This window comes from Pseudomonas sp. LBUM1658, assembly GCF_059716055.1.
Genome location: NZ_CP166798.1, coordinates 6185701 through 6241800, shown reverse-complemented (window position 1 = coordinate 6241800; position 56100 = coordinate 6185701). Strand labels below are relative to the sequence as shown.

58 protein-coding genes, 6 tRNA genes and 3 rRNA genes (1 of these 67 only partly in view) are annotated in these 56100 nt (G+C 55.6%); 60 read left to right on the top strand and 7 right to left on the bottom strand.

The annotated features are described in order from the left end of the window. The 4 genes from ACA064_RS28880 to hemJ all read right to left on the bottom strand — a co-directional run. Window positions 1-183, bottom strand: partial view of an SDR family NAD(P)-dependent oxidoreductase gene (locus ACA064_RS28880; RefSeq protein ID WP_497671138.1) — the 5' end (the start) only. The gene continues 606 nt to the left of window position 1, outside the view; 183 of the gene's 789 nt are visible here — the first part of the coding sequence; it begins with the start codon at window positions 181-183; the stop codon falls past the left edge of the window. Window positions 184-245: 62 nt separating this feature from the next. After that, window positions 246-1145 carry a DUF805 domain-containing protein gene (locus ACA064_RS28875; protein ID WP_497671137.1) on the bottom strand — a complete coding sequence of 300 codons (900 nt, stop codon included), beginning with the start codon at window positions 1143-1145 and terminating at the stop codon, window positions 246-248. Window positions 1146-1226: 81 nt separating this feature from the next. Continuing rightward, window positions 1227-2195 carry an NAD(P)H-dependent flavin oxidoreductase gene (locus ACA064_RS28870; protein WP_497671136.1) on the bottom strand — a complete coding sequence of 323 codons (969 nt, stop codon included), beginning with the start codon at window positions 2193-2195 and terminating at the stop codon, window positions 1227-1229. Window positions 2196-2228: 33 nt separating this feature from the next. Beyond that, entirely contained in the window at window positions 2229-2660 is a 432-nt protein-coding gene (hemJ, locus tag ACA064_RS28865) for a protoporphyrinogen oxidase HemJ (protein WP_497671135.1), read from the bottom strand. Between the two features lie 136 nt (window positions 2661-2796). Here hemJ and argC point away from each other — a divergent pair, with 136 nt between their 5' ends. Both argC and erpA read left to right on the top strand, forming a co-directional pair. Next, window positions 2797-3831: an N-acetyl-gamma-glutamyl-phosphate reductase gene (gene argC / locus ACA064_RS28860; RefSeq protein ID WP_497671134.1), complete on the top strand. Its 1035-nt coding sequence runs from the start codon at window positions 2797-2799 to the stop codon at window positions 3829-3831. 196 nt (window positions 3832-4027) lie between these two features. Continuing rightward, window positions 4028-4378, top strand: coding sequence for an iron-sulfur cluster insertion protein ErpA (gene erpA, locus ACA064_RS28855; RefSeq protein WP_150640349.1), 351 nt, complete (start codon window positions 4028-4030; stop codon window positions 4376-4378). Between the two features lie 76 nt (window positions 4379-4454). On the opposite strand, the gene ACA064_RS28850 is transcribed toward erpA, so the two are convergent. Continuing rightward, complete coding sequence (locus tag ACA064_RS28850) at window positions 4455-5546, bottom strand: anhydro-N-acetylmuramic acid kinase (RefSeq protein ID WP_497671133.1); 1092 nt, start codon at window positions 5544-5546, stop codon at window positions 4455-4457. A gap of 3 nt (window positions 5547-5549) precedes the next feature. Further along, the gene (locus ACA064_RS28845; protein WP_497671132.1) at window positions 5550-6986 is read right to left on the bottom strand and encodes a peptidoglycan DD-metalloendopeptidase family protein; all 1437 of its coding nucleotides are present in this window, start codon (window positions 6984-6986) and stop codon (window positions 5550-5552) included. 211 nt (window positions 6987-7197) lie between these two features. Between ACA064_RS28845 and tyrS the strand changes: the two genes are divergently transcribed. The 56 genes from tyrS to bfr all read left to right on the top strand — a co-directional run bounded on the left by tyrS (window position 7198) and on the right by bfr (window position 50937). Next, the gene (gene tyrS, locus ACA064_RS28840; RefSeq protein ID WP_150640346.1) at window positions 7198-8397 is read left to right on the top strand and encodes a tyrosine--tRNA ligase; all 1200 of its coding nucleotides are present in this window, start codon (window positions 7198-7200) and stop codon (window positions 8395-8397) included. 553 nt (window positions 8398-8950) lie between these two features. Next, window positions 8951-10489, top strand: a 16S ribosomal RNA gene (locus ACA064_RS28835). Between the two features lie 122 nt (window positions 10490-10611). After that, a tRNA-Ile gene (locus ACA064_RS28830) sits at window positions 10612-10688 on the top strand. Between the two features lie 30 nt (window positions 10689-10718). Beyond that, window positions 10719-10794 (top strand) — tRNA-Ala (locus ACA064_RS28825). Window positions 10795-11032: 238 nt separating this feature from the next. Beyond that, window positions 11033-13924, top strand: a 23S ribosomal RNA gene (locus ACA064_RS28820). Window positions 13925-14100: 176 nt separating this feature from the next. Beyond that, window positions 14101-14216 (top strand): 5S ribosomal RNA (rrf, locus tag ACA064_RS28815). The 16S, 23S and 5S rRNA genes sit together here with 2 tRNA genes alongside, the layout of an rRNA operon. Window positions 14217-14399: 183 nt before the next feature. Then, complete coding sequence (gene birA / locus ACA064_RS28810; RefSeq protein WP_497671131.1) at window positions 14400-15359, top strand: bifunctional biotin--[acetyl-CoA-carboxylase] ligase/biotin operon repressor BirA; 960 nt, start codon at window positions 14400-14402, stop codon at window positions 15357-15359. Then, a complete protein-coding gene (locus tag ACA064_RS28805) occupies window positions 15349-16098 on the top strand; it encodes a pantothenate kinase (RefSeq protein WP_497671130.1) in 750 nt (249 codons plus the stop codon). Before birA ends, ACA064_RS28805 begins: the two co-directional genes overlap by 11 nt. A gap of 7 nt (window positions 16099-16105) precedes the next feature. Then, a complete protein-coding gene (locus ACA064_RS28800; protein WP_497671129.1) occupies window positions 16106-16552 on the top strand; it encodes a hypothetical protein in 447 nt (148 codons plus the stop codon). A gap of 142 nt (window positions 16553-16694) precedes the next feature. Next, window positions 16695-16779: transfer RNA gene (locus tag ACA064_RS28795), tRNA-Tyr, on the top strand. Window positions 16780-16802: 23 nt separating this feature from the next. Next, window positions 16803-16876 (top strand) — tRNA-Gly (locus ACA064_RS28790). Between the two features lie 26 nt (window positions 16877-16902). After that, window positions 16903-16978 (top strand) — tRNA-Thr (locus ACA064_RS28785). An 84-nt stretch (window positions 16979-17062) separates the two neighbouring features. After that, window positions 17063-18256: an elongation factor Tu gene (tuf, locus tag ACA064_RS28780; protein WP_489073788.1), complete on the top strand. Its 1194-nt coding sequence runs from the start codon at window positions 17063-17065 to the stop codon at window positions 18254-18256. Window positions 18257-18310: 54 nt separating this feature from the next. Then, a tRNA-Trp gene (locus ACA064_RS28775) sits at window positions 18311-18386 on the top strand. Window positions 18387-18431: 45 nt separating this feature from the next. Beyond that, complete coding sequence (secE, locus tag ACA064_RS28770; RefSeq protein ID WP_419708338.1) at window positions 18432-18800, top strand: preprotein translocase subunit SecE; 369 nt, start codon at window positions 18432-18434, stop codon at window positions 18798-18800. A 9-nt stretch (window positions 18801-18809) separates the two neighbouring features. Next, window positions 18810-19343 carry a transcription termination/antitermination protein NusG gene (nusG, locus tag ACA064_RS28765; protein WP_150804249.1) on the top strand — a complete coding sequence of 178 codons (534 nt, stop codon included), beginning with the start codon at window positions 18810-18812 and terminating at the stop codon, window positions 19341-19343. A gap of 118 nt (window positions 19344-19461) precedes the next feature. After that, window positions 19462-19893 (top strand): 50S ribosomal protein L11, encoded by a 432-nt coding sequence (gene rplK / locus ACA064_RS28760; protein WP_003210097.1) that lies wholly within the window; start codon window positions 19462-19464, stop codon window positions 19891-19893. Then, on the top strand, window positions 19893-20588 hold the full coding sequence (gene rplA, locus ACA064_RS28755) for a 50S ribosomal protein L1 (protein ID WP_150642949.1): 696 nt from the start codon (window positions 19893-19895) through the stop codon (window positions 20586-20588). The genes rplK and rplA overlap by 1 nt, the downstream gene beginning before the upstream one ends. Before the next feature lie 198 nt (window positions 20589-20786). Further along, the gene (gene rplJ / locus ACA064_RS28750; RefSeq protein ID WP_497671128.1) at window positions 20787-21287 is read left to right on the top strand and encodes a 50S ribosomal protein L10; all 501 of its coding nucleotides are present in this window, start codon (window positions 20787-20789) and stop codon (window positions 21285-21287) included. A gap of 80 nt (window positions 21288-21367) precedes the next feature. Then, a complete protein-coding gene (gene rplL / locus ACA064_RS28745) occupies window positions 21368-21733 on the top strand; it encodes a 50S ribosomal protein L7/L12 (protein WP_128872505.1) in 366 nt (121 codons plus the stop codon). Window positions 21734-21953: 220 nt separating this feature from the next. Further along, entirely contained in the window at window positions 21954-26027 is a 4074-nt protein-coding gene (gene rpoB, locus ACA064_RS28740) for a DNA-directed RNA polymerase subunit beta (RefSeq protein ID WP_497671127.1), read from the top strand. A gap of 64 nt (window positions 26028-26091) precedes the next feature. Continuing rightward, window positions 26092-30291: a DNA-directed RNA polymerase subunit beta' gene (gene rpoC / locus ACA064_RS28735; protein ID WP_497671126.1), complete on the top strand. Its 4200-nt coding sequence runs from the start codon at window positions 26092-26094 to the stop codon at window positions 30289-30291. 218 nt (window positions 30292-30509) lie between these two features. After that, on the top strand, window positions 30510-30881 hold the full coding sequence (gene rpsL / locus ACA064_RS28730) for a 30S ribosomal protein S12 (RefSeq protein ID WP_002555494.1): 372 nt from the start codon (window positions 30510-30512) through the stop codon (window positions 30879-30881). Between the two features lie 119 nt (window positions 30882-31000). Beyond that, entirely contained in the window at window positions 31001-31471 is a 471-nt protein-coding gene (gene rpsG, locus ACA064_RS28725) for a 30S ribosomal protein S7 (protein ID WP_010490886.1), read from the top strand. Between the two features lie 30 nt (window positions 31472-31501). Beyond that, window positions 31502-33604, top strand: coding sequence for an elongation factor G (gene fusA, locus ACA064_RS28720; protein ID WP_497671125.1), 2103 nt, complete (start codon window positions 31502-31504; stop codon window positions 33602-33604). Between the two features lie 30 nt (window positions 33605-33634). Then, window positions 33635-34828: an elongation factor Tu gene (tuf, locus tag ACA064_RS28715; protein ID WP_497671124.1), complete on the top strand. Its 1194-nt coding sequence runs from the start codon at window positions 33635-33637 to the stop codon at window positions 34826-34828. Between the two features lie 140 nt (window positions 34829-34968). Continuing rightward, complete coding sequence (rpsJ, locus tag ACA064_RS28710) at window positions 34969-35280, top strand: 30S ribosomal protein S10 (protein WP_003186070.1); 312 nt, start codon at window positions 34969-34971, stop codon at window positions 35278-35280. 80 nt (window positions 35281-35360) lie between these two features. Further along, the gene (gene rplC / locus ACA064_RS28705; RefSeq protein ID WP_003186059.1) at window positions 35361-35996 is read left to right on the top strand and encodes a 50S ribosomal protein L3; all 636 of its coding nucleotides are present in this window, start codon (window positions 35361-35363) and stop codon (window positions 35994-35996) included. A 12-nt stretch (window positions 35997-36008) separates the two neighbouring features. Beyond that, window positions 36009-36611 carry a 50S ribosomal protein L4 gene (gene rplD, locus ACA064_RS28700; protein WP_497671123.1) on the top strand — a complete coding sequence of 201 codons (603 nt, stop codon included), beginning with the start codon at window positions 36009-36011 and terminating at the stop codon, window positions 36609-36611. After that, window positions 36608-36907, top strand: a complete 300-nt coding sequence (gene rplW / locus ACA064_RS28695; RefSeq protein WP_002555488.1) for a 50S ribosomal protein L23 — start codon at window positions 36608-36610, stop codon at window positions 36905-36907. Before rplD ends, rplW begins: the two co-directional genes overlap by 4 nt. Window positions 36908-36921: 14 nt before the next feature. Beyond that, a complete protein-coding gene (rplB, locus tag ACA064_RS28690; RefSeq protein ID WP_003176423.1) occupies window positions 36922-37746 on the top strand; it encodes a 50S ribosomal protein L2 in 825 nt (274 codons plus the stop codon). A 16-nt stretch (window positions 37747-37762) separates the two neighbouring features. Then, a complete protein-coding gene (rpsS, locus tag ACA064_RS28685) occupies window positions 37763-38038 on the top strand; it encodes a 30S ribosomal protein S19 (protein ID WP_002555486.1) in 276 nt (91 codons plus the stop codon). A 13-nt stretch (window positions 38039-38051) separates the two neighbouring features. Next, window positions 38052-38384, top strand: a complete 333-nt coding sequence (rplV, locus tag ACA064_RS28680) for a 50S ribosomal protein L22 (RefSeq protein WP_003210077.1) — start codon at window positions 38052-38054, stop codon at window positions 38382-38384. 13 nt (window positions 38385-38397) lie between these two features. Further along, a complete protein-coding gene (gene rpsC / locus ACA064_RS28675) occupies window positions 38398-39084 on the top strand; it encodes a 30S ribosomal protein S3 (RefSeq protein ID WP_003176422.1) in 687 nt (228 codons plus the stop codon). 12 nt (window positions 39085-39096) lie between these two features. Then, on the top strand, window positions 39097-39510 hold the full coding sequence (gene rplP / locus ACA064_RS28670) for a 50S ribosomal protein L16 (RefSeq protein ID WP_027898303.1): 414 nt from the start codon (window positions 39097-39099) through the stop codon (window positions 39508-39510). After that, the gene (gene rpmC, locus ACA064_RS28665; protein ID WP_002555481.1) at window positions 39510-39701 is read left to right on the top strand and encodes a 50S ribosomal protein L29; all 192 of its coding nucleotides are present in this window, start codon (window positions 39510-39512) and stop codon (window positions 39699-39701) included. The genes rplP and rpmC overlap by 1 nt, the downstream gene beginning before the upstream one ends. Before the next feature lie 2 nt (window positions 39702-39703). After that, window positions 39704-39970, top strand: a complete 267-nt coding sequence (rpsQ, locus tag ACA064_RS28660) for a 30S ribosomal protein S17 (protein WP_003176419.1) — start codon at window positions 39704-39706, stop codon at window positions 39968-39970. 23 nt (window positions 39971-39993) lie between these two features. After that, window positions 39994-40362, top strand: coding sequence for a 50S ribosomal protein L14 (rplN, locus tag ACA064_RS28655; RefSeq protein WP_002555479.1), 369 nt, complete (start codon window positions 39994-39996; stop codon window positions 40360-40362). Between the two features lie 11 nt (window positions 40363-40373). Beyond that, the gene (gene rplX / locus ACA064_RS28650) at window positions 40374-40688 is read left to right on the top strand and encodes a 50S ribosomal protein L24 (RefSeq protein WP_150642941.1); all 315 of its coding nucleotides are present in this window, start codon (window positions 40374-40376) and stop codon (window positions 40686-40688) included. A 20-nt stretch (window positions 40689-40708) separates the two neighbouring features. After that, window positions 40709-41248: a 50S ribosomal protein L5 gene (gene rplE, locus ACA064_RS28645; protein ID WP_003186044.1), complete on the top strand. Its 540-nt coding sequence runs from the start codon at window positions 40709-40711 to the stop codon at window positions 41246-41248. Between the two features lie 13 nt (window positions 41249-41261). Further along, on the top strand, window positions 41262-41567 hold the full coding sequence (rpsN, locus tag ACA064_RS28640) for a 30S ribosomal protein S14 (RefSeq protein WP_150642940.1): 306 nt from the start codon (window positions 41262-41264) through the stop codon (window positions 41565-41567). Between the two features lie 208 nt (window positions 41568-41775). Then, window positions 41776-42168 (top strand): 30S ribosomal protein S8, encoded by a 393-nt coding sequence (rpsH, locus tag ACA064_RS28635; RefSeq protein WP_003186040.1) that lies wholly within the window; start codon window positions 41776-41778, stop codon window positions 42166-42168. Window positions 42169-42180: 12 nt separating this feature from the next. Beyond that, window positions 42181-42714, top strand: coding sequence for a 50S ribosomal protein L6 (gene rplF / locus ACA064_RS28630; RefSeq protein WP_007896774.1), 534 nt, complete (start codon window positions 42181-42183; stop codon window positions 42712-42714). A 10-nt stretch (window positions 42715-42724) separates the two neighbouring features. Continuing rightward, window positions 42725-43075 carry a 50S ribosomal protein L18 gene (rplR, locus tag ACA064_RS28625; protein ID WP_003186037.1) on the top strand — a complete coding sequence of 117 codons (351 nt, stop codon included), beginning with the start codon at window positions 42725-42727 and terminating at the stop codon, window positions 43073-43075. 3 nt (window positions 43076-43078) lie between these two features. Next, window positions 43079-43579, top strand: coding sequence for a 30S ribosomal protein S5 (gene rpsE / locus ACA064_RS28620; protein WP_003186035.1), 501 nt, complete (start codon window positions 43079-43081; stop codon window positions 43577-43579). A 2-nt stretch (window positions 43580-43581) separates the two neighbouring features. After that, a complete protein-coding gene (rpmD, locus tag ACA064_RS28615; protein WP_003444363.1) occupies window positions 43582-43758 on the top strand; it encodes a 50S ribosomal protein L30 in 177 nt (58 codons plus the stop codon). Between the two features lie 3 nt (window positions 43759-43761). After that, on the top strand, window positions 43762-44196 hold the full coding sequence (gene rplO, locus ACA064_RS28610; RefSeq protein WP_150642939.1) for a 50S ribosomal protein L15: 435 nt from the start codon (window positions 43762-43764) through the stop codon (window positions 44194-44196). Beyond that, complete coding sequence (secY, locus tag ACA064_RS28605; RefSeq protein ID WP_150804241.1) at window positions 44197-45525, top strand: preprotein translocase subunit SecY; 1329 nt, start codon at window positions 44197-44199, stop codon at window positions 45523-45525. A 28-nt stretch (window positions 45526-45553) separates the two neighbouring features. Next, window positions 45554-45670, top strand: coding sequence for a 50S ribosomal protein L36 (rpmJ, locus tag ACA064_RS28600; RefSeq protein WP_002555468.1), 117 nt, complete (start codon window positions 45554-45556; stop codon window positions 45668-45670). Window positions 45671-45799: 129 nt separating this feature from the next. Beyond that, window positions 45800-46156 (top strand): 30S ribosomal protein S13, encoded by a 357-nt coding sequence (gene rpsM, locus ACA064_RS28595; protein WP_003186020.1) that lies wholly within the window; start codon window positions 45800-45802, stop codon window positions 46154-46156. A gap of 30 nt (window positions 46157-46186) precedes the next feature. Next, complete coding sequence (gene rpsK / locus ACA064_RS28590; RefSeq protein WP_002555466.1) at window positions 46187-46576, top strand: 30S ribosomal protein S11; 390 nt, start codon at window positions 46187-46189, stop codon at window positions 46574-46576. 17 nt (window positions 46577-46593) lie between these two features. Then, window positions 46594-47214: a 30S ribosomal protein S4 gene (rpsD, locus tag ACA064_RS28585; protein ID WP_003210056.1), complete on the top strand. Its 621-nt coding sequence runs from the start codon at window positions 46594-46596 to the stop codon at window positions 47212-47214. Window positions 47215-47236: 22 nt separating this feature from the next. Further along, window positions 47237-48238, top strand: a complete 1002-nt coding sequence (locus tag ACA064_RS28580; protein WP_003176403.1) for a DNA-directed RNA polymerase subunit alpha — start codon at window positions 47237-47239, stop codon at window positions 48236-48238. A gap of 41 nt (window positions 48239-48279) precedes the next feature. Then, the gene (gene rplQ / locus ACA064_RS28575; RefSeq protein ID WP_497671122.1) at window positions 48280-48666 is read left to right on the top strand and encodes a 50S ribosomal protein L17; all 387 of its coding nucleotides are present in this window, start codon (window positions 48280-48282) and stop codon (window positions 48664-48666) included. Window positions 48667-48869: 203 nt separating this feature from the next. Then, window positions 48870-50318 (top strand): catalase, encoded by a 1449-nt coding sequence (locus ACA064_RS28570; RefSeq protein ID WP_497671121.1) that lies wholly within the window; start codon window positions 48870-48872, stop codon window positions 50316-50318. A gap of 154 nt (window positions 50319-50472) precedes the next feature. Further along, on the top strand, window positions 50473-50937 hold the full coding sequence (bfr, locus tag ACA064_RS28565; RefSeq protein ID WP_497671120.1) for a bacterioferritin: 465 nt from the start codon (window positions 50473-50475) through the stop codon (window positions 50935-50937). Window positions 50938-51072: 135 nt separating this feature from the next. Here the strand turns inward: bfr and uvrA are convergent, their stop codons facing one another. Then, window positions 51073-53907, bottom strand: a complete 2835-nt coding sequence (gene uvrA, locus ACA064_RS28560; RefSeq protein ID WP_497671119.1) for an excinuclease ABC subunit UvrA — start codon at window positions 53905-53907, stop codon at window positions 51073-51075. Between the two features lie 177 nt (window positions 53908-54084). Here uvrA and ACA064_RS28555 point away from each other — a divergent pair, with 177 nt between their 5' ends. Together ACA064_RS28555 and ACA064_RS28550 are read left to right on the top strand one after the other, a co-directional pair. Continuing rightward, window positions 54085-55482: an MFS transporter gene (locus ACA064_RS28555; protein WP_497671118.1), complete on the top strand. Its 1398-nt coding sequence runs from the start codon at window positions 54085-54087 to the stop codon at window positions 55480-55482. A gap of 9 nt (window positions 55483-55491) precedes the next feature. After that, window positions 55492-56013 carry a single-stranded DNA-binding protein gene (locus ACA064_RS28550; protein WP_497671117.1) on the top strand — a complete coding sequence of 174 codons (522 nt, stop codon included), beginning with the start codon at window positions 55492-55494 and terminating at the stop codon, window positions 56011-56013. Window positions 56014-56100: the final 87 nt, after the last annotated feature.

The following is a 56100-nucleotide window of genomic DNA, read 5'->3' as shown; positions in this document are numbered from 1 at the left end:
AAGGTCGCAGGCGCGAAACAACACTTCCACGCCAAAGCGCTGGGTCAGTTCGATTGCAATGCTTTCCAACTGATCACGTTGGCGCGCCAGCAAAATCAGACTGCGGCCGCGCCTTGCCAGTGCTTCGGCCAGGGCCAGGCCAATGCCGCTGGAAGCGCCAGTGATCAGAGCGTAACGGGTCATGCAGTTCTCCATCGCAACGGCTGCGCGTCTGGGACGGACGTCTCACAGGCGCGCAGCGCTTTTCATTCTTGCGCAGAGTCTACAGGTGGCTGAGCGGGTTCGGCTGCTTCTGTCGCGGGTTCGACGCTTTCATAGGAACTCATTGAGCTGCTCTGGTATTCCTGCGTGAGGGTGGTGAGGCCGCCAGCGAGTGCGCCGATGATCAGCACGGCAAGCAATACCAGCCATAATGCAGACAGTATTTTGACTGCGGTGCTGTTGGGTGGCGGTGGGGCGCCGTAGCGGTTGGCGCCGGTATTGCCCGGCATGACCGTTATCAGAATCGGGAATACGCTCCCCACCATCGGCACCAGGTTGAGGAACCATAACCAGCCAGACCAGCCAAGGTCGTGGAGGCGCTGGACGGTAATGGTGATATTCACATAGAGGTAGGCCAGGAGCGCAACGACACCAAACAGGCCTCCGAGCAAAAAGTGCTCGCCAGAGAACAAACTCAGGGTGATGAGAGCCGCAACGGCGGTTGCGGCCATTAGCGAAACCAAAGTCCAGGCCAGAAACCTCAGGCGCCCGATGCGTCCTTGAATGCTGAACACCTTCAGTTCGGAAAACTCTGGAAGGGTTTCACCGACCGCTGCACGGGGAGGGCTGTAGGGCGATTCGGTATCACTGGAAGACGATGCAGCGTCGGTGGAAGGCTGATGAGCCTCGGAGAGGCTCGGTTCAATGGGCTGCTCCGCTTCGATTCGAGCGTCGATACCGGTTTTTGACAGTGCATCAAGGTAAGTTTGCGCATCCGCGCGGGACAGGTCGTGCTTCAAGGCGACGGGCTTTCCGCTGAACAACCGCTCAATGGCCGTCACGTCGCTTTTGAACAGGCCGGCGAGATTGAGCTTTGCCGTGGTGATCTCGACGCCGGGAAGCAGGGACCCGTCGAATACGATCTTGAAACGGTTTTCGCTCATTCGGGGCATCCTTGTCAGTTGCAATAGGTGGGGTGAAGTTTAAGGCCAGCGGTGTGCGTCTGGCCAAAACTACCCGAGGTGTCAGCGTGGCCAGCGTTTCGGCAGTTGCGCAGCCAGCGCTTGCGCGCTGCGGTATTCGGCGTCCAGCCGTGCTACCAATTGATCGACACTCGGCAGGTCATCGATTTCGCCTACGCCCTGGCCGGCAGACCAGACGGTTTTCCAGGCTTTGGCCTCGTCTTTGAGGGGTTTGAGTTTCGAACCGAAGTTGACTTCGCCCTTGCCCTGCAGTGCATCCAGATCGAAACCGGCATTGACCAGGCTCTGGCGCATGAAGCTTGCGGGGACGCCAGACACCGCGGGGGTATGAATGATGTCGGCGGCCTTGGAGCTCAGCAGCATCTCTTTATAGGCCTCGGGTGCATGGCTTTCGCTGGTGCCGATAAAGCGTGTCCCGAAGTACGCCAGATCCGCGCCGAGCAGTTGTGCGGCAAGAATCTCGTGGCCGTGGTTCAAGCAGCCGGCCAGCAACAGGGTCTTGTCGAAGAACTGACGGATTTCGGCAATCAGCGAGAACGGGCTCCAGGTCCCTGCATGCCCGCCAGCACCGGCGGCGACCGCAATCAGCCCGTCGACCCCGGCTTCAGCGGCTTTTTCAGCGTGGCGTCGAGTGGTGACATCGTGAAACACCAGTCCGCCATAGCTGTGTACCGCATCGACCAGCTCTTTCACCGCGCCGAGGCTGGTGATGACAATCGGTACTTTGTGTTCGATACAGATCGCCAGGTCCGCTTCCAGGCGCGGGTTGCTGTTGTGGACGATCAGGTTCACGGCATAGGGCGCAGGATTCTCAAGCGTTGCCAGCCCTGCTTCGATTTCCTCCAGCCAGGCTTTGAAACCGCTGCTTTCACGTTGGTTTAGAGCGGGAAAGCTCCCCACCACGCCGTTACGGCAACAAGCCAGGACCAGCTGCGGGTTGGAAATCAGGAACATCGGCGCTGCCACCACCGGCAGACGCAAACTTTGTTCGAGCAGAGCGGGCAGCGACATTGGAAGTACCCCGAATAGTTGCGACTTGTTGGATTAGAACGGTCGTACAACGACCAAAATTACAATAGCCAGCAATATCAGAACTGGCACCTCATTGAACCAGCGAAAAAAGACATGGCTGCGGGTGTTTTCGCCACGGGCAAAACGTTTTACCTGGGCTCCGCACATGTGGTGGTACCCGATCAGGATTACCACCAGGGTCAGCTTGGCATGCATCCAGCCGCCCTGGCCGAAGTAGGCGCTCGGATTGAGCGCGATCAGCCAGATGCCGAAGGCCAGGGTCGCGATCATCGCCGGGAGCATGATGCCCCGGTACAGCTTGCGCTCCATGAGGCTGAAGCGCTCTTTGCTGATGCTGTCTTCGCTTTGCGCGTGATAAACGAACAGGCGCGGCAGGTAGAACAGGCCGGCAAACCAGCAGACCAGACTGACGATGTGAAAGGCTTTGAGCCACAAATAAAGCATTTTTTGGTTATTCCCAGGTTCACGGTAGCCCGAATAGTAGAGGGTTGAGGCTCCGCACGTCACCTTGGCGGTTGTCGCAGAGCGTCTCGGCCCCTATTATCGATGGCTTTCCAGTGGGTTCGTTGAGGGCAGGTATATGGTCAAGGTCGGTATCGTCGGCGGCACGGGTTACACCGGTGTCGAATTGCTGCGTCTGTTGGCACAGCATCCGCAGGCTGAAGTGGTGGTCATTACTTCGCGATCCGAGGCGGGCCTGGCCGTGGCCGACATGTATCCGAATCTGCGAGGTCATTACGACGGCCTGGCGTTCAGCGTTCCGGACATCAAGGCTCTGGGCGCCTGCGACGTGGTGTTCTTCGCCACTCCGCATGGTGTCGCTCATGCTCTGGCGGGTGAACTGCTGGCAGCCGGGACCAAGGTTATCGACCTGTCGGCAGACTTCCGCTTGCAAGACGCCGAAGAGTGGGCCAAGTGGTACGGCCAGCCGCATGGTGCGCCGCAGTTGCTGGAAGAAGCGGTCTACGGCTTGCCGGAAGTTAATCGTGAGCAGATCAAGCAGGCGCGTCTGATCGCCGTACCGGGTTGCTACCCGACCGCTACACAATTGGGTTTTCTGCCGTTGCTCGAAGCGGGTCTGGCGGATACCTCCCGTTTGATTGCTGATTGCAAATCCGGTGTAAGCGGTGCCGGCCGTGGTGCTGCCGTAGGTTCGCTGTACTCCGAAACGTCGGAAAGCATGAAGGCTTACGCCGTCAAAGGGCACCGTCACCTGCCGGAAATTCGCCAGGGGCTGCGTCGCGCCGCGGGTAAAGACGTCGGCCTGACCTTCGTCCCGCACCTGACCCCGATGATTCGCGGTATTCACTCGACGCTCTATGCAACGGTCGTGGACCGTTCGGTTGATCTGCAGGCACTATTTGAAAAACGCTATGCCGACGAACCGTTTGTCGATGTCATGCCTGCCGGCAGCCATCCGGAAACCCGTAGCGTGCGCGGCGCCAACGTCTGCCGTATCGCCGTGCATCGTCCGCAAGACGGCGATCTGGTGGTGGTGTTGTCGGTGATCGACAACCTGGTCAAGGGCGCGTCGGGTCAGGCAGTGCAGAACATGAACATCCTGTTCGGCCTGGATGAGCGCCTGGGTCTGTCCCACGCTGGAATGCTGCCCTAAAAGCAGCTACAAGCTACAAGCTACAAGCTACAAGCTACAAGCTACAAGCCGCAAGCTCCAAGTTTTGAGCTTCAAGCTTGCGGCTTGTAGCTAGAAACTTGAAGCTGCTCCTCTAATAGTTGACCAATTTTCTAGGAGAAGGGGATAATGCGCGTCATCACGCATTATGGCGGCGTAACGCCGGGAGATAGTCAGCATGAGCGTCGAATCCTTCACCCCCATGGCTTTGCAATTCACCCACGGTGCCGCGCACAAGGTGAAGAGCCTGGTCGATGAAGAGGGCAATGATCGCTTGAAGCTGCGCGTATTTGTTACGGGCGGCGGTTGTTCAGGTTTTCAGTACGGCTTCACCTTCGATGAAGATGTGGCCGATGACGACACCATCGTCGAGCGCGAAGGTGTCAGTCTGGTTGTCGATCCGATGAGCTTCCAGTACTTGGCGGGTGCCGAGGTGGATTATCAGGAAGGTCTGGAAGGCTCTCGTTTCGTGATCAAGAACCCGAATGCCTCCACAACCTGTGGTTGCGGTTCTTCGTTCTCGATCTGATCGATCAGCACAGTTCCGGTTTCACTCAACGCCGCATGGTTTGCACAGAGCCATGCGGCGTTTTGCTGTCTGCAAATCAGGCCGGGTAGATGGCGCCCAGTACTCGCAAACCGCGAGCGCCAGTGACACTCGGGCGATTGGCGGCAATGCCTTCCAGGCAGCAATGCGCCAGCCAGGCGAAAGCCATGGCCTCGACCCAGTCCGGATCGACGCCATAAGCGGCGGTGCTGCTGACGGTGGTGCTGGGCAGCAGGGCAGCGAGGCGGCTCATTAACGCAGCGTTGTGGGCGCCGCCGCCGCAAACCAGCAGCTCTTGCGTCTCGCCTTGCGCGGCCTGCAATGACTCGACGATGGTCTGGGCGGTCAACTCAAGCAGAGTCGCCTGCACATCTTCAGTAGCCAGTGCGGGCAGGCCTGTCAGGTGTTGCTGCAGCCATTGCAGGTTGAACACTTCACGACCGGTGCTCTTCGGGCCTTTGCTCAGGAAGAAGGGATCGCTGAGCAAGACATTCAGTAGCGCGGGTTCCACCTTGCCACTGGCGGCCCATTGGCCGTCGCGATCAAAGTTGTCGCCGCGTTGCAGGTGAATCCAGGCATCCAGCAGAACATTCCCGGGACCGCAGTCAAAGCCGGCAACAGGTTTGCCTGTCTCGATCAGGCTGAGATTGCTGAACCCGCCAACATTCAGCACGGCGCGATGACCTGCTCGCTGATCAAACAGCGCCTCGTGGAAGGCTGGAACCAGTGGAGCGCCCTGGCCACCGGCGGCCACGTCACGACTGCGGAAATCGCTGACGACGGTGATCCCGGTCAGTTCGGTCAGCAGTGCCGGGTTGCCAATCTGCACCGTGAAGCCCCGCGAGGGCTCATGGCGGATGGTTTGCCCGTGGCTGCCAATAGCCCGAATCGCTTCGGGTTTCAGATGATGTTTGTCGAGGAGGGCGCGGATGCCCTGAGCGGCCAGTTGCACCCAGTTTTGTTGGGCGATGGCCGAGCGGGCAATCTCGTCGGGACCGCTGGCGCACAAGCCAAGCAGCTCGGCGCGCAGGGTTTCAGGCATGGGGATGTAGTGCGTGGCGATCAGCCTGATCGCCGGTGCCTGCTCGATCAGGGCGATATCCAGGCCATCAAGGCTGGTCCCGGACATCACGCCTATATAGAGCGCCATGGTTTAGCGCTTGCTCGAGGCTAGTGTGGTGGCTTTTTCCTGATCCATCCGCGCCATCAGTGGCTGACTCTGTTGCTGGAAACGCGCGCGCTCTGCTTTGCTTATCGGATCGGCCATGGCCACCTTCTGGCCCAGAGGGTCGACGTGCACACCATTGACCTGGAACTCGTAGTGCAAGTGTGGGCCCGTGGAAAGGCCTGTGGTGCCGATGTAGCCGATAACCTGGCCCTGCTTCACGCTGCCGCCGGTCTTGACGCCTTTGGCGAAGCCTTGCATGTGGCCGTAGAGCGTGCGGTAGGTGTTGCCGTGCTGGATGATCACGGTGTTGCCGTAACCGCCGCGGCGCCCGGCCAACAGAACCTTGCCGTCACCGGCTGCCTTGATCGGCGTACCGCGTGGCGCTGCGTAATCGACGCCTTTGTGGGCGCGGATCTTGTTCAGGATCGGGTGCTTGCGACCCATGGAGAAGCGCGAGCTGATACGGGCGAAGTCTACCGGCGTGCGAATGAAAGCTTTGCGCATACTGTTGCCGTCAGCGGTGTAGTAGCTGCTGGTACCTTGCTTGTTGGTGTAGCGCACGGCGGTGTAAGTCTTGCCGCGGTTGATGAAACGGGCGGAAAGGATAGGGCCGGTGCCGACGGTCTTGCCATTGACGACTTTCTGCTCGTAGATCACATCGAACTGGTCACCCGGGCGAATATCCTGGGCGAAGTCGACGTCGTAGCCAAATACGCTGGCCATGTCCATGGTCAGTTTATGAGACAGGCCGGCGCGGGCCGCGGACTGCGAGAGCGAACTGTTGATCACCCCGTGAATATAGGCCGAGCGCACGGTGGGCTTGGAAGTGAGGCGATTGAAGGCAAAGCCTTTGGCGCCCTTGGTCAGAGTGATGCTTTCGAGGTCGCTGACCTGGCTGTGCAGGTTCTTCAGCTGGCCATCAGCGTCCAGTTCGAACTCGAGTTTCTGGCCGCGTTTGAGCTGGGTGAACTGCTTGGCCTGTTTGTCGCTGGCGAGGATTTCTTGCACGGAAGTCGCGGGCAGCCCGACTTTCTCGAACAGTGTGGAAAGCGTATCGCCTTTGGCAACCACAACTTCCCGGTGTTCAGGGCCTTTTTTCTCTTCTGCCATCGCTGGTGTTACGACTGCTGGAGCGGGCTGTGCTTGAGCGGTTTGCGGGGGTTCTTCCGCGCTGTTTTCGATCTGTGCAAACGGCGAAGCGGCCACTTCATTTGTGGCTTGCTCGACTTCTGCAGCGTCTTGATCTTGTGTCAGTTGCTCGACCGGGGCTTCCAGGTCGAGATTCAGAGTCGTTCTTTTGGCTTCTACGTCACTGGAAGGGAACACCAGGAGCGCCAGGCTGAGTAAGGCGGCGATACCACTTGCGGCGAGCAGGTGGGTCTTCGGATAAAGCGGCGGCGCTTTAGGCGGTTTGGAGGTCATAGGTATTCTTGACTTTGAGAAAGATGAATTGGAAAAGATGACTGACATGATGAAGATGAAATAACTGTATAAAATATAACCAAATCGTCTGTGAAGCAAGCCTGCGAACGTTCCGTTCGTGGAATGGCCTCCGTACGCCGGGCAAAACTTGTAATTGGCCCGTGATCTTGTATGGTTGGCTCCCTTTGAATCTGAGCCTTGCGGGTCTGTTATGAAGTCGGTTGAAGAGCAGCTAGCGCTGATCAAACGTGGTGCGGAAGAGGTGTTGGTCGAGTCCGAGCTGATCGAGAAGCTCAAGCGTGGCCAGCCGCTACGTATTAAGGCTGGTTTCGATCCGACGGCGCCGGATTTGCACCTGGGCCACACCGTGCTTATTAATAAGCTGCGCCAGTTCCAGGATCTGGGGCATCAGGTGATCTTCCTGATCGGTGACTTCACCGGCATGATCGGTGATCCGAGCGGCAAGAGCGCAACGCGTCCTCCGCTGACCCGTGAGCAGGTTCTCGAGAATGCCGAGACCTACAAGACCCAGGTATTCAAGATTCTCGATCCGGCCAGGACCGAGGTGGCGTTCAACTCCACCTGGATGGACCAGATGGGGCCGGCGGACTTCATTCGCCTCACCTCGCAATACACCGTGGCGCGGATGCTCGAGCGCGACGATTTCGACAAGCGCTACTCGACCAATCAACCGATCGCGATCCACGAGTTTCTCTATCCGCTGGTTCAGGGGTATGACTCGGTAGCGCTGCGAGCCGACGTCGAACTGGGTGGCACCGATCAGAAGTTCAACCTGCTAATGGGGCGTGAGTTGCAGCGCGCCTATGGTCAGGAGGCGCAGTGCATTCTCACCATGCCGTTGCTGGAAGGCCTGGATGGCGTGAAGAAGATGTCCAAGTCCCTGGGTAACTACGTGGGGATTCAGGAAGCGCCGGGTGTCATGTACGGCAAGCTGGTTTCGATTCCGGACGAGCTGATGTGGCGCTACTTCGAGCTGCTCAGCTTTCGCTCGATGGACGAGATTGCAGTCTTCAAGGCTGACGTCGAGGCAGGCGCCAATCCTCGAGATATCAAGATCAAGCTGGCCGAAGAGATCGTTGCGCGCTTCCATGGTGAAGAAGCCGCGGCGAATGCTCATCGTGGCGCCGGCAACCGTATGAAGGATGGCGAGCTGCCGGATGATCTGCCAGAGATCGAATTGACCGCGACTGAAGACATGCCGATTGCCGCCGTCCTTAATAAGGCAGGCCTGGTGAAGAACTCGGCAGTGGCGCGCGACCTTCTGGGTTCCGGTGGTGTGCGTATAGATGGTGAGGTGGTTGATCGCACCTATATATATGCATTGGGCGCGACCCATGTTTGTCAGGCCGGGAAGAAGGCATTTGCACGTATTACGCTGAAACCTGAGTAAAGCTGAAATTAGGGGTTGACGGCAGATCCTGGAAGTCTATAATTCGCCCCACTTCCGGCGCAGTCGAAACGGAAAACTCCTTGGTAAACAAAGAGTTACGCAGTTTTCGGCAGCGAGTTGCTTCAGCTCATCGAAGCCCAGAAGGAGTTGGTAAGGTCGGCTGGTTTGACGCTATCAACGGTTCGATCCACTCGGTCGAAAGCGGTGTAAAACAGGTGTTGACAGCAGCGAGTAACGCTGTAGAATTCGCCTCCCGCTAACGAGTGATCGGAAGCGCCAAGTGGTTGAAGTTACAAAGGAAACTTTGAAAACTTCTGAAAATAACCGCTTGACAGCAGCAGAGGAAAGCGTAGAATGCGCGCCTCGGTTGAGACGAAAGATCTTAACCAACCGCTCTTTAACAACTGAATCAAGCAATTCGTGTGGGTGCTTGTGGAGTCAGACTGATAGTCAACAAGATTATCAGCATCACAAGTTACTCCGCGAGAAATCAAAGATGTAACCAACGATTGCTGAGCTAAATTTAGGGTTTTCTAAAAACCCAAAGATGTTTGAACTGAAGAGTTTGATCATGGCTCAGATTGAACGCTGGCGGCAGGCCTAACACATGCAAGTCGAGCGGCAGCACGGGTACTTGTACCTGGTGGCGAGCGGCGGACGGGTGAGTAATGCCTAGGAATCTGCCTGGTAGTGGGGGATAACGTTCGGAAACGGACGCTAATACCGCATACGTCCTACGGGAGAAAGCAGGGGACCTTCGGGCCTTGCGCTATCAGATGAGCCTAGGTCGGATTAGCTAGTTGGTGGGGTAATGGCTCACCAAGGCGACGATCCGTAACTGGTCTGAGAGGATGATCAGTCACACTGGAACTGAGACACGGTCCAGACTCCTACGGGAGGCAGCAGTGGGGAATATTGGACAATGGGCGAAAGCCTGATCCAGCCATGCCGCGTGTGTGAAGAAGGTCTTCGGATTGTAAAGCACTTTAAGTTGGGAGGAAGGGCCGTTACCTAATACGTGATGGTCTTGACGTTACCGACAGAATAAGCACCGGCTAACTCTGTGCCAGCAGCCGCGGTAATACAGAGGGTGCAAGCGTTAATCGGAATTACTGGGCGTAAAGCGCGCGTAGGTGGTTCGTTAAGTTGGATGTGAAATCCCCGGGCTCAACCTGGGAACTGCATTCAAAACTGTCGAGCTAGAGTATGGTAGAGGGTGGTGGAATTTCCTGTGTAGCGGTGAAATGCGTAGATATAGGAAGGAACACCAGTGGCGAAGGCGACCACCTGGACTGATACTGACACTGAGGTGCGAAAGCGTGGGGAGCAAACAGGATTAGATACCCTGGTAGTCCACGCCGTAAACGATGTCAACTAGCCGTTGGGAGCCTTGAGCTCTTAGTGGCGCAGCTAACGCATTAAGTTGACCGCCTGGGGAGTACGGCCGCAAGGTTAAAACTCAAATGAATTGACGGGGGCCCGCACAAGCGGTGGAGCATGTGGTTTAATTCGAAGCAACGCGAAGAACCTTACCAGGCCTTGACATCCAATGAATCTGCCAGAGATGGCGGAGTGCCTTCGGGAACATTGAGACAGGTGCTGCATGGCTGTCGTCAGCTCGTGTCGTGAGATGTTGGGTTAAGTCCCGTAACGAGCGCAACCCTTGTCCTTAGTTACCAGCACGTTAAGGTGGGCACTCTAAGGAGACTGCCGGTGACAAACCGGAGGAAGGTGGGGATGACGTCAAGTCATCATGGCCCTTACGGCCTGGGCTACACACGTGCTACAATGGTCGGTACAGAGGGTTGCCAAGCCGCGAGGTGGAGCTAATCCCAGAAAACCGATCGTAGTCCGGATCGCAGTCTGCAACTCGACTGCGTGAAGTCGGAATCGCTAGTAATCGCGAATCAGAATGTCGCGGTGAATACGTTCCCGGGCCTTGTACACACCGCCCGTCACACCATGGGAGTGGGTTGCACCAGAAGTAGCTAGTCTAACCTTCGGGAGGACGGTTACCACGGTGTGATTCATGACTGGGGTGAAGTCGTAACAAGGTAGCCGTAGGGGAACCTGCGGCTGGATCACCTCCTTAATCGACGACATCAGCTGCTCCATAAGTTCCCACACGAATTGCTTGATTCATTGAAGAAGACGATAGAAGCAGCTTTAAGCTCCACGCTGATAGCTCACGCTAACAGTTACAAGCTCGAAATTGGGTCTGTAGCTCAGTTGGTTAGAGCGCACCCCTGATAAGGGTGAGGTCGGCAGTTCGAATCTGCCCAGACCCACCAATTTTGTGTGGGACACGCCTGTAGAAATACGGGGCCATAGCTCAGCTGGGAGAGCGCCTGCCTTGCACGCAGGAGGTCAACGGTTCGATCCCGTTTGGCTCCACCACTTACTGCTTCTGACTTGTAAAGCTTAGAAATGAGCATTCCATCACTGTGATGGTGAATGTTGATTTCTGATCTTTTTGATTAGATCGTTCTTTAAAAATTTGGGTATGTGATAGAAAGATAGACTGGACAGCACTTTCACTGGTGTTGTTACAGGCTAAGGTAAAATTTGTGAGTTAAATTGCGAATTTTCGGCGAATGTCGTCTTCACAGTATAACCAGATTGCTTGGGGTTATATGGTCAAGTGAAGAAGCGCATACGGTGGATGCCTTGGCAGTCAGAGGCGATGAAAGACGTGGTAGCCTGCGAAAAGCTTCGGGGAGTCGGCAAACAGACTTTGATCCGGAGATGTCTGAATGGGGGAACCCACCTAACATAAGTTAGGTATCTTACGCTGAATACATAGGCGTAAGAAGCGAACCAGGGGAACTGAAACATCTAAGTACCCTGAGGAAAAGAAATCAACCGAGATTCCCTTAGTAGTGGCGAGCGAACGGGGACTAGCCCTTAAGTGGCTTTGAGATTAGCGGAACGCTCTGGAAAGTGCGGCCATAGTGGGTGATAGCCCTGTACGCGAAAATCTCTTGGTCATGAAATCGAGTAGGACGGGGCACGAGAAACCTTGTCTGAATATGGGGGGACCATCCTCCAAGGCTAAATACTACTGACTGACCGATAGTGAACTAGTACCGTGAGGGAAAGGCGAAAAGAACCCCGGAGAGGGGAGTGAAATAGATCCTGAAACCGTATGCGTACAAGCAGTGGGAGCCCACTTTGTTGGGTGACTGCGTACCTTTTGTATAATGGGTCAGCGACTTATTTTCAGTGGCGAGCTTAACCGAATAGGGGAGGCGTAGCGAAAGCGAGTCTTAATAGGGCGTCTAGTCGCTGGGAATAGACCCGAAACCGGGCGATCTATCCATGGGCAGGTTGAAGGTTGGGTAACACTAACTGGAGGACCGAACCGACTACCGTTGAAAAGTTAGCGGATGACCTGTGGATCGGAGTGAAAGGCTAATCAAGCTCGGAGATAGCTGGTTCTCCTCGAAAGCTATTTAGGTAGCGCCTCATGTATCACTGTAGGGGGTAGAGCACTGTTTCGGCTAGGGGGTCATCCCGACTTACCAAACCGATGCAAACTCCGAATACCTACAAGTGCCGAGCATGGGAGACACACGGCGGGTGCTAACGTCCGTCGTGAAAAGGGAAACAACCCAGACCGTCAGCTAAGGTCCCAAAGTTATGGTTAAGTGGGAAACGATGTGGGAAGGCTTAGACAGCTAGGAGGTTGGCTTAGAAGCAGCCACCCTTTAAAGAAAGCGTAATAGCTCACTAGTCGAGTCGGCCTGCGCGGAAGATTTAACGGGGCTCAAACCATACACCGAAGCTACGGGTATCACTTAGGTGATGCGGTAGAGGAGCGTTCTGTAAGCCTGTGAAGGTGAGTTGAGAAGCTTGCTGGAGGTATCAGAAGTGCGAATGCTGACATGAGTAACGATAATGGGTGTGAAAAACACCCACGCCGAAAGACCAAGGTTTCCTGCGCAACGTTAATCGACGCAGGGTTAGTCGGTCCCTAAGGCGAGGCTGAAAAGCGTAGTCGATGGAAAACAGGTTAATATTCCTGTACTTCTGGTTATTGCGATGGAGGGACGGAGAAGGCTAGGCCAGCTTGGCGTTGGTTGTCCAAGTTTAAGGTGGTAGGCTGGACTCTTAGGTAAATCCGGGAGTCTAAGGCCGAGAGCTGATGACGAGTGTTCTTTTAGAACACGAAGTGGTTGATGCCATGCTTCCAAGAAAAGCTTCTAAGCTTCAGGTAACCAGGAACCGTACCCCAAACCGACACAGGTGGTTGGGTAGAGAATACCAAGGCGCTTGAGAGAACTCGGGTGAAGGAACTAGGCAAAATGGCACCGTAACTTCGGGAGAAGGTGCGCCGGTGAGGGTGAAGCATTTACTGCGTAAGCCCATGCCGGTCGAAGATACCAGGCCGCTGCGACTGTTTATTAAAAACACAGCACTCTGCAAACACGAAAGTGGACGTATAGGGTGTGACGCCTGCCCGGTGCCGGAAGGTTAATTGATGGGGTTAGCTAACGCGAAGCTCTTGATCGAAGCCCCGGTAAACGGCGGCCGTAACTATAACGGTCCTAAGGTAGCGAAATTCCTTGTCGGGTAAGTTCCGACCTGCACGAATGGCGTAACGATGGCGGCGCTGTCTCCACCCGAGACTCAGTGAAATTGAAATCGCTGTGAAGATGCAGTGTATCCGCGGCTAGACGGAAAGACCCCGTGAACCTTTACTATAGCTTTGCACTGGACTTTGAATTTGCTTGTGTAGGATAGGTGGGAGGCTTTGAAGCGTGGACGCCAGTTCGCGTGGAGCCAACCTTGAAATACCACCCTGGCAACTTTGAGGTTCTAACTCAGGTCCGTTATCCGGATCGAGGACAGTGTATGGTGGGTAGTTTGACTGGGGCGGTCTCCTCCTAAAGAGTAACGGAGGAGTACGAAGGTGCGCTCAGACCGGTCGGAAATCGGTCGTAGAGTATAAAGGCAAAAGCGCGCTTGACTGCGAGACAGACACGTCGAGCAGGTACGAAAGTAGGTCTTAGTGATCCGGTGGTTCTGTATGGAAGGGCCATCGCTCAACGGATAAAAGGTACTCCGGGGATAACAGGCTGATACCGCCCAAGAGTTCATATCGACGGCGGTGTTTGGCACCTCGATGTCGGCTCATCACATCCTGGGGCTGAAGCCGGTCCCAAGGGTATGGCTGTTCGCCATTTAAAGTGGTACGCGAGCTGGGTTTAGAACGTCGTGAGACAGTTCGGTCCCTATCTGCCGTGGACGTTTGAGATTTGAGAGGGGCTGCTCCTAGTACGAGAGGACCGGAGTGGACGAACCTCTGGTGTTCCGGTTGTCACGCCAGTGGCATTGCCGGGTAGCTATGTTCGGAATAGATAACCGCTGAAAGCATCTAAGCGGGAAACTAGCCTCAAGATGAGATCTCACTGGGACCTTGAGTCCCCTGAAGGGCCGTCGAAGACTACGACGTTGATAGGTTGGGTGTGTAAGCGCTGTGAGGCGTTGAGCTAACCAATACTAATTGCCCGTGAGGCTTGACCATATAACACCCAAGCAATTTGTTGGCCCTGCTTTTGGAAACAAAGAGAGGGCACCAGATTGCGGTGTGTGAAGACGAAACGAACCGAAAGTTCGAGATACTCACAAAACACCAAGCTATCACATACCCATTCGCTGGAGCGTGAACCTGAAAAGGCCCACGACCCGGCTACCGAATTTCTTGACGACCATAGAGCATTGGAACCACCTGATCCCATCCCGAACTCAGCAGTGAAACGATGCATCGCCGATGGTAGTGTGGGGTTTCCCCATGTGAGAGTAGGTCATCGTCAAGATTAAATTCCGAAACCCCTATCTGCGTATGCAGGTAGGGGTTTTGTTTTTGTGGCTGGAAAAGCAGCAAGTGGCAAGAGAGAAGCGGTGCTGCGCCCGGCGCGACCTCGCTTACAGCTTGAAGCTTATAGCTTGCCGCTCAACTCATAGCTATCATGCGTGCCTTATTGTGAGGCGAGACTTGCATGCTGACGTTGTTGAAGCTTCTGAAGGATGGCCGATTCCATTCCGGGCAGGCGCTAGGTGCTGCTTTGGGCATCAGCCGCAGTGCTGTGTGGAAGCAACTGCAGCAGCTGGAAATTGAGCTGGGTTTGTCCATTCATAAGGTCCGTGGCCGCGGTTATCAGCTGGCCGCGCCCCTCACGCTGTTGAGTGCTGCCGAAATAAGCGAGCATTCGGCTGCTTGTGCCTGGCCTGTTCTGGTCTTTGATTCCATCGACTCCACTAATGCAGAAGCCTTGCGCTCCATAGAGCGCGGGATGGCCGCGCCGTTCCTGGTGCTGGCCGAACGGCAGACTGCTGGCCGTGGTCGACGTGGTCGCACGTGGGTGAGTCCGTTTGCCGAAAATGTTTATTACAGCCTGGTGCTGCGCGTTGAGGGTGGAATGCGTCAACTGGAGGGGCTCAGTTTGGTTGTAGGGTTGGCGGTAATGCGCACCCTGCAAGAGTTGGGTATCTCTGGTGCGGGTTTGAAGTGGCCAAATGATGTCCTGGTCGGTCAAAAGAAGATCGCCGGGATTTTGCTGGAGTTGGTCGGGGACCCCGCGGATGTCTGTCACGTCGTGTTGGGTGTCGGGATTAATGTGAACATGCAGATGACCGAAGAAGTCGATCAGCAATGGACATCGGTACGACTCGAGACCGGCAAGGCCTTTGATCGCAATCTACTGGTGGCCCGTCTGGGAGACATGCTCCAGGCCTATTTGTTTCGCCATCAGGAGTCAGGATTTTCGGCTATCCAGGCGGAGTGGGAGCAGAACCATCTGTGGCAAGGGTGCGCGGTTTCCTTGATTGCCGGAGTCAACCGGATTGACGGCGTTGTAATGGGCATCGATCGGCAAGGCGCACTGCGTTTGAAGGTAGGTGATGTGGAAAAAGTCTTCAGTGGTGGTGAGCTCAGTCTGAGGTTGCGTAATGATTCTTGAGCTTGACTGCGGTAACAGCTTCATCAAATGGCGCGTGCTTCATGCTGATGCCACTCGTATGTTTGCCGAGGGTGTGGTTGATTCGGATCTTGCCTTGCTGGAGAGTTTGCGTGGGCTTGATGGCCTGGCTCTCAAGCACTGTAGGCTGGTCAGTGTCCGGACCAACGAAGAAACCGCTGTGCTGGTGTCTTCATTAGTCGAGGGGTTTGGTGTCTCTATTGCGCGCGCGGTGCCGGCTCGTGAGATGGCAGGGGTTCGTAATGGCTACGAGGATTACGAGAGGCTGGGGCTGGATCGCTGGCTAGCGATGCTCGGAGGCTTTCACCTTGCATCCGGAGCCTGCCTGGTGCTCGATTTCGGAACAGCGGTGACAGCGGACTTCATTGCTGCCGACGGTGAGCACCTGGGAGGCTTCATCTGTCCGGGAATGCCGCTGATGCGCAATCAGTTGCGCACCCACACGCGGCGAATCCGCTATGACGACCTGGCGGCCGAGCGTGCCCTGGAAAAACTGGTTCCAGGTGTTACAACGGTTGAGGCGGTCGAGCGCGGATGCTCGTTGATGCTCAGGGGGTTTGTCCTGACGCAGCTGGAGTTGGCACGCAGCTACTGGGGTGAGGATTTTGTGGTATTTCTCACCGGTGGTGATGCGGGTCTGGTGTCCGAAGTCGTGCCTGGGGCCAGGGTTGTTCCTGATCTTGTATTTGTAGGCTTGGCTATGGCTTGTCCTTTGTCTTGAGGTTTTTATGCGCTGGTTGTTTCTGTTGTTGCTGGTTCTCAATGGGTTCTATTACGTCTGGCATCAACAGGAAGCACCCCTGCGAGCGAAAGATGTGACGCCGCTGAGCCTGTATCGCGGTTCGCAGCAGGATATCCGCTTGCTGAGTGAGTCGGACGATGCTCTGGCAAAGCTTAACAAGGCCAAGGCGGCTGGGGCGGACAGCAATTGCCTCTATGTCGGAGGTTTTACTCGTCAGGAGAAGCTCCGGGAGCTTGAGCAGCGCTTGAGCGGGCTTGATATCAGGGCTCGGCCACTGCTGCCAGCTCGCGCAGACGACAGCGGTTTGTGGTTGCGGGTGGCGCCGGAAAGCCGGCATTTGGCCAATGAGCTGCTGCTGCAAAACCTTGCTAAAGAATTCAATGAGTTAAAACATAAAATAATGCCGTGCGAAGGCATTGCAACTGTCGAATAGTTTGCATAGAATGGCGCCCGCTTCGCAGTGAAGACCTTTAACGGTCAACGGTGCAAAGCGAGGTCAACGCAGCTAACCTCAGGTTTTTAATGAGAAAATGCTTGACAGAAGGGCAGCATGATATAGAATGCTGCCTCGCTTAGGAGGGGTTCCCGAGCGGCCAAAGGGATCAGACTGTAAATCTGACGTCTACGACTTCGAAGGTTCGAATCCTTCCCCCTCCACCAATTTAGCGCGAGCTGAAAGCTCCGCGGGTATAGTTTAGTGGTAGAACCTCAGCCTTCCAAGCTGATGATGCGGGTTCGATTCCCGCTACCCGCTCCAAGTTTTCAGGTTGTGCAATGTGTTTCGCTCTTGTAGCTCAGTTGGTAGAGCACACCCTTGGTAAGGGTGAGGTCAGCGGTTCAAATCCGCTCAAGAGCTCCATATAACAAGGCAGATATGAAAATATCTGCCTTTGTTTTAATGGGTAGTGTGACTTGCTTAATTCTTCTCCTGAGGGTGATTTCGATGGCTAAGGAAAAGTTCGAACGTAATAAGCCGCACGTTAACGTTGGTACCATTGGTCACGTCGACCACGGTAAAACCACCCTGACTGCAGCTCTGACTCGCGTTTGTTCCGAAGTTTTCGGTAGTGCGAAGGTTGACTTCGACAAGATCGATAGCGCCCCAGAAGAAAAAGCTCGTGGCATTACCATCAACACCGCTCACGTTGAATACGATTCGGCCGTGCGTCACTACGCACACGTCGACTGCCCAGGTCACGCTGACTATGTGAAGAACATGATCACCGGTGCTGCGCAGATGGATGGTGCGATTCTGGTTTGCTCGGCCGCTGATGGTCCGATGCCACAAACCCGTGAGCACATCCTGTTGTCGCGTCAGGTTGGTGTTCCGTACATCGTTGTCTTCCTGAACAAGGCGGACATGGTTGATGATGCCGAGCTGCTCGAGCTGGTTGAAATGGAAGTGCGCGATCTGTTGAGCACTTACGATTTCCCGGGCGATGACACTCCGATCATCATCGGCTCTGCGCTGATGGCTCTGAACGGTCAAGACGATAACGAAATGGGCACCAGTGCCGTTCGTAAGCTGGTCGAGACTCTGGATAGCTACATTCCAGAGCCGGTTCGCGCTATCGACAAGCCGTTCCTGATGCCGATCGAGGATGTGTTCTCGATTTCCGGTCGCGGTACTGTTGTAACTGGCCGTATCGAGCGTGGCATTGTAAAGATTCAGGAAGAGATCGAAATTGTAGGTCTGCGTGACACCATCAAGACTACCTGTACCGGTGTCGAGATGTTCCGCAAGCTGCTCGACGAAGGTCGTGCAGGCGAAAACTGCGGAGTGTTGCTGCGTGGTACCAAGCGTGACGATGTCGAGCGTGGCCAGGTACTGGTCAAGCCGGGTAGCGTCAAGCCGCATACCAAGTTCGTTGCTGAAGTTTATGTTCTGAGCAAGGAAGAAGGCGGTCGTCATACGCCGTTCTTCAAAGGCTACCGTCCACAGTTCTACTTCCGTACGACTGATGTGACTGGTAACTGTGAGCTGCCAGAAGGCGTTGAGATGGTGATGCCGGGTGATAACGTTCAGATGACCGTTACCCTGATCAAGACCATTGCGATGGAAGATGGCTTGCGTTTCGCCATTCGTGAGGGCGGTCGTACCGTCGGCGCGGGTGTTGTGGCAAAAGTTATCGAGTAAGTTGTTGAAGTATCTCTGTCGGGCCGACATAATGGTCGGCCTGATTTTGTTTTTAGGTCAGTAGCTCAATTGGCAGAGCGACGGTCTCCAAAACCGTAGGTTGGGGGTTCGATTCCCTCCTGACCTGCCAGATTCACTCGGTGTGTCTGGCTTTCTTTTCACAGGATTTTCTTAGATGACTCCCAAGGCTGAAGCTCAAGGTTCTCGCTTCGATCTGCTCAAGTGGCTTGTAGTAGTCGCTTTGGTGGTTGTTGGTGTTGTGGGTAATCAGTATTACTCCGCTTCGCCGATCCTGTATCGCGTACTCGCTTTGCTTGTCATTGCTGCTGTAGCTGCTTTTGTAGGCCTACAGACCGCCAAGGGCAAGTCTTTCTTTGTACTCGCTAAGGAAGCTCGCACCGAAATCCGTAAAGTCGTATGGCCAACTCGCCAAGAAACCACGCAGACCACGTTGATCGTAGTGGCTGTTGTCCTGGTTATGGCGTTGCTGTTGTGGGGGCTTGATTCCCTGCTCGGCTGGCTTGTTTCCTTGATTGTTGGCTAAGGGTGTCCCGTGGCTAAGCGTTGGTACGTTGTGCATGCTTACTCGGGTTACGAGAAGCATGTCATGCGCTCGTTGATGGAGCGTGTAAAGCTGGCTGGCATGGAAGAAGGCTTCGGCGAAATTCTGGTTCCCACTGAAGAAGTGGTTGAAATGCGTAATGGCCAGAAACGCAAAAGCGAGCGCAAGTTCTTCCCAGGTTATGTGCTGGTACAGATGGATATGAATGAGGGTACTTGGCACTTGGTCAAGGATACTCCTCGCGTCATGGGCTTCATCGGCGGAACCGCTGACAAGCCTGCGCCGATCACCGACAAAGAGGCGGAAGCAATTCTGCGTCGCGTTGCTGACGGTAGCGACAAGCCGAAACCGAAAACGTTGTTCGAGCCGGGTGAAGTGGTACGTGTCACCGACGGTCCGTTCGCCGATTTCAATGGTACGGTCGAAGAAGTTAACTACGAAAAGAGCCGGATCCAAGTGGCTGTGCTTATTTTCGGTCGCTCTACTCCGGTAGAGCTAGAGTTCAGTCAGGTCGAAAAGGCATAACTGAACAAGCATCCCATACCCCGCAGCCTAAGGCTGTGGGGTTTTGTCGTCACTGGGATAAACGCGCAAGTAACCGGGGAGCCTTTCGAGGCGTTCGAACCCGTAATTGGAGTGCCTCATGGCCAAGAAGATTACCGCTTACATCAAGCTGCAAGTGAAGGCCGCTCAGGCTAACCCAAGCCCACCTGTTGGTCCTGCTCTGGGTCAGCACGGCGTGAACATCATGGAATTCTGCAAGGCTTTCAACGCCCGTACTCAGGGTATTGAGCCAGGTCTGCCGACTCCAGTGATCATCACTGTCTACAGCGACCGTAGCTTCACTTTCGAAACCAAATCCACCCCTGCTTCGGTTCTGCTGAAGAAGGCTGCTGGTCTGACTAGCGGTTCCGCTCGTCCGAACACCGTCAAGGTTGGCACCGTTACCCGTGCTCAGCTGGAAGAAATCGCGAAAACCAAAAACGCGGATCTGACTGCAGCTGATATGGATGCAGCCGTGCGTACTATCGCCGGTTCTGCTCGTAGCATGGGCCTTAACGTGGAGGGTGTGTAATGGCTAAGCTGACCAAGCGCCAAAAGGCTATCGCCGGCAAAATCGAAGCAGGCAAGGCCTACAACTTTGTAGACGCCGCTGCACTGCTGACCGAGCTGTCGACTGTCAAGTTCAGCGAATCGGTTGATATCGCTGTAAACCTGGGTGTTGACCCGCGTAAATCCGACCAGGTTGTTCGTAGCGCTACTGTGCTGCCACATGGCACTGGCAAGACTGTTCGCGTTGCTGTGTTCACCCAGGGCCCGGCAGCTGAAGCTGCTCTGGCTGCCGGCGCTGATCGCGTAGGCATGGACGACCTGGCTGCCGAAATGAAAGGCGGCGACCTGAACTATGACGTAGTTATTGCTTCCCCGGATGCAATGCGCGTTGTTGGTCAGTTGGGTCAGATCCTCGGTCCACGTGGCCTGATGCCTAACCCGAAAGTCGGCACCGTTACTCCGGACGTCGCTACCGCGGTTAAAAATGCCAAGGCTGGTCAGGTTCGTTATCGCACCGACAAAAACGGCATCATTCACACCTCCGTTGGCAAGGTCGGTTTCGACGCCGTCAAGCTGAAGGAAAACGTTGAAGCCCTGATCGCTGATCTGAAGCGTATCAAGCCAGCTTCCTCGAAAGGTATCTACGTCAAGCGCGTTACCCTGAGCACCACCATGGGCCCAGGTCTGGTCATCGACCAAGGCTCGCTGGACGTATAAGACACAGGTTGGCGCAAGCGATTGCGCCAATTGAAAGATTGGGGTCCCTGCCTGGCGGGGGCTATCCAAGACCGTAGGCGACGCAAGTCTTAAACCTTAAGCCTACGCAGATGGTGCTCCCGGTTCCTTACCGAATCAGACACCAAAACGACATCCGGCTTCGGTTGGATGAAACGGTAACAAGCAGGAGTTTTTCCCGTGGCAATTAAACTTGAAGACAAGAAGGCCATCGTCGCTGAAGTCAACAAGGCTGCCCAAGTTGCTCTGTCCGCTGTCGTGGCTGATGCCCGTGGCGTAACAGTAGGCGCTATGACCGGACTCCGTAAAGAGGCTCGTGAAGCTGGCGTTTACGTACGTGTTGTACGTAACACCCTGCTCAAGCGCGCTGTTGCCGGCACTCAATATGACGTGCTCAACAACGTGTTCACTGGCCCTACCTTGATTGCATTCTCCAACGAACACCCAGGCGCTGCTGCCCGTTTGTTCAAGGAATTTGCAAAAGGTCAGGATAAGTTCGAGATCAAGGCAGCTGCGTTCGAGGGTAACTACCTCGCGGCTAACCAGATCGACGTACTGGCAACTCTGCCGACCCGTGACGAAGCAATTTCTCAGCTGATGAGCGTGATTCAAGGCGCTACCAGCAAGTTGGCTCGTACTCTGGCGGCTCTTCGCGACCAGAAAGAAGCTGTCGCAGCCTGAGGCTGAGCAGCTCCTTTTTACGTTTATTGTTTATTTCGATGGCCGCGTAGGCCGTCACCCCAATACAGGAATTTATAGTCATGTCTCTGACTAACGACCAAATCATCGAAGCAATCGGCGAAAAATCCGTTCTGGAAATCGTTGAGCTGATCAAGGCCATGGAAGAGAAGTTCGGCGTTTCCGCTGCCGCTGCTTCCGCAGGTCCAGCTGCCGTTGCTGCCGTTGTTGAAGAACAAACTGAATTCAACGTCAATCTGGTTGAGACTGGCGAGAAGAAAGTTAACGTGATCAAGGCTGTACGTGAACTGACCGGTCTGGGCTTGAAAGAAGCCAAGGCTGTAGTTGACGGCTGCCCAGGCATGGTTCTGGAAGCTGTATCGAAAGACGCAGCTGAGAAAGCCAAGGCCGTCTTGGAAGAAGCAGGCGCTAAAGTCGAGCTGAAGTAAGCATCGACTTTGCGTCTCCAGCCCAAGCGTTAAGCGGAAGGCTGATGGCTGGTGGCTCTTGCCACCGGCCTTTTTCCGTTATTGGCAATCGACTCGGTCGTCGCCTCTAACGCGCTGTAACCACCCGATGCGGTGGCGCAAACCATGGGGTTTGCAAGATTTTCTGGCTGCTCCCGTCGGGAGGGGCCAAACAAGCAGGTGACCAAGCTGGGGAACGCTGATGGCTTACTCATATACTGAGAAAAAACGTATCCGCAAGGACTTTAGCAAGTTGCCGGACGTCATGGATGTGCCGTATCTCCTGGCAATCCAGCTGGATTCGTATCGTGAATTCTTGCAGGCGGGAGCGACTAAAGATCAGTTCCGCGACGTGGGCCTGCATGCGGCCTTCAAATCCGTTTTCCCGATCATCAGCTACTCCGGCAATGCTGCGCTGGAGTACGTCGGTTATCGCCTGGGCGAACCGGCATTTGATGTGAAAGAATGCGTGCTGCGCGGTGTCACGTACGCCGTACCTTTGCGGGTAAAAGTCCGTCTGATCATTTTCGACAAAGAATCGTCGAACAAAGCGATCAAGGACATCAAAGAGCAAGAAGTCTACATGGGTGAAATCCCCCTGATGACTGAGAACGGTACCTTCGTAATCAACGGTACCGAGCGCGTAATCGTTTCCCAGTTGCACCGTTCCCCGGGCGTGTTCTTCGACCACGACCGCGGCAAGACGCACAGCTCCGGTAAACTGCTGTACTCCGCGCGTATCATCCCTTACCGCGGTTCGTGGCTGGACTTCGAGTTCGACCCGAAAGACTGCGTGTTCGTGCGTATCGACCGTCGTCGCAAGCTGCCTGCATCGGTACTGCTGCGTGCGCTCGGCTATACCACTGAACAAGTGCTCGACGCGTTCTACACCACCAACGTTTTCCATGTGAGCGGCGAAACCCTCAACCTGGAACTGGTGCCTCAGCGCCTGCGTGGTGAAATCGCTGTCATCGATATCCTCGATGACAAAGGCAAGGTTATTGTCGAGCAGGGTCGTCGTATCACCGCTCGCCACATCAACCAGCTGGAAAAAGCCGGGATCAAAGAGTTGGTTATGCCCCTGGACTATGTCCTGGGTCGCACTACCGCCAAGGTCATCGTGCATCCGGCAACCGGCGAAATCCTGGCAGAGTGCAACACCGAGCTGAATACCGAGATCCTGGCAAAAATCGCCAAGGCTCAGGTCGTTCGCATCGAGACTCTGTACACCAACGATATCGACTGCGGTCCGTTCGTCTCCGACACCCTGAAGATCGACTCCACCAGCAACCAATTGGAAGCGCTGGTCGAGATCTATCGCATGATGCGTCCTGGCGAGCCACCAACCAAAGACGCCGCCGAGACCCTGTTCAACAACCTGTTCTTCAGCCCTGAGCGCTATGACCTGTCTGCGGTCGGCCGGATGAAGTTCAACCGTCGTATCGGTCGTACCGAGATCGAAGGTTCGGGCGTGTTGTGCAAGGAAGACATCGTCGCGGTTCTGAAGACTCTGGTCGACATCCGTAACGGTAAAGGCATCGTCGATGACATCGACCACCTGGGTAACCGTCGTGTTCGCTGCGTAGGCGAGATGGCCGAGAACCAGTTCCGCGTTGGCCTGGTACGTGTTGAGCGTGCGGTCAAAGAGCGTCTGTCGATGGCTGAAAGCGAAGGCCTGATGCCGCAAGACCTGATCAATGCCAAGCCAGTGGCTGCGGCGGTGAAAGAGTTCTTCGGTTCCAGCCAGCTTTCCCAGTTCATGGACCAGAACAACCCGCTGTCCGAGATCACCCACAAGCGTCGTGTTTCTGCACTCGGTCCTGGCGGTTTGACTCGTGAGCGCGCTGGCTTTGAAGTTCGTGACGTACACCCGACTCACTACGGTCGTGTATGCCCGATTGAAACGCCGGAAGGTCCGAACATCGGTCTGATCAACTCCCTGGCTGCCTATGCGCGCACCAACCAGTACGGCTTCCTCGAAAGCCCGTACCGTGTGGTGAAAGACGCTCTGGTCACCGACGAGATCGTGTTCCTGTCCGCCATCGAAGAAGCTGATCACGTGATCGCTCAGGCTTCGGCCACGATGAACGACAAGAAAATGCTGATCGACGAACTGGTAGCTGTTCGTCACTTGAACGAGTTCACCGTCAAGGCGCCGGAAGACGTCACCTTGATGGACGTATCGCCGAAGCAGGTAGTTTCGGTTGCAGCGTCGCTGATCCCGTTCCTCGAGCACGATGACGCCAACCGTGCGTTGATGGGTTCGAACATGCAGCGTCAGGCTGTACCTACCCTGCGTGCTGACAAGCCGCTGGTCGGTACCGGCATGGAGCGTAACGTAGCCCGTGACTCCGGCGTTTGCGTCGTGGCTCGTCGTGGCGGCGTGATCGACTCCGTTGATGCCAGCCGTATCGTGGTTCGTGTTGCTGATGATGAAGTTGAAACCGGTGAAGCCGGTGTCGACATCTACAACCTGACCAAGTACACCCGCTCCAACCAGAACACCTGCATCAACCAGCGTCCGCTGGTTCGCAAGGGTGATCGGGTTCAGCGCAGCGACATCATGGCTGATGGTCCGTCCACCGATATGGGTGAGCTGGCTTTGGGTCAGAACATGCGCATCGCGTTCATGGCCTGGAACGGTTACAACTTCGAAGACTCCATCTGCCTGTCCGAGCGTGTTGTTCAGGAAGATCGCTTCACCACGATCCACATCCAGGAACTGACCTGTGTGGCACGTGACACCAAGCTTGGGCCAGAGGAAATCACTGCAGACATCCCGAACGTGGGTGAAGCTGCACTGAACAAGCTGGACGAAGCCGGTATCGTTTATGTAGGTGCTGAAGTTGGCGCAGGCGACATTCTGGTCGGTAAGGTCACTCCGAAAGGCGAGACCCAGCTGACTCCGGAAGAGAAGCTGTTGCGAGCCATCTTCGGTGAAAAAGCCAGCGACGTTAAAGACACTTCCCTGCGCGTGCCTACCGGCACCAAGGGTACCGTCATCGACGTACAGGTCTTCACCCGCGACGGCGTTGAGCGTGATGCTCGTGCACTGTCGATCGAGAAGACTCAGCTCGACGAGATCCGCAAGGATCTGAACGAAGAGTTCCGTATCGTTGAAGGCGCGACTTTCGAACGTCTGCGTTCCGCTCTGGTCGGCCACAAAGCCGAAGGCGGCGCCGGCCTGAAGAAAGGTCAGGAAATCACCGACGAAGTTCTCGACGGTCTTGAGCATGGTCAGTGGTTCAAGCTGCGCATGGCGGAAGATGCTCTGAACGAGCAGCTCGAGAAGGCTCAGGCCTACATCGTTGATCGCCGCCGTCTGCTGGACGACAAGTTCGAAGACAAGAAGCGCAAACTGCAGCAGGGCGATGACCTGGCTCCAGGCGTGCTGAAAATCGTCAAGGTTTACCTGGCAATCCGTCGTCGCATCCAGCCGGGCGACAAGATGGCCGGTCGTCACGGTAACAAAGGTGTGGTCTCCGTGATCATGCCGGTTGAAGACATGCCGCACGATGCCAATGGCACCCCGGTCGACGTCGTCCTCAACCCGTTGGGCGTACCTTCGCGTATGAACGTTGGTCAGATCCTCGAAACCCACCTGGGCCTCGCGGCCAAAGGTCTGGGCGAGAAGATCAACCGCATGATCGAAGAGCAGCGTAAAGTTGCCGATCTGCGCAAGTTCCTGCACGAGATCTACAACGAGATCGGCGGTCGCAACGAAGATCTGGACAGCTTCTCCGACCAGGAAATCCTGGATCTGGCGAAGAACCTGCGTGGCGGCGTTCCAATGGCCACTCCAGTGTTCGACGGTGCCAAGGAAAGCGAAATCAAGGCCATGCTGAAACTGGCGGACCTGCCAGAAAGCGGCCAGATGCAGCTGACCGACGGCCGTACCGGCAACAAGTTCGAGCGCCCGGTTACTGTTGGCTACATGTACATGCTGAAGCTGAACCACTTGGTAGACGACAAGATGCACGCTCGTTCTACCGGTTCGTACAGCCTGGTTACCCAGCAGCCGCTGGGTGGTAAGGCGCAGTTCGGTGGTCAGCGTTTCGGGGAGATGGAGGTCTGGGCACTGGAAGCATACGGTGCTGCTTACACTCTGCAAGAAATGCTCACAGTGAAGTCGGACGATGTGAACGGCCGGACCAAGATGTACAAAAACATCGTGGACGGCGATCACCGTATGGAGCCGGGCATGCCCGAGTCCTTCAACGTGTTGATCAAGGAAATTCGTTCCCTCGGCATCGATATCGATCTGGAAACCGAATAACACGTGACGCGAATCGAGAGCGGGGCAGGATTGCCCGCTCTCTGCTCCGCCAGGAGGAAAGGCCTTGAAAGACCTACTGAATTTGCTGAAAAACCAGGGTCAAGTCGAAGAGTTCGACGCCATCCGTATTGGATTGGCATCGCCTGAGATGATCCGTTCGTGGTCGTTCGGTGAAGTTAAAAAGCCGGAAACCATCAACTACCGTACGTTCAAACCAGAACGTGACGGTCTGTTCTGCGCCAAGATCTTTGGCCCGGTAAAGGATTACGAGTGCCTGTGCGGTAAGTACAAGCGCTTGAAGCACCGTGGTGTGATCTGCGAGAAGTGCGGCGTTGAAGTCGCGCTGGCCAAAGTTCGTCGTGAGCGCATGGCGCACATCGAACTGGCTTCGCCAGTTGCCCACATCTGGTTCCTGAAATCGCTGCCGTCCCGTATCGGCTTGCTGATGGACATGACCCTGCGTGATATCGAACGCGTTCTCTACTTCGAGAGCTATGTCGTTATCGATCCAGGCATGACCACCCTTGAAAAAGGTCAGCTGCTCAACGACGAGCAGTACTTCGAAGCGCTGGAAGAGTTCGGCGACGATTTCGATGCCCGCATGGGTGCCGAAGCCGTTCGTGAACTGCTGCACGCTATCGATCTGGAACACGAGATTGGCCGCCTGCGTGAAGAAATTCCGCAAACCAACTCCGAAACCAAAATCAAGAAGCTGTCCAAGCGTCTGAAGTTGATGGAAGCCTTCCAGGGTTCCGGCAACCTTCCAGAATGGATGGTGCTGACCGTTCTGCCGGTTCTGCCGCCAGATCTGCGTCCACTGGTCCCGCTGGATGGCGGTCGCTTCGCGACTTCCGACCTCAACGATCTGTATCGTCGAGTGATCAACCGTAACAACCGCTTGAAGCGTCTGCTCGATCTGTCCGCTCCGGACATCATCGTGCGCAACGAAAAGCGTATGTTGCAGGAAGCCGTCGATGCACTGCTCGACAACGGTCGTCGTGGCCGCGCTATCACCGGTTCCAACAAGCGTCCTCTGAAATCCCTGGCTGACATGATCAAGGGTAAGCAGGGTCGTTTCCGTCAGAACTTGCTCGGTAAGCGTGTTGACTACTCCGGTCGTTCGGTAATTACCGTAGGTCCGACCCTGCGTCTGCACCAGTGCGGTCTGCCGAAGAAAATGGCTCTCGAGCTGTTCAAACCGTTCATTTTCGGCAAGCTGGAAATGCGTGGTCTCGCGACCACCATCAAAGCGGCCAAGAAAATGGTCGAGCGCGAACTGCCAGAGGTTTGGGACGTTCTCGCTGAAGTGATTCGCGAACACCCGGTTCTCCTCAACCGTGCACCGACCCTTCACCGTCTGGGTATCCAGGCGTTTGAGCCGGTACTGATCGAAGGCAAGGCTATCCAGCTGCACCCTCTGGTCTGTGCTGCGTACAACGCCGACTTCGACGGCGACCAAATGGCCGTGCACGTACCGCTGACGCTGGAAGCCCAGCTCGAAGCGCGTGCGTTGATGATGTCGACCAACAACATTCTGTCGCCAGCCAACGGTGAGCCAATCATCGTTCCGTCGCAGGACGTTGTATTGGGTCTGTACTACATGACTCGTGAAGCGATCAACGCCAAGGGCGAAGGTCGGGTGTTCGCGGATCTGCAGGAAGTTGACCGTGTGTTCCGTGCCGGCGAAGCCGCACTGCACGCCAAGGTCAAAGTGCGGATCAACGAAACCGTCAACGATCGTGATGGTGGCAGCGTCAAGAACACCCGTATCGTCGACACCACTGTCGGCCGTGCGCTGTTGTTCCAGGTTGTTCCACCAGGCCTGTCGTACGACGTCGTCAACCAGCCGATGAAGAAAAAGGCGATCTCCAAGCTGATCAACCAATGCTACCGCGTGGTTGGTTTGAAAGAGACCGTGATCTTCGCCGACCAGTTGATGTACACCGGTTTTGCCTATTCGACCATTTCCGGCGTTTCCATCGGTGTTAACGACTTCGTTATCCCGGATGAGAAAGCGGCCATCATCGGTGCTGCTACCGATGAAGTGAAAGAAATCGAAAGTCAGTACGCCTCCGGCCTGGTAACCCAGGGCGAGAAGTACAACAAAGTGATCGACCTTTGGTCCAAGGCCAACGACGAAGTTTCCAAGGCGATGATGTCGAACCTCTCGAAAGAGCGGGTTATCGACCGTCACGGCGTCGAAGTCGACCAAGAGTCCTTCAACTCGATGTACATGATGGCCGACTCGGGCGCACGGGGTTCTGCTGCGCAGATCCGTCAGCTCGCCGGTATGCGTGGCCTGATGGCCAAGCCGGACGGTTCCATCATTGAAACGCCGATTACTGCGAACTTCCGTGAAGGTTTGAGCGTACTTCAGTACTTCATCTCCACTCACGGTGCTCGTAAAGGTTTGGCGGATACCGCGTTGAAAACTGCGAACTCCGGTTACCTGACTCGTCGTCTGGTAGACGTGGCGCAGGATCTGGTCGTGACCGAGATCGATTGCGGCACCGAACACGGTCTGGTAATGACTCCGCACATTGAAGGCGGTGACGTTGTAGAGCCGTTGGGTGAGCGCGTATTGGGTCGTGTCATTGCCCGTGACGTATTCAAGCCAGGTACCGAGGACGTTATCGTTCCTGCCGGCACCCTGGTTGATGAGAAGTGGGTCGAGTTCATCGAACTCAACAGCATCGACGAAGTGATCGTACGTTCGCCGATCAGCTGCGAAACCCGCTATGGCATCTGTGCCAAGTGCTACGGCCGTGATCTGGCTCGTGGTCACCAGGTGAACATCGGTGAAGCGGTCGGCGTTATCGCTGCCCAGTCCATCGGTGAGCCGGGTACCCAGCTGACCATGCGTACGTTCCACATCGGTGGTGCGGCAAGCCGGACCTCCGCAGCCGACAGCGTTCAGGTGAAGAATGGCGGTACCGTCCGTCTGCACAACCTGAAGCACGTTGAGCGAGTGGATGGCTGCCTGGTTGCTGTGTCCCGTTCCGGTGAGCTGGCAATCGCTGATGACTACGGTCGTGAGCGCGAGCGCTACAAGCTGCCGTACGGTGCCGTGATTTCGGTTAAAGAAGGTGACAAGGTCGACGCTGGCGCTATCGTGGCCAAGTGGGATCCGCACACTCACCCAATCGTTACCGAAATGAAAGGTACCGTGACCTACGTGGGCATGGAAGAAGGCATCACGATCAAGCGTCAGACTGACGAATTGACCGGTATGACCAACATTGAAGTACTCGACGCCAAAGACCGTCCAGCTGCCGGTAAAGACATTCGTCCTGCCGTGAAGATGGTCGGTGTCGATGGCAAGGATCTGCTGTTGCCAGGTACCGACGTACCGGCTCAGTACTTCCTGCCAGCCAACGCCCTGGTTGGCGTGGCGGATGGCGTGCAGGTTGCGATCGGTGATGTTATCGCGCGTATCCCGCAAGAAACTTCGAAAACCCGTGACATTACAGGTGGTCTGCCGCGTGTTGCCGACTTGTTCGAAGCCCGTCGTCCGAAAGAAGCCTCGATTCTGGCTGAAGTCAGCGGCACCATCGCGTTCGGTAAAGAGACCAAAGGCAAGCGCCGTCTGGTCATTACCCCGAACGACGGTACCGATCCGTATGAAGAGCTGATTCCGAAGTGGCGTCACCTGAACGTCTTCGAAGGCGAACAGGTTAACCGCGGCGAAGTTATCTCCGACGGTCCGAGCGATCCACACGACATCCTGCGTTTGCTGGGTGTGAGTGCGCTGGCCAAGTACATCGTTAACGAGATTCAGGACGTTTACCGTCTGCAAGGCGTGAAGATCAACGATAAGCACATCGAGACCATCTTGCGTCAGATGCTGCGTAAAGTTGAAATCGCTGAATCCGGCGATTCCACTTTCATCAAGGGCGACCAGATGGAATTGACTCACGTTTTGGTCGAGAACGAGCGTTTGAGCGCGGACGAGAAATTCGTTTCCAAGTTCACTCGCGTTCTGCTGGGTATCACCAAGGCGTCGTTGTCCACCGAATCGTTCATCTCGGCGGCCTCTTTCCAGGAGACCACTCGCGTACTGACCGAAGCGGCGGTAACCGGCAAGCGCGATTACCTGCGCGGCCTGAAAGAAAACGTGGTCGTGGGTCGTCTGATCCCGGCCGGTACCGGTCTGGCTTATCACAGCGAGCGCAAACGTCGCCGTGATGCTGACAAGCCGTTGCGCGTGAGCGCCAGTGAAGTGGAAGCTGCACTGACCGAAGCACTGAACTCGAGCGGTAACTGAGTTCTGCGGTAAATAAGTGTCGGGCCCTGGCAGCCCTGCCTGACCAGCCTGGGGATCTTTCCCCAGGGTTGGAAGGGTAGGGAGGTCGGGGCCTTGCCTTGACTGGGGACGAGAAGCTCTTTAGACTCTTGTACCCCTAAATTTGGCGGGAATTCGTTCCTGCCATTTTGCTTTTCTTGCAAGACAATAGCGTCGCAAGACAACAGTGGAGCTAGTAGATGGCAACTATCAACCAGCTGGTACGTCAGCCGCGTAAGCGTATCGTCGAGAAATCCGACGTGCCTGCGCTGCAGAACTGCCCGCAACGTCGTGGCGTATGCACTCGCGTGTATACCACTACGCCGAAAAAACCTAACTCGGCACTGCGTAAAGTATGCCGTGTGCGTCTGACCAACGGTTTCGAGGTTTCCTCGTACATCGGCGGTGAAGGCCACAACCTGCAAGAGCACAGCGTGGTACTGATCCGCGGCGGTCGTGTAAAAGACTTGCCAGGTGTTCGTTACCACACCGTTCGCGGCTCCTTGGATACTTCCGGCGTTAAAGGTCGTAACCAGGGTCGTTCGAAGTACGGTACCAAGAAGCCTAAGTAGTAGCGGCTTTTTGTAAAAACTGAATTATCTATTTTTCTGAGTCGATAAGAGTAAGGTCGGAGGCGTCCCGAAAGGGCACCGATTCCGAGCGAACCTGAAGACCGTTTGAGGGCTTATCCATGCCAAGAAGACGCGTAGCAGCCAAGCGCGAAGTGCTTGACGATCCAAAATACGGAAGCCAAATCCTGGCCAAGTTCATGAACCACGTGATGGAAAGCGGCAAGAAAGCCGTTGCCGAGCGTATCGTTTATGGCGCGCTGGACAAGGTTAAAGAACGCAAGAACAGCGATCCCCTGGAAATCTTCGAGAAAGCTCTCGACGCCATCGCTCCGCTGGTCGAAGTGAAGTCGCGCCGTGTAGGCGGTGCTACTTACCAGGTTCCGGTCGAAGTTCGTCCGTCCCGTCGTAACGCCCTGGCAATGCGCTGGTTGGTAGACTTCGCCCGCAAGCGCGGCGAGAAGTCTATGGCTCTGCGTTTGGCTGGCGAACTGTTGGACGCTGCTGAAGGTAAAGGTGCTGCAGTTAAGAAGCGTGAAGACGTGCACCGTATGGCTGAAGCCAACAAGGCTTTCTCGCACTACCGCTTCTAATTTTAGCGTCAATAATTTTGCGAGGGCTTTATGGCTCGTACTACTCCGATTAACCGCTACCGTAACATCGGTATCGTCGCTCACGTGGATGCTGGCAAAACCACCACCACCGAGCGCGTCCTTTTTTACACTGGCGTAAACCACAAAATGGGCGAGGTGCATGATGGCGCCGCGACCATGGACTGGATGGTGCAGGAGCAGGAGCGTGGTATCACTATCACCTCCGCTGCAACCACGGCCTTCTGGTCGGGTTCTGCCAAGCAGTTCGACAAGTATCGCTTCAACATCATCGATACCCCGGGCCACGTAGACTTCACCATTGAAGTAGAGCGCTCGTTGCGCGTACTCGATGGCGCAGTCGTTGTGTTCTGCGGTACCTCGGGTGTTGAGCCACAGTCGGAAACCGTATGGCGTCAAGCCAATAAATACGGCGTTCCACGTCTTGTTTACGTAAACAAGATGGACCGTGCCGGTGCTAACTTCCTGCGCGTGATCGGTCAGATCAAGCAGCGTCTGGGTCACACTCCGGTGCCAATCCAATTGGCTATCGGTGCAGAAGACAACTTCCAGGGTCAGATCGATCTGATCAACATGGAAGCGGTCTACTGGGATGACGCTGACAAGGGCATGGCTCCTCGTCGCGAAGCAATCCCTGCAGAACTGCAGGAATTGGCTGAAGAGTGGCGCAGCAACATGATCGAGGCTGCGGCCGAAGCCAGCGAAGAGCTGATGAACAAGTACCTCGAAGGTGAAGAACTCACCATCGCGGAAATCAAATCTGGTCTGCGTCAGCGCACCATTGCTGGTGAAATCGTTCTAGCTGTTTGCGGTTCGTCGTTCAAGAACAAGGGTGTTCCCCTGGTTCTCGACGCCGTTATCGACTACCTGCCTGCACCGGTAGACATTCCTGCGATCAAGGGTACCGACCCGGATGACGAGACCATCGAGATGGAGCGTCATGCAGATGACAGCGAACCGTTCTCGGCTCTGGCATTCAAAATCGCTACCGACCCATTCGTGGGTACCTTGACCTTTGCTCGTGTTTACTCGGGTGTGTTGAGCTCCGGCGACGGCGTGATCAACTCGGTTAAAGGCAAGAAAGAGCGCGTGGGTCGTATGGTGCAAATGCACGCAAACACCCGCGAAGAGATCAAGGAAGTACGCGCTGGCGACATCGCGGCCCTGATCGGCATGAAGGACGTCACCACTGGTGACACCCTGTGCTCCGCTGACAAGCCAATCATCCTGGTTCGCATGGACTTCCCGGAGCCGGTTATTTCGGTTGCCGTTGAGCCCAAGACCAAGGACGACCAGGAAAAAATGGGTATCGCTCTGGGCAAACTTGCTCAGGAAGACCCGTCTTTCCGCGTCAAGACTGATGAAGAGACCGGTCAAACGATCATCTCTGGCATGGGCGAGTTGCACCTGGACATCCTGGTTGACCGGATGCGCCGTGAGTTCAACGTCGAAGCCAACATCGGTAAGCCACAGGTTTCCTATCGTGAGAAGATCACGAAGGCTTGTGAGATCGAAGGCAAGTTCGTTCGCCAGTCCGGCGGTCGTGGTCAGTTCGGCCACTGCTGGATCCGTTTTGCACCTGCTGACGAAGGTCAGGAAGGTCTGCAATTCGTGAACGAAGTGGTTGGTGGTGTGGTTCCTAAGGAATACATCCCGGCTATCCAGAAGGGTATCGAAGAGCAGATGAAGAACGGCGTTGTCGCCGGCTATCCGCTGATCGGCCTGAAGGCGACCGTTTTCGATGGTTCTTACCACGACGTCGACTCCAACGAGATGGCGTTCAAGGTGGCTGCTTCCATGGCGACCAAACAGCTGGCCACCAAAGGTGGTGGTGTGCTGCTTGAGCCGGTGATGGCGGTAGAGGTTGTTACACCTGAGGACTATATGGGTGACGTGATGGGCGACTTGAATCGTCGTCGCGGCATGATCTTGGGTATGGAAGATACGGTCTCCGGCAAAGTGATTCGCGCCGAAGTTCCGTTGGGTGAGATGTTCGGTTATGCGACCGACGTCCGTTCCATGTCTCAGGGTCGCGCGAGCTACTCTATGGAATTCAAAAAATACGATGTAGCTCCGTCGCATATCGTCGAAGCTGTCACTAAAAAACAAGGCTGATTCAGCCCTTTAGGCAAGGAGTTAATTGTCGTGGCTAAAGAAAAATTTGACCGTACCCTCCCGCACGTCAACGTTGGCACCATTGGTCACGTTGACCACGGTAAAACCACGCTGACTGCAGCTCTGACTCGTGTCTGCTCCGAAGTTTTCGGTTCGGCCGCTGTAGCTTTCGACAAGATCGACAGCGCACCGGAAGAAAAGGCTCGTGGTATCACCATCAACACCGCACACGTTGAATACAACTCGCTGATCCGTCACTACGCTCACGTTGACTGCCCAGGTCACGCTGACTATGTGAAGAACATGATCACCGGTGCTGCACAGATGGACGGCGCTATCCTGGTTTGTTCGGCCGCTGATGGTCCGATGCCACAAACCCGTGAGCACATCCTGCTGTCCCGTCAGGTAGGCGTTCCGTACATCGTTGTCTTCCTGAACAAGGCTGACATGGTTGACGACGCTGAGTTGCTGGAACTGGTTGAGATGGAAGTGCGCGATCTGCTGAGCACTTACGACTTCCCGGGCGACGACACTCCGATCATCATCGGTTCCGCTCTGATGGCTCTGAACGGCCAAGACGACAACGAAATGGGCACCACTGCCGTTCGTAAACTGGTTGAGACTCTGGACAGCTACATTCCAGATCCAGTCCGTGTTATCGACAAGCCGTTCCTGATGCCAATCGAAGACGTATTCTCGATCTCGGGTCGCGGTACTGTTGTGACCGGTCGTATCGAGCGCGGTATCGTCAAGGTTCAGGATCCACTGGAAATCGTTGGTCTGCGTGACACTACCGTCACCACCTGCACCGGTGTTGAAATGTTCCGTAAGCTGCTCGACGAAGGTCGTGCTGGCGAGAACTGTGGCGTTCTGCTGCGTGGTACCAAGCGTGACGACGTTGAGCGTGGCCAGGTTCTGGTCAAGCCAGGTTCGGTCAAGCCGCACACCACCTTCGAAGCTGAAGTGTATGTGTTGAGCAAAGAAGAAGGCGGTCGTCACACTCCGTTCTTCAAAGGCTACCGTCCACAGTTCTACTTCCGGACCACTGACGTGACCGGTAACTGCGAACTGCCGGAAGGCGTTGAAATGGTAATGCCAGGCGACAACGTGAAAATGGTTGTCACCCTGATCAAAACCATCGCAATGGAAGATGGTCTGCGTTTCGCTATTCGTGAAGGCGGTCGTACCGTCGGCGCTGGCGTCGTAGCCAAAATCATCGCCTAAGCGTTGATTGATGAAAGAGCCCCCGCTTGCGGGGGCTTTTTTATTGGGTTGACACTGTGTGGGCCCGTCTATAGAATTGCGCCTCCTTTTAACGGGCGTATTGCGCTCGGTGGGAATAGCAGCCTGGAGTCTGAAATCCAATGCAAAATCAGCAAATCCGTATCAGGTTGAAGGCTTTTGACCATCGCCTGATCGACCAATCCACCCAGGAAATCGTGGAAACCGCGAAACGTACTGGTGCTCAAGTGCGTGGTCCGATTCCACTGCCTACCCGTAAAGAACGGTTCACCGTTCTGGTCTCCCCGCACGTCAACAAAGACGCGCGCGACCAGTACGAGATCCGTACTCATAAGCGCGTACTGGACATCGTCCAGCCAACGGATAAAACCGTTGATGCACTTATGAAGCTTGATCTTGCGGCCGGTGTGGAAGTACAGATCAGCCTCGGCTAAGACTCGGTCTTAGTCGTGTAACGCTCTGAAATGGGCGGCCATAGCGGGTGAAAGCCCCGTACACTCATGAGGTTTACAACATGACTATTGGTGTAGTCGGTCGTAAATGCGGTATGACCCGTATTTTCACCGAAGAAGGTGTCTCCATTCCGGTCACGGTCATTGAGATCGAGCCGAATCGCGTCACCCAGTTCAAAACTGAAGAAACCGATGGCTATCGTGCAGTGCAAGTCACTGTCGGCGAGCGTCGTGCTTCGCGTGTGACTGCTGCTCAAGCAGGTCACTTCGCTAAAGCAAACGTTGCAGCTGGTCGTACCGTAATGGAATTCCGCCTTGAAGAAGGCGAGTACCAGGCAGGCGATCTGATCAACGCTGAAATCTTCGCCGCTGGTCAACTGGTCGATGTGACCGGTCAGTCCAAGGGTAAAGGCTTCCAGGGTACGATCAAGCGTTGGAATTTCCGTGGCCAAGACAACACTCACGGTAACTCCGTTTCCCACCGCGTCCCGGGCTCTATTGGCCAGTGCCAGACTCCTGGTCGTGTATTCAAGGGCAAAAAAATGTCCGGTCATATGGGCGCTGAGCGCGTGACCGTGCAGTCCCTCGAAGTAGTGCGCGTCGACGCTGAACGCAATCTGTTGTTGGTCAAGGGTGCTGTTCCTGGCGCTACTGGCGGCAACCTGGTTGTACGTCCAGCGGCCAAGGCTCGCGGTTAAGGGGAAGCTGACATGCAATTAAATGTAAATGACGCTCAAGCGATCGAAGTTTCCGAACTGACATTTGGCGGCGAGTTCAACGAGACACTGGTTCACCAAGCAGTCGTGGCCTACATGGCTGGCGGCCGTCAGGGTACCAAGCAGCAAAAGACCCGTTCCGACGTTCGTGGTGGCGGTAAGCGCCCATGGCGTCAGAAAGGTACTGGCCGTGCTCGTGCCGGTACTATCCGTAGCCCAATCTGGCGTGGCGGCGGTGCCACTTTCGCAGCTCGTCCACAGGATCACTCCCAGAAGCTCAACAAGAAGATGTATCGCGCAGCAATGCGTTCCATCCTTGCTGAACTGGTGCGTACTGATCGTCTGGTCGTGGTTCAGGACTTCGCTGTTGAAGCACCGAAAACCAAAGATCTGCTGAACAAGCTGAATGGCATGGGTCTGACTGATGTCCTGATCGTGTCCGATGCTGTTGATCAGAACCTGTACCTGGCTGCTCGCAACCTGCCACACGTTGATGTACGTGACGTGCAAGGTTCCGATCCAGTTAGTCTGATCGCATACGACAAGGTGTTGATCACCGTGTCGGCCGTGAAGAAATTCGAGGAGCTGCTGGGATGAACCAGGAACGCGTATTTAAAGTTCTGCTTGGCCCGCACGTTTCCGAGAAGGCTACGGTTCTGGCAGACAAGAAAGGCCAGTTCGTTTTCAAGGTTGCTACTGACGCAACCAAGCTGGAAATCAAGAAGGCCGTCGAAAGCCTGTTCAGCGTGAAAGTAGAGCGTGTTACTACCCTGAATGTTCTGGGTAAGAGCAAGCGCACTGCTCGCGGTCTGGGCAAGCGTAATGACTGGAAGAAGGCAGTTATCTCCCTTCAGCCAGGCCAAGATCTCGATTTCAGCAGCAGTGCTGAGTAAGGAAGGGGTGCATCATGGCAATCGTTAAATGCAAACCGACTTCCCCTGGCCGCCGTTTTGTGGTCAAGGTGGTCAACCAGGAGCTGCATAAAGGCGCTCCTCACGCACCGCTGCTCGAGAAGAAATCGAAGACTGGTGGTCGTAACAACAATGGCCGTATTACCACTCGTCACATCGGTGGTGGTCATAAGCAGCATTATCGTCTGGTCGACTTCCGTCGTAACGACAAAGATGGCATCTCTGCCACTGTCGAGCGTATCGAATACGATCCAAACCGTACTGCTCACATCGCTCTGCTGCTGTACGCAGATGGCGAGCGCCGCTACATCATCGCCCCTAAAGGCGTGAGTGCTGGCGACCAGCTGATCGCAGGTGCTTTGGCGCCGATCAAGCCGGGCAACGCTCTGCAACTGCGTAACATTCCAGTTGGTAGCACCGTACACGGCATCGAATTGAAGCCGGGTAAAGGCGCGCAAATCGCTCGTTCCGCTGGTGCTTCGGCTCAGCTGATCGCTCGTGAAGGTGTCTACGTGACCCTGCGTCTGCGCTCTGGTGAGATGCGTAAAGTATTGGCTGAATGCCGTGCGACCCTGGGCGAAGTCTCGAACTCCGAGCACAGCCTGCGTTCGCTGGGTAAAGCTGGTGCCAAACGCTGGCGTGGCGTTCGCCCAACCGTTCGTGGTGTTGCCATGAACCCGGTTGACCACCCACATGGTGGTGGTGAAGGTCGTACCTCTGGTGGTCGTCATCCGGTATCGCCATGGGGCTTCCCGACTAAGGGCGCGAAGACTCGTGGTAATAAGCGTACCGACAAAATGATCGTCCGTCGTCGCAAGTAAATAGAGGGATACGACAGTGCCACGTTCTCTGAAAAAAGGTCCTTTTATTGATCTTCACCTACTGAAGAAGATCGAAGTGGCGGCGGAAAAGAACGATCGCAAACCAGTTAAAACCTGGTCGCGCCGTTCCATGATCCTGCCACAAATGGTCGGTCTGACCATTGCTGTGCATAACGGTCGTCAACATGTTCCAGTTCTCGTGAACGAAGACATGGTCGGCCACAAACTAGGCGAGTTTGCCGGTACCCGCACATATCGTGGGCACGTGGCAGACAAGAAAGCCAAGCGTTAAGGGGTAAGGAATGATGGAAGTAGCCGCTAAGTTGTCGGGCGCTCGAATCTCCGCCCAGAAAGCCCGCTTGGTCGCCGACCAGATCCGCGGGAAGAAGGTGGGCGAAGCGCTCAACCTGTTGGCTTTCAGCAGTAAGAAAGCCGCCGAGATCATCAAGAAAGTGCTGGAGTCGGCCGTAGCCAACGCCGAGCATAACGAAGGCGCAGACGTTGATGACCTTAAAGTCAGCACCGTTTTCGTCAACGAAGGGCGTTCGCTGAAGCGAATCATGCCACGTGCCAAAGGCCGTGCTGATCGCATCGTCAAGCGGTCTTGCCATATCACTGTCAAGGTTGCTGACAAGTAACGGAGTCGAAGAGATGGGTCAGAAAGTACATCCCATTGGCATTCGCCTGGGAATCGTCAAGGAACACACCTCCGTCTGGTATGCAGACGGCCGGACTTATGCGGACTATTTGTTCGCTGATCTGAAGGTGCGTGAGTATCTCCAAGACAAACTAAAAAGCGCGTCCGTAAGCCGTATCGATATCCATCGTCCGGCCCAAACTGCACGTATCACCATCCACACCGCTCGCCCGGGTATCGTTATCGGGAAGAAAGGTGAAGATGTTGAGAAACTGCGTCAGGACCTGACCAAGCAAATGGGTGTGCCTGTGCACATCAATATCGAAGAGATCCGTAAGCCGGAGCTCGACGGTATGCTGGTTGCGCAGAGCGTAGCTCAGCAGCTGGAGCGTCGCGTAATGTTCCGTCGCGCTATGAAGCGCGCTGTACAAAACGCCATGCGCATTGGTGCCAAAGGCATCAAAATCCAAGTGAGCGGTCGTCTCGGCGGTGCTGAAATCGCACGTACTGAATGGTATCGCGAAGGTCGTGTGCCACTGCACACCCTGCGTGCCGACATCGACTATGCCAACTACGAAGCTCACACCACCTACGGTGTGATCGGTGTAAAGGTTTGGATCTTCAAAGGCGAAGTAATTGGTGGTCGCCAAGAAGAGCTGAAACCACAAGCACCAGCGCCTCGTAAAAAAGCTGCTAAGTAAGGGGTACGCCAAATGTTGCAACCAAAGCGTACGAAGTTCCGCAAGCAGATGACTGGCCACAACCGTGGCTTGGCATTGCGCGGTAGCAAAGTCAGCTTCGGCGAGTATGCGCTGAAGTCTGTAGCTCGTGGTCGTCTCACCGCTCGTCAGATCGAGTCAGCGCGTCGTGCACTGACCCGTCACGTTAAACGTGGCGGCAAGATCTGGATCCGTGTATTCCCGGACAAGCCTGTAACCAAGAAGCCACTCGAAGTTCGGATGGGTAAAGGTAAGGGTAACGTCGAATACTGGGTTGCCCAGATTCAGCCAGGCAAAGTCCTGTATGAAATCGAGGGTGTTTCTGAAGAGCTGGCGCGTGAGGCTTTCGCCCTGGCTGCTGCAAAGCTGCCGCTCGCCACCTCCTTTGTTAAACGGACGGTGATGTGATGAAAGCGAATGAACTTCGTGAAAAATCCGCACAGCAGCTGAACGAGCAACTGCTCGGCCTGCTGCGCGACCAGTTCAATCTGCGTATGCAGAAAGCAACTGGCCAGTTGGGGCAGTCTCATCTGCTCTCGCAAGTTAAGCGTGACATTGCTCGCGTGAAGACTGTGCTTAACCAGCAGGCAGGTAAGTGATCATGGCTGAAGCCGAAAAAACTGTCCGTACGCTGACTGGCCGTGTTGTCAGCGACAAGATGGACAAAACCATCACCGTTCTGATCGAGCGCCGCGTTAAGCACCCGATCTACGGTAAATATGTTAAGCGTTCGACTAAGCTGCACGCGCACGACGAAACCAACCAGTGCCACATCGGCGACAAAGTCACTATTCGTGAAACTCGTCCCCTGGCCAAGACCAAGTCTTGGGCACTGGTTGATGTTCTCGAACGCGCTGTGGAAGTCTAAGGACTAGGGGTCGGAGAAATTATATGATTCAGACTCAATCCATGCTCGATGTGGCCGATAACAGCGGCGCTCGCCGTGTTATGTGCATCAAGGTGCTGGGTGGCTCCCATCGTCGTTACGCTGGTATCGGTGACATCATCAAAGTTACCGTGAAGGAAGCAATTCCTCGCGGTAAAGTGAAAAAAGGCCAAGTGATGACTGCTGTTGTAGTCCGCACTCGTCACGGCGTTCGCCGTGCAGATGGCTCCATTATCCGCTTTGATGGCAACGCTGCTGTTCTTCTGAACAACAAGCAAGAGCCGATCGGCACCCGTATCTTTGGGCCAGTGACCCGTGAACTTCGTACTGAGAAGTTCATGAAGATCGTCTCGCTCGCCCCAGAAGTGCTGTAAGGAGATCCGACATGCAAAAGATTCGTCGTGACGACGAGATCATCGTGATCGCCGGCAAAGACAAAGGTAAGCGCGGTAAGGTGCTTAAGGTTCTCGCTGACGACCGTCTGGTCGTTGGTGGTCTGAACCTGGTTAAGCGTCATACCAAGCCTAACCCTGCGTCGGGCGTACAAGGCGGTATCGTCGAGAAAGAAGCGCCACTGCACGCTTCTAACGTCGCCATTTTCAACGGCGAAACCAACAAGGCTGACCGCGTTGGTTTCAAAGTAGAAGAAGGCAAGAAAATTCGTGTCTTCAAGTCGACCCAAAAAGCGGTTGATGCTTGAACACTGCTAGGTAGAAGACCATGGCACGACTAAAAGAGATTTACCGGAAGGAAATCGCACCGAAACTTAAGGAAGAACTTAAGCTTTCGAACGTGATGGAAGTTCCGCGCGTTACCAAAATCACCCTGAACATGGGTCTGGGCGAAGCGATCGGCGACAAAAAAGTCATCGAGCACGCTGTTGCTGACCTGGAAAAGATCACCGGTCAAAAAGTCGTTGTGACTTACGCTCGGAAATCCATCGCTGGCTTTAAAGTCCGTGAAGGTTGGCCGATCGGCGTCAAAGTGACTCTGCGCCGTGAGCGTATGTATGAATTCCTGGATCGTCTGCTGTCGATCTCCCTGCCTCGGGTTCGCGACTTTCGCGGCCTGAATGCCAAGTCCTTCGATGGTCGTGGTAACTACAGCATGGGCGTTAAAGAGCAGATCATCTTCCCGGAAATCGACTACGACAAGATCGATGCTCTCCGCGGTCTGGACATTACCCTGACCACCACTGCTCGGACGGATGATGAAGGTCGCGCACTGCTGCGCGCTTTCAAATTCCCGTTCCGCAACTGATTGGAGTAGGAAAATGGCCAAGATGAGCATGAAAAACCGCGAGCTGAAGCGTCAGCTCACGGTTGCCAAGTACGCCAAGGCGCGTGCAGCACTGAAAGCTATCATCGTTGATCTGAACGCAAGTCCAGAAGCACGTTGGGAAGCTACAGTCGCTCTGCAGAAGCAGCCACGTGACGCAAGCGCCTCGCGCATGCGTAACCGCTGCCGCCTGACTGGTCGTCCACACGGCGTTTACCGCAAGTTCGGCCTTGGCCGTAACAAATTGCGTGAAGCGGCAATGCGTGGTGACGTACCAGGTCTGGTTAAAGCCAGCTGGTAAGTACTGTCAAAGTCTCGACGTTCGGAATCGCAAGATCCTGACCGTCGGTGGCCTTGAATCTGAATCAAGCCCCTATTGGGGCTTGATTCATTTGTGGGGTGTGTCTAGAATACCCGGCTCGCCTGAGCCCGTGCTTTTTTCGTGCGGAGTTTCTCGGCGAAGGTAGTAGCCGCAAGGCTAATTTTTTTGTATTAGGAGCGTCTAGCCCATGAGTATGCAGGACCCGTTAGCGGACATGCTAACTCGAATCCGTAATGCCCAGATGGCTGAAAAGTCCGTCGTAAGCATGCCATCTTCCACGTTGAAGGTAGCTGTAGCAAAAGTCCTCAAGGACGAAGGTTACATCGCGGGTTATCAGATCAGCAGCGAAATCAAGCCGTTGCTATCCATCGAGCTGAAATATTTCGAAGGCCGTCCGGTCATCGAAGAAGTGAAGCGCGTTAGCCGTCCAGGCCTGCGTCAGTACAAGTCCGTCGATGATCTGCCAAAAGTTCGTGGCGGTCTCGGTGTGTCTATCGTCTCCACCAACAAAGGTGTGATGACGGATCGTGCTGCGCGCGCTGCCGGTGTCGGCGGCGAAGTTCTTTGCACAGTGTTCTAAGGGGGGATAAGCATGTCACGCGTCGCTAAGAACCCCGTTAAGCTGCCAGCCGGTGTCGAAGTCAAATTCGCAGGCCAACAGCTTTCGGTGAAGGGTGCCAAGGGTACTCTAGAACTGAACATCCATTCGTCCGTTGAGATCGTTGAAGAAGCTGGTGAGCTGCGTTTCGCTGCTCGCAATGGCGATCAACAGACTCGCGCAATGGCCGGTACCACTCGTGCGTTGGTAAACAACATGGTCCAAGGCGTAAGCCAAGGCTTCGAGCGCAAGCTCCAGCTGGTCGGTGTTGGTTACAAAGCGCAAGCAAAAGGCACAGTGCTGAACCTGGCTCTTGGCTTCTCGCACCCAGTGGATTACGAACTGCCGGAAGGCATCACCGCTGAGACTCCTAGCCAGACCGATATCCTTATCCGGGGTATCGATAAGCAGCTGGTAGGTCAAGTGGCCGCCGAGATCCGCGACTTCCGTCCACCAGAGCCGTACAAAGGCAAAGGTGTGCGCTACGCGGACGAAGTCGTCCGTCGTAAAGAAGCCAAGAAGAAGTAGGGCATAGCAAATGACCGACAAAAAAGTTACTCGACTGCGTCGCGCTCGCAAAGCACGCCTGAAAATGCACGAACTCGAAGTCGTGCGTCTCTGCGTGTTCCGCTCGTCGCAGCACATCTACGCCCAGGTCATTTCGGCCGACGGCAACAAAGTCCTGGCAAGTGCCTCGACTTTGGATAAAGAACTGCGTGATGGCGCCACTGGCAACATCGACGCGGCCACTAAGGTTGGCCAGCTGGTCGCTACGCGTGCTAAAGCCGCTGGCGTCTCGCAGGTGGCTTTCGACCGCTCTGGCTTCAAGTACCACGGTCGCGTCAAGGCGCTGGCTGATGCTGCTCGTGAAGCTGGGCTGGAGTTCTAAGTTATGTCAAATAACGACCAAAAGCGCGACGAAGGCTACATCGAGAAGCTGGTTCAAGTTAACCGCGTAGCCAAAACCGTTAAAGGCGGCCGTATCTTCACTTTCACCGCGTTGACCGTGGTTGGTGATGGTAAAGGGCGCGTTGGCTTCGGCCGTGGCAAGTCACGTGAAGTGCCTGCCGCGATCCAGAAGGCAATGGAAGCTGCTCGCCGCAACATGATCCAAGTTGATCTGAACGGCACCACGCTGCAGTACGCAATGAAGTCCGCCCATGGCGCTTCGAAGGTGTACATGCAGCCTGCTTCTGAAGGTACCGGTATCATCGCTGGCGGCGCTATGCGTGCTGTCCTCGAAGTTGCTGGCGTTCAGAACGTTCTGGCCAAGTGCTACGGCTCGACTAACCCGGTAAACGTGGTTCACGCCACTTTCAAAGGTTTGAAAGCTATGCAATCTCCTGAGTCCATTGCCGCCAAGCGTGGCAAAAGCGTCAAGGAGATCTTCTGATCATGGCTACCGTTAAAGTAACGCTGATCAAAAGCATGACCGGCCGAATCCCTAATCACAAATTGTGCATCAAGGGTCTGGGTCTGCGTCGCATCGGTCACACTGTAGAAGTACTTGATACTCCCGAGAATCGCGGGATGATCAACAAGGCTTACTACATGCTGCGTGTCGAGGGTTAATCGATGAAACTCAATGATCTGAGTCCTGCGCCGGGTTCCCGTCGCGAGAAGCATCGTCCGGGCCGTGGTATCGGTAGTGGTTTGGGTAAGACTGGTGGCCGTGGTCACAAAGGTCAGTCCTCCCGCTCCGGTGGCACCATTGCTCCGGGCTTTGAAGGCGGTCAACAGCCGCTGCATCGTCGCCTGCCGAAATTCGGTTTCGTTTCCCTGAAGGCCATGGACCGCGCAGAAGTGCGTCTGTCCGAGCTGTCTAAAGTGGAAGGCGACATCGTCACCGTGCAGTCCCTGAAGGATGCCAACGTGATTAACCAAAACGTACAACGTGTGAAAATCATGTTGTCCGGTGAAGTTACTCGCGCAGTCACCATCAAGGGTATCGCCGCCACCAAAGGTGCGCGTGCGGCTATCGAAGCAGCTGGCGGCAAGTTCGAGGAATAAATGGCTAAGCAAGGTGCTCTCTCTGCGCTCGGCAAAGGCGGTATGTCTGAACTCTGGGCTCGTCTGCGTTTTCTGTTCCTGGCGATTATCGTCTACCGAATAGGCGCACACATCCCGGTTCCAGGTATCAACCCGGACCGACTCGCAGACCTGTTTCGACAGAATGAGGGGACCATTCTTAGCTTGTTCAACATGTTTTCCGGCGGTGCGCTGGAACGGATGAGCATCTTTGCACTGGGGATCATGCCGTACATTTCGGCATCGATCATCATGCAGCTGATGACCGCCGTCAGCCCGCAGCTGGAGCAGTTGAAGAAGGAAGGTGAAGCTGGCCGTCGCAAGATTAGCCAGTACACCCGCTACGGCACCGTCGTCCTTGCTCTTGTTCAGGCTATCGGCATGTCCGTTGGCCTGGCAGGGCAGGGCGTTGCGTTCACTGGTGACTTTGGCTTCCATTTCATCGCGGTATCCACTTTTGTGGCTGGTGCGATGTTCATGATGTGGCTAGGTGAGCAGATTACTGAGCGTGGTGTTGGCAACGGTATCTCGATGTTGATTTTCGCAGGTATCGTCGCCGGTCTTCCGAGTGCGGTCGGGCAGTCTTTCGAGTCTGCACGTCAGGGTGATATCAACATTTTCGCCCTGGTTGCCATCGGTTTGCTGGCAGTAGCGATTATCGGTTTTGTGGTTTTCATTGAACGTGGTCAGCGGCGTATCGCCGTTCATTACGCCAAGCGTCAGCAGGGCCGCAAGGTGTTTGCTGCGCAGACTAGCCACTTGCCGCTGAAAGTGAATATGGCCGGTGTTATTCCTGCTATCTTCGCGAGCAGCATTTTGCTGTTCCCGGCTTCGTTGGGTGCCTGGTTTGGTCAGTCTGAAGGTATGGGCTGGCTGCAGGACATCTCGCAGTCGATCGCTCCTGGTCAGCCGTTGAATATTCTGCTGTTTAGTGCAGGGATTATTTTCTTCTGCTTCTTCTATACGGCGTTGATGTTCAATCCGAAAGACGTAGCGGAAAACCTGAAGAAGTCCGGTGCCTTTATTCCGGGCATCCGTCCAGGTGAGCAGTCTGCGCGCTATATTGATGGCGTTCTGACCCGCTTGACCATGTTCGGTGCTCTATATATGACGGCCGTGTGCCTGCTGCCCCAGTTCCTGGTGGTTGCAGCAAACGTTCCGTTCTACCTTGGCGGGACCTCGTTGCTGATCGTGGTCGTGGTTGTTATGGACTTCATGTCCCAAGTACAATCGCACCTCGTTTCGCACCAGTACGAATCCCTGATGAAGAAAGCCAACCTGAAGGGCTACGGCAGCGGCATGCTGCGCTGAAGCACCCATAAGGTTCGAGGAGTTGGTGATGAAAGTTCGTGCATCGGTGAAAAAGCTGTGCCGTAACTGCAAGATTATTCGCCGCGAAGGTGTTGTTCGAGTAATTTGCAGCGCGGAACCGCGTCACAAACAGCGCCAAGGCTGAGTGTGATCCGCTTGAAGCCCAGCAGCTAGTGCGCTGCTGGGTTGATTATTTGTTATTACAGCGATATTATCTCGCGCCCTATTTCTTGGCTTCCGGGGCGTAGGTAGCTGTCAATTGGAGTCCCACTGAATGGCCCGTATTGCAGGCGTTAACATTCCAGATAACAAGCACACTGTTATCTCGCTGACCTACATCTATGGTGTTGGTCGCACTACTGCACAGAAAATTTGTGCAGTGACTGGGGTAAACCCAGCCGCAAAGATCAAGGATCTGAGCGACGAGCAGATTGAACAGCTGCGTGGCGAAGTGGCGAAGTTCACCACTGAAGGTGACCTGCGTCGCGAAATCAACATGAAAATCAAGCGTTTGATGGACCTCGGTTGCTATCGCGGTCTGCGTCATCGTCGTGGTCTTCCAGTACGCGGTCAGCGTACCAAGACTAACGCGCGTACCCGTAAAGGTCCGCGTAAGCCGATCCGCAAGTAATCGCCCCAGCGAATCGACAGGAAATTAATCATGGCAAAACCTGCTGCTCGTCCTCGTAAAAAAGTCAAAAAGACAGTGGTTGATGGCATCGCCCACATCCACGCGTCTTTTAACAACACAATCGTGACCATCACCGACCGTCAAGGTAATGCGCTTTCTTGGGCTACCTCCGGTGGTTCGGGTTTCCGCGGTTCTCGCAAGTCCACCCCGTTCGCTGCTCAAGTAGCTGCTGAACGTGCTGGTCAAGCTGCGCTGGAATATGGCCTGAAAAACCTCGACGTCAACGTCAAAGGTCCAGGTCCAGGTCGTGAGTCCGCTGTCCGTGCATTGAACGGCTGTGGCTATAAGATCGCCAGCATCACCGACGTGACGCCAATCCCGCACAACGGGTGCCGTCCGCCGAAGAAGCGCCGCGTGTAATCAGGAGATTGTAAAGAATGGCTCGTTACATTGGTCCAAAATGCAAACTCGCTCGTCGCGAAGGCACCGATCTCTTTCTGAAGAGCGGCGTGCGCGCGATCGAATCGAAGTGCAACATTGAAGCAGCACCTGGTATCCACGGCCAACGCCGCGGTCGTCAGTCCGATTACGGCACCCAACTGCGTGAAAAGCAGAAAGTCCGTCGTATCTATGGCGTTCTCGAGCGTCAATTCAGCGGCTACTACAAAGAAGCTGCTGGCAAGAAAGGCGCAACTGGCGAAAACCTGTTGCAGCTGCTCGAATGCCGTCTGGACAACGTTGTATACCGTATGGGCTTTGGTTCGACTCGTGCCGAATCCCGTCAGCTGGTATCGCACAAATCCGTAAGCGTTAACGGTCAGACCGTAAACGTCCCGTCGTACCAGGTTCGTGCTGGTGACGTGGTCGCGATTCGCGAGAAAGCAAAGAACCAGCTTCGCATTGTCCAAGCTCTCGATCTGTGTGCCCAACGTGGCCGCGTAGAATGGGTAGAAGTAGACACTGAGAAGAAGTCGGGCGTTTTCAAGAACGTTCCTGCTCGCAGTGATCTGTCCGCCGACATCAACGAAAGCCTGATTGTCGAGCTCTACTCCAAGTAAGGGCTAGAAAATAGGTGCATCCATGCAGATTTCGGTAAATGAGTTCCTGACACCCCGTCACATTGATGTGCAGGTTGTCAGTCCAACCCGCGCCAAGATCACTCTCGAGCCTCTCGAGCGTGGTTTTGGCCACACCCTGGGCAACGCGCTGCGCCGCATCCTGTTGTCCTCAATGCCCGGCTGTGCAGTAGTCGAGGCCGAGATTGACGGTGTGCTCCACGAGTACAGCGCCATCGAAGGTGTACAGGAAGACGTAATTGAAATCCTGTTGAACCTTAAAGGTCTGGCTATCAAGCTGCACGGCCGTGACGAAGTTACGCTGACCTTGTCGAAGAAGGGTTCGGGGGTGGTTACCGCTGCCGATATTCAGCTGGATCATGATGTCGAGATCGTTAATCCCGATCACGTAATCGCTAACCTGGCGTCTAACGGCGCCCTGAACATGAAGCTCACTGTAGCTCGTGGTCGTGGTTATGAACCGGCCGACTCGCGTCAGAGCGATGAAGACGAAAGCCGCAGCATCGGTCGCTTGCAGCTTGACTCTTCGTTCAGCCCGGTTCGCCGTATCGCATACGTGGTGGAAAACGCCCGTGTCGAGCAGCGTACTAACCTGGACAAGCTGGTTATTGATCTGGAAACCAACGGTACCCTGGATCCTGAAGAGGCTATCCGTCGTGCTGCAACCATCCTGCAACAGCAGTTGGCTGCGTTCGTCGACCTCAAAGGTGACAGTGAGCCAGTGGTAATCGAGCAAGAAGACGAGATCGATCCGATCCTGCTTCGCCCGGTTGACGATCTGGAACTGACTGTACGTTCGGCTAACTGCCTTAAGGCGGAAAACATTTACTACATCGGCGACCTGATTCAGCGTACCGAAGTAGAACTGTTGAAGACTCCGAACCTGGGCAAGAAATCCTTGACTGAAATCAAGGACGTTCTGGCCTCCCGCGGTCTGTCCCTCGGCATGCGCCTCGACAACTGGCCGCCTGCAAGTCTTAAGAAGGACGACAAGGCGACTGCCTGATCGTCGTAATCACCGAACGTGAGTTTGGTAAGGAATGAACCATGCGTCATCGTAAAAGTGGTCGTCACCTGAGCCGTACCAGCTCGCACCGCAAGGCCATGTTTCAAAACATGGCGGTGTCGCTGTTCGAGCACGAGCTGATCAAAACTACACTGCCAAAAGCCAAAGAACTGCGTCGCGTTGCTGAGCCGCTGATCACTTTGGCCAAGACAGACAGCCTGGCTAACCGCCGTCTGGCCTTCGACCGTACTCGTTCGAAAGCCATCGTTGGTAAGCTCTTCAACGACCTGGGCAAGCGTTATGCTACCCGTGAGGGTGGCTACCTGCGCATCCTCAAGTGCGGTTTCCGCACTGGCGACAACGCGCCTATGGCGTACGTCGAGTTGATTGATCGTCCTGTCGGCGGTGAAGCTGTATCTGCTGAGTAAGACGTAAAATACAAAAAACCGGGCCTAGTGCCCGGTTTTTTGTGTCTGCTCGATACGCAAATCTCCTATCTGTTCATTGGCTTCGTTAGTTATTTTCTATCGAAGCCCACAATTTAATGAATTTGATGGATGTCACTTTGGTGGTCAATACTCCCTCCCAGCCGATTAGCCGGTAGTCAAAAACTGACAGAGGAAGTTTGAGCATGAGCCAGAATAAAACGCTAACGACAGCCAGTGGCGCTCCTGTCGCCGATAACCAGAATTCCCGTAGCGCCGGCCCCCGTGGCCCGCTGCTGCTCGACGATTTTCATCTGCTCGAGAAACTTGCCCACTTCAACCGCGAAAACATCCCGGAACGGCGTGTCCATGCCAAGGGTTCGGGTGCTTACGGTACGTTCACGGTGACCCGTGATATCACCCAGTACACCAGCGCCAAGCTGTTTGAGTCTGTCGGCAAGCAAACCCCGACCTTCCTGCGCTTCTCTACTGTAGGTGGCGAGCGCGGCTCCGCGGATACCGAGCGCGATCCACGCGGCTTCGCGTTGAAGTTCTATACCGAAGAAGGCAATTGGGACATCGTCGGCAACAACACCCCGGTGTTCTTTATCCGTGACCCGCTTAAATTCCCCGATTTTATCCACACCCAAAAGCGCTTGCCGCAGAGCAATCTGAAGAGCGGACAGATGATGTGGGACTTCTGGTCGCACTCACCTGAGGCGCTGCATCAGGTCACCATCCTGTTCTCGGATCGCGGGATTCCGGACGGCTACCGCCACATGCACGGCTTCGGCAGCCATACCTACAGCCTGATCAACGCCAATGGCGAGCGGCACTGGGTGAAATGGCACTACAAAACCAAGCAAGGCATCAAGAACCTGGCTCCGGCAGAAGCTGCACGCCTGGCCGGCACTGATCCCGATTACGCCCAGCGCGACCTGTTTGGTGCGATCGAGCGCGGTGAATACCCGAAATGGCGCGTGTGCATTCAGATCATGACTGAGGCCCAGGCTGCGGCGCACTACGAGAACCCGTTTGATGTGACCAAGACCTGGTCGCAGAAGGAGTTCCCGCTGATTGAAGTCGGTGAACTGGAGCTGAACCGCAACCCGCAGAACTACTTCGCTGAAGTCGAGCAGGCGGCGTTTGGGCCAAGCAATATGGTGCCGGGTGTCGGTCTGTCGCCGGATCGCATGCTCCAGGGTCGCGTATTCGCCTACGCGGACGCACACCGTTACCGTATCGGCACCAATCACCAGCAACTGCCGGTGAATGCCCCACGCAACCCGGTCAATACTTACCAGCGTGATGGCTCCATGGCCTTTGGCGGCAACGGCGGCGGAACTCCGAACTACGAGCCCAACAGCTACGCCGATGCACCAAAACAGGCTCCGCGATACGCCGAACCGCCGCTGGCCCTGAGCGGCGCGGCAGATCGTTACGATCATCGCGAAGACACCGACTACTACAGTCACGCCGGTGCCTTGTTCCGTTTGATGAACGACGAGCAGAAAACCCTGCTGGTCAACAACATCGCAGGTGCCATGGCTGGGGTTTCGGCCGATGTCGTCCAGCGTCAGCTACAGCATTTCTTCAAGGCAGATAGCGCTTATGGAGAAGGAGTCGCAACGGCCTTGGGCGTAGCGCTTAACTGAGTCTAAACGAGAAGCAGAACCGCCTTCATTTAGGCGGTTTTTGCGTTATTTAACCTGCTTTTCTAAGATTATCTTCGCTTTTATTGCGATAGACGAGTGACCTGCAAGTCAGCTTGGTTCAAACTATAGACTTTCAAGCAGGGAGATTCAGGCGATGCAAGGGCACCCGGATGTAATCGATTATCTCAACACGTTGCTGACGGGCGAACTGGCGGCGCGTGATCAATATTTCATCCATTCGCGGATGTATGAGGACTGGGGCTTTACCGAGCTCTACGAGCGCATCAACCACGAGATGGAAGAAGAGACCCAACACGCTGACGCCCTGATGCGGCGGATCCTGATGCTCGAAGGCACACCGCGAATGCGTGCGGAAGATCTCGACGTCGGCGCCACGGTGCCTGAGATGCTTGCCTGCGACCTGCGCCTGGAATACAAGGTGCGTGCCGCACTGTGCAAGGGCATCGAGCTCTGCGAGCTGCACAAGGACTACGTCAGCCGCGAAATCCTGCGTCTGCAGTTGGCTGACACCGAAGAAGATCACGCCTACTGGCTGGAAAAACAGCTGGGTCTGATCAAGTTGATCGGTCTGGAGAACTACCTGCAGTCGCAGTTCTAACTGTGGGAGCGGGCTTGCTCGCGATGCAGGCAACGCGGTTTGTCTGAGTCACTGCGGTGATGCCATCGCGAGCAAGCCCGCTCCCACAAAAAAGCCCCTGTCACTGAACAAGTGACAGGGGCTTTTTCATTGGCTTCAGGCCCTGTCGCGTTCCAGCAGCGGCTTCAAGTAGTAGCCGGTGTACGACTGTTCCATTTCCGCTACTTCTTCGGGGGTGCCGACAGCAATGATCTGTCCGCCCTTGGAGCCCCCTTCAGGACCCAGGTCCACCAGCCAGTCGGCGGTCTTGATTACGTCCAGGTTGTGTTCGATCACCACCACAGTGTTGCCGTGGTCGCGCAGGCGATGCAGCACGTCGAGCAGTTGCTGGATATCGGCGAAGTGCAGGCCAGTGGTCGGCTCGTCGAGGATATACAGGGTCTTGCCGGTATCACGCTTGGACAATTCGCGGGACAGCTTGACCCGCTGCGCCTCGCCGCCGGACAGGGTGGTCGCCGATTGTCCCAGCTTGATATAGGACAGGCCAACATCCATCAACGTCTGCAGCTTGCGCGCCAGAGCGGGAACCGCATCGAAGAACACCCGTGCTTCCTCGATGGTCATCTCGAGGGTTTCGTGGATGTTCTTGCCCTTGTACTTGATCTCCAGCGTTTCGCGGTTGTAGCGCTTGCTCTTGCAGACGTCGCACGGCACATAGATGTCTGGCAGGAAGTGCATTTCGACCTTGATCAGCCCATCGCCCTGACAGGCTTCGCAGCGCCCACCCTTGACGTTGAACGAGAAACGCCCCGGGCCGTAACCACGGGAACGCGACTCCGGCACACCAGCGAACAACTCGCGAATCGGTGTGAACAACCCGGTATAAGTCGCCGGGTTGGAACGCGGGGTACGACCGATCGGGCTTTGGTCGATATCCACCACCTTGTCCAGATGCTGCAGGCCGTTGATGCTGTCGTGGGCCGACGCCTCGAGGGTGGTCGCGCCGTTCAGTGCCGTGGCGCTGAGCGGAAACAGCGTGTTGTTGATCAACGTCGACTTGCCCGAGCCGGACACACCGGTAACGCAGGTCAGCAGGCCGATCGGAATATCCAGGTCGACATCGCGCAGGTTGTTGCCACGGGCGCCTTTGAGCGATAGCGAGAGCTTCTTGTTGCGCGGCGTACGCTTGGCCGGCACTGCGATCTTCACCCGGCCGGACAGGTATTTTCCGGTCAGTGAATCAGGGTGGGCCATGACCTCGGCCGGGGTACCTTCAGCGACAATATGCCCGCCGTGTATACCTGCACCCGGGCCGATATCCACCACATAGTCGGCCAGACGAATCGCATCTTCGTCGTGCTCGACCACAATCACCGTGTTACCAATATCGCGCAGGTGTTTCAGCGTACCGAGCAGTCGATCGTTATCGCGCTGATGCAAGCCAATCGACGGCTCGTCGAGGATGTACAGCACCCCGACCAGGCCGGCACCGATCTGGCTGGCCAGACGGATACGCTGGGCTTCGCCGCCGGACAAGGTGTCGGCACTGCGATCCAGGGACAGGTAGTCGAGGCCGACATTGACCAGGAACTGCAAGCGTTCGCGGATTTCCTTGAGGATCTTGTCGGCGATTTCGCCACGTCGACCGGTCAATTTCAGACCGCCAAAGTACTCGCACGCATCGCCAATCGGCAGGCTGGTGACCGCCGGCAGGGTCTTCTCGCCGACCCACACATGCCGCGCCTCGCGCCGCAGACGGGTGCCACGACAATCAGGGCACGCCTGGGTGGCGAGGAACTTGGCCAGTTCTTCGCGCACGGAGGCCGACTCGGTTTCCCGGTAGCGTCGCTCCAGGTTTGGCACGATGCCTTCAAACGGGTGCGAGCGTTTGACGATGTCGCCACGGTCGTTCAGGTATTTGAAGTCGACATTCTGTGAACCGCTGCCATGCAGAATGAACTTCTGCTGATCAGCCGGTAGCTCGTTGAATGGCTCCTCCAGGCTGAACTTGTAATGGGAGGCCAGTGACCCGAGCATCTGGAAGTAATAAACGTTGCGCCGGTCCCAGCCGCGAATCGCGCCCTCGGCCAGGGTCAGTTCGCCATTGACCAGGCGCTTGATATCAAAGAACTGTTTCACCCCCAGACCGTCGCAAGTCGGGCAGGCGCCGGCCGGGTTGTTGAAGGAGAACAGCTTGGGTTCCAGCTCGCTGATGGCGTGGCCGCAGATCGGGCAGGCAAAGCGCGCGGAAAAAATGATTTCTTCGCCGGGCTCGTCGTCCATCGGCGCCACCAGGGCTATGCCGTCGGCGAGTTTCAAGGCAGTCTCGAAAGACTCGGCCAGACGTTGCTGCAAGTCGGGGCGAACCTTGAAGCGGTCGACCACTACATCGATCGAATGTTTTTTCTGTTTATCCAGCTTCGGCAACTCATCCAGCTCGCAGAGCTTGCCATTCACCCGGGCCCGCACGAAGCCCTGGGCGCGCAGCTCTTCGAACACTGAAAGGTGCTCGCCTTTGCGCTCGCGAATCACCGGCGCCAGCAGCATCAGCTTGCTGCCTTCGGGCTGTGCCATCACCAGATCGACCATCTGGCTGACGGTCTGCGCCTCCAGTGGGATATCGTGGTCCGGGCAGCGTGGCATGCCGACGCGAGCGTACAGCAGGCGCAGGTAGTCGTAGATTTCGGTGATAGTGCCGACGGTCGAGCGCGGGTTGTGCGAAGTCGACTTTTGTTCGATGGAGATCGCCGGTGACAGACCTTCGATGGTATCGACGTCAGGTTTTTCCATCATCGACAGGAACTGCCGGGCGTAGGCCGACAGCGATTCGACGTAGCGTCGCTGGCCTTCGGCGTACAGCGTGTCAAAAGCCAGGGACGACTTGCCGGATCCGGACAGGCCGGTGATGACGATCAGTTTGTCCCGTGGCAGGGTCAGGTCGATATTCTTCAGGTTGTGGGTTCGGGCCCCACGAATCAGGATCTTGTCCAAAGTGGCCTCGCTCGGCGGGCGTAAACGTAGGAGTATAAGGCCAAATACTGGATGGATGCACACTATCAAATGAGCGTGGCGTAGCCATATATCAAAGCTGCGCGTCAAAGCGTCGCGATGTACCCCGTCAATCGATGGGACTGGTAGAATCGCCGCCGGTTCACATGAGGTTTTTCCATGCACGATCCCCACAGCGAACGCATGAGTGGCAGCGAGACCCGCGCGGCAAGCGGTCTGGCCCTGGTGTTCGCCTTCCGTATGCTTGGCATGTTTATGGTGTTGCCGGTCCTGGCGACCTATGGCATGGATCTCGCCGGAGCGACCCCGGCCCTGATCGGGCTGGCGATTGGCGCTTACGGCCTGACCCAGGCGATTTTTCAAATTCCTTTCGGTTTCATTTCCGACCGTATCGGTCGACGTCCGGTGATTTATCTGGGGTTGATCATTTTCGCCCTCGGTAGTGTGCTGGCAGCCAATGCCGATTCGATCTGGGGCGTAATCGCCGGACGAATCCTGCAGGGCGCCGGAGCGATTTCCGCGGCGGTAATGGCTTTACTGTCAGATCTGACCCGGGAACAGCATCGGACGAAAGCCATGGCCATGATCGGCATGACGATCGGTCTGTCGTTCGCTGTCGCGATGGTTGTAGGACCATTGCTGACCCGCGCCTTCGGTCTGTCCGGGCTGTTCCTCGCCACGGGTGGCATGGCGCTGTTCGGCATCGTGATCGTCATGTTCATGGTGCCGCGTTCCACCGGCCCGTTGCAGCACCGCGAGTCCGGCGTTGCGCGTCAGGCGCTGATACCCACGCTCAAACACCCGGACCTGCTGCGCCTGGACCTGGGTATTTTTGTGTTGCACGCGATGTTGATGTCGAGCTTCGTCGCCTTGCCGCTGGCCCTGGTGGAAAAAGCCGGGTTGCCTAAAGAAGAGCATTGGTGGGTCTACCTGACTGCGTTGTTGATTTCCTTCTTCGCGATGATCCCGTTCATCATCTACGGCGAGAAGAAACGCAAAATGAAACGAGTTTTACTCGGTGCAGTCGGTACGCTGATGCTCACTGAGCTATTCTTCTGGCAGTTCGGCGACAGCTTGCGGGCGCTGGTGATTGGTACGGTGGTGTTCTTCACTGCGTTCAATCTGCTGGAAGCCTCCTTGCCATCGCTGATCAGCAAGGTTTCACCGGCGGGCGGCAAGGGTACGGCCATGGGGGTTTATTCCACCAGTCAGTTCCTCGGTTCGGCACTGGGCGGGATCATGGGCGGTTGGCTGTTCCAGCATGGCGGTCTGTCAGTTGTGTTCCTCGGCTGCGCAGGTCTGGCTGCCCTCTGGCTGGCCTTTGCTGTTACCATGCGCGAACCACCCTATGTTACGAGTCTGCGCTTGCCGTTATCACCTGAAGCCATCCGCGAATCAGGTCTGACCGAGCGTTTAAAGGCCGTTGTTGGGGTAACAGATGCAGTGGTGGTGGCCGAAGAGGCCGCCATTTATATCAAATTGGACACCGAACTATTGGATCGTACGACCCTCGAGCGCCTGGTCAACAACCCGGCGCCGGCGACGTGCGAAGCCTAGGAGAACGTTATGGCCCGTGGGGTTAACAAAGTCATATTGGTCGGCACTTGCGGCCAGGATCCTGAAGTTCGCTACTTGCCTAACGGTAACGCCGTGACCAACCTGAGTCTGGCGACCAGCGAGCAGTGGACCGACAAGCAAACCGGTCAGAAGGTCGAGAAGACCGAATGGCACCGTGTGTCGATGTTCGGCAAGGTTGCGGAAATTGCTGGCGAGTACCTGCGTAAAGGTTCGCAGGTCTACATCGAAGGCAAACTGCAAACCCGCGAGTGGGAAAAAGACGGTATCAAGCGTTACACCACTGAAATCGTGGTCGACATGCAAGGCACCATGCAACTGCTCGGCGGCCGTCCACAACAGGGCGACCAGCAAGGCCAGGGCGGCATGTCCAACTCGGCGCCGCGTCCACAGCAGTCCCGTCCGCAGCCGACCCAGCAGCCTCAGCGTGAGTCGCGTCCAGCGCCACAACAGCAGGCCGCACCGCAGCCGGCTCCGGATTTCGACAGCTTTGATGATGATATTCCGTTCTAGAGCAGCAACAAGCTTCAAGCCACAAGCTGCAAGCTGAAAAAACCCGCGCTTCGGATCACGAAGTGCGGGTTTTTTGCTTTAACTTGC

Excerpts from the sequence above, each read along its gene's own strand:
- ACA064_RS28550 (WP_497671117.1), top strand. The coding sequence starts at position 55,492 with ATGGCCCGTGGGGTTAACAAAGTCATATTGGTCGGCACTTGCGGCCAG.
- secE (WP_419708338.1), top strand. The coding sequence starts at position 18,432 with ATGACTCCCAAGGCTGAAGCTCAAGGTTCTCGCTTCGATCTGCTCAAG.
- rpsE (WP_003186035.1), top strand. The coding sequence starts at position 43,079 with ATGTCAAATAACGACCAAAAGCGCGACGAAGGCTACATCGAGAAGCTG.
- rplX (WP_150642941.1), top strand. The coding sequence starts at position 40,374 with ATGCAAAAGATTCGTCGTGACGACGAGATCATCGTGATCGCCGGCAAA.
- rpsM (WP_003186020.1), top strand. The coding sequence starts at position 45,800 with ATGGCCCGTATTGCAGGCGTTAACATTCCAGATAACAAGCACACTGTT.
- birA (WP_497671131.1), top strand. The coding sequence starts at position 14,400 with ATGCTGACGTTGTTGAAGCTTCTGAAGGATGGCCGATTCCATTCCGGG.
- rpsC (WP_003176422.1), top strand. The coding sequence starts at position 38,398 with ATGGGTCAGAAAGTACATCCCATTGGCATTCGCCTGGGAATCGTCAAG.
- rpsJ (WP_003186070.1), top strand. The coding sequence starts at position 34,969 with ATGCAAAATCAGCAAATCCGTATCAGGTTGAAGGCTTTTGACCATCGC.
- ACA064_RS28570 (WP_497671121.1), top strand. The coding sequence starts at position 48,870 with ATGAGCCAGAATAAAACGCTAACGACAGCCAGTGGCGCTCCTGTCGCC.
- ACA064_RS28800 (WP_497671129.1), top strand. The coding sequence starts at position 16,106 with ATGCGCTGGTTGTTTCTGTTGTTGCTGGTTCTCAATGGGTTCTATTAC.
- rpsD (WP_003210056.1), top strand. The coding sequence starts at position 46,594 with ATGGCTCGTTACATTGGTCCAAAATGCAAACTCGCTCGTCGCGAAGGC.
- secY (WP_150804241.1), top strand. The coding sequence starts at position 44,197 with ATGGCTAAGCAAGGTGCTCTCTCTGCGCTCGGCAAAGGCGGTATGTCT.
- rplB (WP_003176423.1), top strand. The coding sequence starts at position 36,922 with ATGGCAATCGTTAAATGCAAACCGACTTCCCCTGGCCGCCGTTTTGTG.
- rpsG (WP_010490886.1), top strand. The coding sequence starts at position 31,001 with ATGCCAAGAAGACGCGTAGCAGCCAAGCGCGAAGTGCTTGACGATCCA.
- ACA064_RS28870 (WP_497671136.1), bottom strand. The coding sequence starts at position 2,195 with ATGTCGCTGCCCGCTCTGCTCGAACAAAGTTTGCGTCTGCCGGTGGTG.
- rplP (WP_027898303.1), top strand. The coding sequence starts at position 39,097 with ATGTTGCAACCAAAGCGTACGAAGTTCCGCAAGCAGATGACTGGCCAC.
- ACA064_RS28875 (WP_497671137.1), bottom strand. The coding sequence starts at position 1,145 with ATGAGCGAAAACCGTTTCAAGATCGTATTCGACGGGTCCCTGCTTCCC.
- rpsL (WP_002555494.1), top strand. The coding sequence starts at position 30,510 with ATGGCAACTATCAACCAGCTGGTACGTCAGCCGCGTAAGCGTATCGTC.
- rplA (WP_150642949.1), top strand. The coding sequence starts at position 19,893 with ATGGCTAAGCTGACCAAGCGCCAAAAGGCTATCGCCGGCAAAATCGAA.
- ACA064_RS28850 (WP_497671133.1), bottom strand. The coding sequence starts at position 5,546 with ATGGCGCTCTATATAGGCGTGATGTCCGGGACCAGCCTTGATGGCCTG.
- hemJ (WP_497671135.1), bottom strand. The coding sequence starts at position 2,660 with ATGCTTTATTTGTGGCTCAAAGCCTTTCACATCGTCAGTCTGGTCTGC.
- rpsK (WP_002555466.1), top strand. The coding sequence starts at position 46,187 with ATGGCAAAACCTGCTGCTCGTCCTCGTAAAAAAGTCAAAAAGACAGTG.
- tyrS (WP_150640346.1), top strand. The coding sequence starts at position 7,198 with ATGAAGTCGGTTGAAGAGCAGCTAGCGCTGATCAAACGTGGTGCGGAA.
- ACA064_RS28580 (WP_003176403.1), top strand. The coding sequence starts at position 47,237 with ATGCAGATTTCGGTAAATGAGTTCCTGACACCCCGTCACATTGATGTG.
- tuf (WP_489073788.1), top strand. The coding sequence starts at position 17,063 with ATGGCTAAGGAAAAGTTCGAACGTAATAAGCCGCACGTTAACGTTGGT.
- erpA (WP_150640349.1), top strand. The coding sequence starts at position 4,028 with ATGAGCGTCGAATCCTTCACCCCCATGGCTTTGCAATTCACCCACGGT.
- rplO (WP_150642939.1), top strand. The coding sequence starts at position 43,762 with ATGAAACTCAATGATCTGAGTCCTGCGCCGGGTTCCCGTCGCGAGAAG.
- rpmJ (WP_002555468.1), top strand. The coding sequence starts at position 45,554 with ATGAAAGTTCGTGCATCGGTGAAAAAGCTGTGCCGTAACTGCAAGATT.
- rpsH (WP_003186040.1), top strand. The coding sequence starts at position 41,776 with ATGAGTATGCAGGACCCGTTAGCGGACATGCTAACTCGAATCCGTAAT.
- rpmC (WP_002555481.1), top strand. The coding sequence starts at position 39,510 with ATGAAAGCGAATGAACTTCGTGAAAAATCCGCACAGCAGCTGAACGAG.
- rpoB (WP_497671127.1), top strand. The coding sequence starts at position 21,954 with ATGGCTTACTCATATACTGAGAAAAAACGTATCCGCAAGGACTTTAGC.
- rplQ (WP_497671122.1), top strand. The coding sequence starts at position 48,280 with ATGCGTCATCGTAAAAGTGGTCGTCACCTGAGCCGTACCAGCTCGCAC.
- ACA064_RS28555 (WP_497671118.1), top strand. The coding sequence starts at position 54,085 with ATGCACGATCCCCACAGCGAACGCATGAGTGGCAGCGAGACCCGCGCG.
- ACA064_RS28805 (WP_497671130.1), top strand. The coding sequence starts at position 15,349 with ATGATTCTTGAGCTTGACTGCGGTAACAGCTTCATCAAATGGCGCGTG.
- rplF (WP_007896774.1), top strand. The coding sequence starts at position 42,181 with ATGTCACGCGTCGCTAAGAACCCCGTTAAGCTGCCAGCCGGTGTCGAA.
- argC (WP_497671134.1), top strand. The coding sequence starts at position 2,797 with ATGGTCAAGGTCGGTATCGTCGGCGGCACGGGTTACACCGGTGTCGAA.
- rplR (WP_003186037.1), top strand. The coding sequence starts at position 42,725 with ATGACCGACAAAAAAGTTACTCGACTGCGTCGCGCTCGCAAAGCACGC.
- bfr (WP_497671120.1), top strand. The coding sequence starts at position 50,473 with ATGCAAGGGCACCCGGATGTAATCGATTATCTCAACACGTTGCTGACG.
- rplK (WP_003210097.1), top strand. The coding sequence starts at position 19,462 with ATGGCCAAGAAGATTACCGCTTACATCAAGCTGCAAGTGAAGGCCGCT.
- rplL (WP_128872505.1), top strand. The coding sequence starts at position 21,368 with ATGTCTCTGACTAACGACCAAATCATCGAAGCAATCGGCGAAAAATCC.
- rplD (WP_497671123.1), top strand. The coding sequence starts at position 36,009 with ATGCAATTAAATGTAAATGACGCTCAAGCGATCGAAGTTTCCGAACTG.
- rplC (WP_003186059.1), top strand. The coding sequence starts at position 35,361 with ATGACTATTGGTGTAGTCGGTCGTAAATGCGGTATGACCCGTATTTTC.
- rpmD (WP_003444363.1), top strand. The coding sequence starts at position 43,582 with ATGGCTACCGTTAAAGTAACGCTGATCAAAAGCATGACCGGCCGAATC.
- fusA (WP_497671125.1), top strand. The coding sequence starts at position 31,502 with ATGGCTCGTACTACTCCGATTAACCGCTACCGTAACATCGGTATCGTC.
- rplE (WP_003186044.1), top strand. The coding sequence starts at position 40,709 with ATGGCACGACTAAAAGAGATTTACCGGAAGGAAATCGCACCGAAACTT.
- rpsQ (WP_003176419.1), top strand. The coding sequence starts at position 39,704 with ATGGCTGAAGCCGAAAAAACTGTCCGTACGCTGACTGGCCGTGTTGTC.
- rplW (WP_002555488.1), top strand. The coding sequence starts at position 36,608 with ATGAACCAGGAACGCGTATTTAAAGTTCTGCTTGGCCCGCACGTTTCC.
- rpsN (WP_150642940.1), top strand. The coding sequence starts at position 41,262 with ATGGCCAAGATGAGCATGAAAAACCGCGAGCTGAAGCGTCAGCTCACG.
- rplV (WP_003210077.1), top strand. The coding sequence starts at position 38,052 with ATGGAAGTAGCCGCTAAGTTGTCGGGCGCTCGAATCTCCGCCCAGAAA.
- ACA064_RS28845 (WP_497671132.1), bottom strand. The coding sequence starts at position 6,986 with ATGACCTCCAAACCGCCTAAAGCGCCGCCGCTTTATCCGAAGACCCAC.
- rplN (WP_002555479.1), top strand. The coding sequence starts at position 39,994 with ATGATTCAGACTCAATCCATGCTCGATGTGGCCGATAACAGCGGCGCT.